Genomic DNA, 55145 nt, shown 5'->3' on the forward strand with positions numbered 1-55145 from the left:
CCGCTACAGGCTGGGGACATCCAACCGCTCGCTGGCGCCCGGCGAAAGATTCGGCTTTTCCAGCCGTCTCGATGTGCCTAGAAACGGCGTTAGGGCCGTAGCGGTCACCTTCGCCGGCTAGGTATGTTGGTGTTCAGGTAATGCCGGCCTGCAAATGGCGGGTTTCCTGCGCTTCCGGTGCTCACGTACCCAAAAGTACGCTCCGCTCCGGTTCTCGGAAACTACCATTTTCGGCACGGCCTGACCTGAATCTCAACACACCTGACACGATCGGTGGTGTGGGCGAACATTTTTGAGGAAGCAGACACATGCCAGTTGTTCGCGGCAAGGATATCGAGGTCCTGTTTTCGGCGTCGGCGATCGCCCGCCGCAATCTTGAGCTCGCCAAGGAGATCGCCGGGCGCGACTATCACGATCTGCTGGTGATCTCGATCCTGAAGGGCTCGTTCGTGTTCGCCGCCGACCTCATCCGCGCCATGCATGATGTCGGCCTGTCGCCCGAGGTCGAGTTCATCTTCATCTCAAGCTACGGCGCCGGCACCACCAGCGGCGAGGTCAAGGTGTTGCGCGACATCGACAATGAGGTCGCCGGCCGCGACGTGCTTTTGATCGACGACATCCTCGAATCGGGCAAGACGCTTTCCTTCACCCGCGACCTCATGCTGTCGCGCGGCGCCAAAAGCTGCGCGATCGCCGTGCTGCTCGACAAGCGCATGCGGCGCCAGACCACACTCAACGCGGATTATGTCGGCTTCGACTGCCCCGACTATTTCGTCGTCGGCTACGGCATGGACGTCGCGCATGCGTTCCGGGAATTGCCGTTTGTCGGGGTCGTGAAGGGCGACGCGTAACGGTCGCGCCGAAAAGGCCGCAGCGGCGTTTCAGATTTTCAGAAAACGTCAACGTTTCGGCGGCATCTATCTCGGCATGGCAAAGCTCCTGATCGTCGAGGACGATGAGTCCGTCCGCACCCTTGCTGCCCGCGCGCTGGAGCGTGACGGGCACAGCGTCACCATCGCCGCCGACGGCGCGCAGGGGCTCGCCCTGATCAACCAGGCGCGCGGCGGCTACGATCTCGTGGTGTCCGACATCCGCATGCCGGAGATGGACGGCATCGAGATGGCGACGGCGGCGGCAAAACAGTTCCCGGCGATGAAGATCATGCTGATGACCGGCTATGCCGACCAGCGCGAGCGCGCCGAGGAACTGAACGGCATCATCCTCGACGTCGTGCAGAAGCCGTTCACGCTGGCCGAGATCCGCGCCCGCGTCGGCCGGGCGCTAAGCTGCTTCGCTTGACTGTTTAAACTGCTTCGCCAGGCGCAGCGATTGCTGGCGCCGCACCGCGCCGGCGTTCGCCGTTGAGCGCGACCAGGCCGGCGCCGATGATCAGCGCAGCACCCAGCACCGTCGTTTCGCGAGGAACCTCGGCAAAGAACAGGAAGCCCCAGAGCGGCGACCAGAGGATGCCGGTGTATTCGAAGGTGGCGACGCGATTGGCGGGCGCCATCCGGTAGGCCTGCGACAGCAGGATCATGCCAGCGGAGGCAACGAAGCCGCAGGCGGCCATCTTCATGAAGTCCGGTATCGTCGGCCACACCCAGGGCCGTACCAAGAAGTCGAGGCTCGGATGGCCGGCATGGGTGATGCCGGCAAGATGAAACATGATGGCGACCGCTACGGCGCCGGTGAGATAGGCGCCGTTCTGGTAAAAGGCCATGACGGTGGAGGATTCGGTATCGCCGATCCGGCGCGCCATCAGCTGCGAGAAGCCGTAGAGGAACGCCGAGCCGAGCGACAGCAGCGCCGCCCAGTCGAACACTCCGGCGCCGGGACGCAGCATCACGATCACGCCGACCAGGCCGATCAGCACGGTCGTCAGCGTCCGCCAGGAAACGTGCTCGCCGAGATAGGGCCCGGCAAGCGCCATGATGAAGAGCGGCGCCATGAAATAAAGCGCTATGGCGTCGGCCAGCGACAGAGCGGCGATCGCCAGGTAGTAGGCCGTATAGGAGCTGAATTGGATGAAGGCGCGCAGCGTCAGCATGCCGGTCCGCTTTGACAGCAAGGCCTTCAGGCCGACATCGGCCTGGACGACGACGACCAGGATCGGCAGCGCGACGATGGCGCGGATCGCCATCACTTCGGTCACTGGATAGCTGCCCGAAACCGCCTTCACCAGCGGATCCTGCAACGAAAACACGAGAACGCCCAGGCAGAGGCTCAGAATGCCAAGCACCATCCGGTTCTGCATCGTCGTTCCAGCGAAAAAGAGCCCGCTACCGTTGCGGGCAGCGGGCACGAGTGAGGACTCTTCGAATTGGTCCGCGGCCGAATCTCACGGCCGCATATCCAATGGGTGAGGGAAATATCCCGCCGCGTTTGACATGTTGCAAACGAATTGGAATGATGCCAGCAATCAAAATTTCTTATGGCGACGTCCATGAAGCCCACACTCGACAGCGACCTCCTGCGCACCTTCGTGGCGGTGGCCGAGACGGGCAATTTCACCAAGGCCGCCGAAAAGGCCGGGCGCACCCAGTCGGCCGTTTCCATGCAGATGAAGAAGCTGGAGGACATGGTCGGCGACAGCCTGTTCGAGCGCGGCTCGCGCGGGGTGGCGCTGACGCGCCGGGGTGGCGAGCTCATCGTCAACGCCCGCCGCATCGTCTCGCTGCTCGACGAGACGGCGGCTTCGCTGGTGGCGCCGCCGCTGGGCGGCCTGGTGCGCATCGGCATCCCCGCCGAATATGGCCGTTCGATCCTGTCGCGGGCGCTCGGCGAATTCGCCAAACGCCACGCGCAAGTGGAGGTCACGGTGCGCTACGCGCATTCCGATTCGCAGGTTAGGGCGCTCGCGGCCGGGGAACTGGATCTCGCCGTCGTGTTCGAGTGGGAAGGCTCCTCCGGAGGCGAGGTGCTGATGCACGATCCGACAGTGTGGGTGACATCGGCTCTGCACCACATGCATGAGGAGCGGCCGGTGCCGATCGCGCTCTACAGCCGCAACGGCTGGTGCCGCGACTTCGCGATCAAGTCGCTGCAGCAGCGCGGGCTCGACTACCGCGTCGCCTATACCAGCGACACCAATGGCGGCCTGACGCTGGCGGTCACTTCCGGTTTGGCGATCGCGCCGATCTCGCGCAGCAACATCCCGCCGGACTGCCGCGAGCTGACGGCCGCCGACGGCTTCGGCGACATCGATTCCTCCAATGTGGTGCTGCATCGCAATCCGCTGGCGACCGGCGAAGCGATCGACGGCATGGAGAGCGCGATCCGCGAGGCTTTCATGCTGACCGGGCAGGTCGCGCCCGTAGCATAAATACCGGCGCGCAGCGATCCTTCGCGCCCCCCTCTGTCCTGCCGGACATCTCCCCCACGAGGGGGGAGATTGGCAGTTCCCGCGACCGCGCATTTCCTGCGGTGTTGGCGATTGCGGCGTTGGCGATTGGCGAAAGCGGTGACGACATCTGATCTCCCCCCTTGTGGGGGAGATGTCCGGCAGGACAGAGGGGGGCGCTGTCCCGCCAGCATCCCAAAGGTAGGCTGGCCGTCACATCCAGTCTAAGAGCTTTGAGGCGCGCTATTTCAGTTCTAGCAGCCGTTCGAGATAGCTGCGCTCGATGTCGGGGCTCAGCGCATTGCCCAGGCGCTTGCGGATCGCCTCGAGGATCTGGCGGGCGCGCTGCACGTCGATCTCGTCCGGCACCTTGACCGAGTTGCCGTCGTCGGGACCCTTCGTGGCGCGCGGCCGGCCGAGCGGGTCGCGGTCGGCGTCCTGCTGACGCCCACCTTGCTCGCTGCCGCCCTGGTCGCCCTGCATGGCCTGCATCTGCTTCATCATTTCCTTGGCGCCGCGGCGCAGGGCCTCGAGCGCGCGGCCCTGATGGCCCACCGCCTGGTCGCCCTCGCCCTCGCCAAGCGACTGCTCGGCATCGCCCATGGACTTGCCGGCCTCGCCGAAGCCCTCATTGGGCTCCATGCCCATGCCTTCGAGGCCTTTCTTCAGCTTGTCGAGATCGTTCTGCAGCTGGCCCTGGCCCTCCTGCAGCTGCTTCAGCGCGTCGGCGAACTCCTGCGGCGTCATCGGCTTCGGCCGGCCGAGCGGATCGCGGTCGTCGCCGGGGCCGGGTTTCTGCCCGTCTTCCGATTGGCCCTGCTCGCCATCCTCGCCAAGCTGCTCTTCACGATTTGCTCCGCGCTGCCGCTCGCCGCGCTGCATCTGGTCGAGGCGGAAGGTGTCGTTCATCATCTCCTGCTGGCGCCGCATGATCTCGCCCAGCTTATCCATCTGCTGGCGCATCTCGCTGTCCTGCTCGCCGTTCTGCTGCTGACGGCCGGCCTGCAGGTTGTTCATCATGTCCTGCAGCTCCGACAGCAGCTGCTGGGCCCGGTCGCGGTCACCGGATTTGGCGAGGTTCTCGATCTCGTCCATCATCCGGTTGATGTCGCTCTGGCGCAGCTCCCGGCCGTTCTGCTGCATTTGCGGCGCGTTCGGGTTCTGCTGCGCGCGCTGGGCGAATTCCTGCAGGAACTGGTTCATCGCCTCGCGCAGTTCCTTCATCGCCTTCTCGAGTTCTTCGTCGCTGGCGCCGTTCTTGATGGCGTCCTGCAGCGCCTGCTGAGCCTGGCGCAGCCGCCGCTCGGCGGCCGAGAGATTGCCTTCCTCGATACCGAGCGCGATCTCCCACAGATAACCCACCTCGCTGCGCAGCTGGTCGTCGGTCTCGCAGAGCTTCAGCCGGCTCCTCGCGCTCATGATCGCCAGGTAATGCGACATGTTGTCGAAAGTATCCTCGGGACGCAGCGTGATCGCGTCCATCAGGTCGAGCACGCGCGGCTTGGCGTTGGCGTCGAGCGCCAGCATCCGGCGCTGCTCGATCACGGCGCGCGCCAGCGGGTTGGAGAAGGGCCGCTCCGGCATCACCAGCGTCTTGGTTTCGCTGGTGGCGGTATGGCCGGCATCGTCGGTGGCGGTGAGCGTCAGCTTGATGCTGCTGCCGGCCCAGACATGCTCGGTCAGATCCTTGGTGGTCTTGGCCGCGTTCGCCTTGCCGCCGCGGCGCGGCAGCGTCAGCGGCATGTCCGGCGGGCCATAGAGCGGATGGGCACTGGCCGGCGGCGGATCCGACAGCTCGAAGACGGCCTTGGCGGAGGCAGCGCCGTAATCATCGTCGATCTGGTAGTTGAGCTCGATGGCGCCGTTTACGGCGCGCTTGGGCTCGCCGACGAAACGGATCGCCGGCGGCTTGTCCGCAACAATGGCAAAGGCCCATCGGCCGAGATCGTCCTCGCCGGATTTGAGCGTCAGCGTGCCGTCGGTGCTCAGCTTGCCGGAGAATTGGCGCACCTTGAGCTGGGTGGTGGCCGGGGCCCCCGTCTGGGCGGCGGGCGTGGCACCCTTCGGCGCGGCCGGTTCGATGGCGCGGTCGTTGCCGCTTGTGTCGGCATAGCTCAGCGTCTCCTCGCCGGTTCCGCCGGTGACGCGCAACGAGACGTCGCTGCCCTGCGGGACGCTGAAGGTGCGTGCCGCCTGATTGGCGTCGGCGGTCAAAAACAGCGGCGGCTTGCCGGTGTAGGCGGGCGGCGTCACCCAGGCATCGATGCGCGGCGGCACCGTATCGCGCGCGGCGCTGGCGACGAAGCCGTCGCTGATCCTGCCGCCGAAAGGCCCGAACGAGAAGGCAAAGGCGGTGACGAACAGCAGCCCCACCACGGCCCGCAGGCCCCAGCGGTCGTGATCCGGCACGCTTGTGCGCGGCCGGTCGGCGCCGAGGCTGGAGAGCCGCTCGGCCATGCGCTTCTGATGCTCGCGCCACAGCGCCTGCGAGAAAAGGCTCTCCGCGCCGCTCGGCCGGTCGGTCTGCACCTGCACGGGGCTGTGCAGCAACTCGTTCGCCGCCTCGATGCGCCGGTCGACCTCGGCGGCGGAAGGAATGCGGAAGAAGCGCAGCGGATAGAGCGCCGCCAGCGCCGAAATGGCGAACAGGATCAGGAGGCCGATCCGCGCCAGATCCGGCAGGCGCTGAAACAGGCCCAGCCACGAGACGCTGAGGAACAGGCTGGCGATGACCGCCAGCGGCAGCAGCAACGGCCAGCCGCGCTCGAGGATCATCGAGGCCCGCGTCGCCAGCCGGCTCAAGGCAAGTCGCCCGGCCAGACCGCGTTCGCCGCTGGAAATGGGTTCCGTCATCGGCCCTTCCTGCCCGGGCGGGATGGCCCAGACCTCATGAGCAGAAGAATACCAGCAAACACGGCAAAGGCGAGGCGGGTTCCAAAAACATGAAGCGGTTGGCCCCGTTTATCGTCAGAAATTCGCGGGATTCGTGTTGGAGCCGCAGACAAGCACGGCCACGCGCTCGCCGGAAGCCGGCGCGTAGCGGCCGGAAAGCAGCGCTGCAAAGGCGGCCGCCCCGCCGGGCTCGGCGATGATTCGGGCGCGATCCCAGAGCGCCTTCTGGGCGGCCACGATGTCGTCGTCGCCGACCAGAATCGAGCGCTCGACGAAGGCCTCCGCGATCGGGAACATCATCTCGCCGACACGCTTCGGCGCCAGCGAATCGGCGGCGATGCCCTCAGCCGGCGCGTCGACCGGCTCGCCTGCCTCGAAGGCGCGGTAAAGCGTCGGCGCGCCCTCAGGCTCGATGGCGATGATGCGGATGCGACCCGAGAACCAGGCGGCGATGCCGCCGATCAAACCGCCGCCGCCGACGGCGACGAGAAGCGTGTCGAGATCGGGCAGGTCGGCATCGATCTCGAGGCCGAGCGTGCCCTGGCCGATGAGCGTCTCTTCCTGGTTGAAGGCATGGATCTGCAAGGCGCCGGTCCTTTCGGCAAAATCCTCGCTGGCGGCCAGCGCCTCGGCGTAGCGCGCGCCGCCGACGACCAGTTCGGCGCCATAGCCGCGGATGCGCTCGAGCTTCGCCGGCGAGCTGACCTCGGGCACGAAAATGGTGGCCTTGTGCCCGAGCTTCATGGCGGCGTAGGCGACGGCGGCGCCATGATTGCCGCCTGAAGCCGCGACGACGCCGGCTTCCGGTACCTGCCGCTCCAGCAGGTTGGTGAAGGCGCCGCGCGCCTTGAACGAGCCGGAATGCTGCAGGCATTCAAGCTTGAGATCGACTGGGAAGGGCGGCCGGCCGAAATCGGCCATGTCGACGCGCATCACCGGCGTGTGGCGGATGTATGGGCGGATGCGCGGCTCCACGGCGGCAATGCGCTCGCGTGTGATCGCCCCTTTGTCCGACGTGCCCGTGGTTGTGTTCAACATGGTTTGCTCCTCGGGATTGACTTCAATTAGTAACTTAGCAAAATGGCTAAATGCAAGAGGTTGAAATCTTGAAGGCGATCGCCAACGAGCGCAGGCTGCAGATCCTCGATTGGCTGAAGGATCCGCGCGCGCATTTCCCGCGCCAGGCCGATGGCGATCTGGTCGAGGACGGCGTCTGCGCGCTGCTGATCGCCGAAAAGCTCGGCATCACCCAGGCGACGCTCAGCGAGCATATGCGCGTCTTGACCCAGGCGGGCCTGCTCAGCGCCAAGCGCACCAAACAATGGATATTCTATCGCCGCGACGAGGAGAGGATCGCCGAAGCGAAGGCCCTGATCCAGCAGAGGATCTAGGGCTTCGCTACTTCAGCCAGTCGGGCAGCGAATCCAGCCCGATCAGCTCCTCATAAGTCTGGCGCGGTCGCACGACATGGAAGCGGTCGCCGTCGACCAGAATTTCCGGCACCAGGAGCCGCGTGTTGTAGGTGCCGGCCTGCACCGCGCCATAGGCGCCGGCGGTGGCGACAGCGATGAGGTCGCCGGCCTTCAGGCTGGGCAGATCACGGTCGAGACCGATGAAATCGCCGGTCTCGCAGACGGGGCCGACAACATCGACCTTCATGCGCGGCGTGGCAGCCGGCGGCTGCACCACCGGCTTGATGTCGTGGAAGGCGTCGTAGAGCGTCGGCCGGATCAGGTCGTTCATCGCGGCGTCGACGACGAGGAAATTCCTGGCGTCGCCTTCCTTCACATAGATCACTTCGGAAACCAGGATGCCGGCATTGCCGACGATCAGCCGGCCCGGCTCGAACATCACCTTCAGGCCGAGCCTGGTGACGTGCTTCCTGACGATCTCGGCATAGGCGTCGGGCAGCGGCGGCGGGCTGTTGTCGACGCGGTACGGGATGCCGAGGCCGCCGCCGAGATCGACATGCTCGATGGCATGCCCATCGGCGCGCAGCACGCCGACGAGTTCCACCAGCAGCGCGAAGGCGTCGTCGAAGGGCTGCAGCTCGGTGATCTGGCTGCCGATATGGGTGTCGATGCCGGTCACCCGGATACCGGGAAGCTCCGCCGCGCGGGCATAGACCTCGCGCGCCCGCTGCCACGGAATGCCGAACTTGTTCTCCGCCTTGCCGGTGGAGATCTTCTTGTGGGTCCTGGCATCGACATCCGGATTGATGCGCAGCGAGACCGGCGCCGTCTTGCCGAGCGCGGTTGCGCGCGCCGACAGCAGTTCCAACTCCGGCTCGGATTCGACGTTGAAGCAGAGGATGCCGGCGGTGAGGGCAAAATCCATTTCCCGCGCGGTCTTGCCGACGCCCGAAAACAGGATCTTGCTCGCGGGGATGCCGGCTGCCAGCGCCCGGCGCAATTCGCCTTCCGACACCACGTCGGCGCCGGCCCCTTGCCTGGCCAGCGTCTTCAGCACGGCCTGGTTGGAGTTGGCCTTCATTGCGTAACAGACCAGCGCGTCGAGCCCGGCAAACGCTTCTTTGAAGACGCGGAAATGCCTGGTCAGCGTCGCGGTCGAGTAGCAGTAGAAGGGCGTGCCGACGCTGGCGGCGATGTCGGGGATCGCCACATCTTCGGCGTGGAGCACGCCGTCGCGGTAGTCGAAATGGTTCACGGGAAATGGTCCGAAAATTGGAGCATGGTGAGATCGGATGATCTCGTCGGCTCTAGAGCAAGGGGTCGAGAATGAACTTCTTGTCCTTGACCGGTTTCTCCGGCTCGGGCGGCAGCGGCTGTTTCGCCTTTTCCGCATCCTTGCGGGCCTCAACGGCAGCCTCGTAAGGCGTATCGAGGCCGCCCCTCCTGCCGCAGGCCGTGACGGTGACAACCGCCGCGAGCAGCGCGAGCGTCACCAAAATCCTGCCTCGGGTCATCGATCCATCCGTTCGAAACTGTTTCTTATGCCGCCGCTTTTAGCCGAGTTTTCGGCGCATTGCATCCCGGCATTACGCCTTGGCGAGCCGCTTTTTCCAGTAGCGGATCTGCTTCTTCACCTCGGACGGCGCGGTGCCGCCGAAACTGACGCGGCTCTTCACCGAATTCTGCACGGCGAGCACCGAGAAGATGCCCTCGGTGATGCCAGGATGGATCGAGCGCAGGTCCTCCAGCGAAAGCTTCTCCAGGCCGACCTTCTTCTCCTCGGCAAGCGCGACGGCGCGACCGGTGACGTGGTGGGCCTCGCGGAAAGGGAGGCTCAGATTGCGCACCAGCCAGTCGGCAAGGTCGGTCGCGGTGGCGTGGCCGGCGCCGGCCGCCTTCTTCATGGCGGCGGCGTTCACGGTCATGTCGCGCACCATGCCGGTGGTGGCGGCCAGCATCAGGTCGAGCGTCTCGGCGGCGTCGAAGACCGATTCCTTGTCCTCCTGCATGTCCTTGCCGTAGGTCAGCGGCATCCCCTTCATCACCGTCAGCAGGCCAACGAGGTGGCCGTTGATGCGGCCGGTCTTGCCGCGCACCAGCTCGGCGGCGTCCGGGTTCTTCTTCTGCGGCATGATCGAGGAGCCGGTGGAGAAGGAATCCGAGAGCCGGACGAAGCCGAATTGCGGCGTCGACCAGATGATGATCTCCTCGGCGAGCCGCGACAGATGCGTGCCGCAGATCGCGGCGACGCCCAAGAACTCGAGCGCGAAGTCGCGATCGGAAACGCTGTCGAGCGAATTGCGCATCGGCTCGCGGAAGCCGAGCGCCTTCGCCGTCATGTGGCGGTCGATGGAAAAGCTGGTGCCGGCAAGGGCAGCGGCGCCCAGCGGGCTTTCGTCCATGCGCTCGATGGCGTCCCGGACGCGCGAGAGGTCGCGGCCGAACATCTCGACATAGGCCATGCAATGATGGCCGAAGGTCACAGGCTGCGCGGCCTGCAAGTGGGTGAAGCCCGGCATGACGGTAGCGGCATGCTCCTCGGCGCGTTCGAGGAAAGCGGCGATCAGATCCTTCAGCGCCCGGGCGACGCGCTGGCATTCCTCCTTGACCCAGAGCCTCAGATCGACGGCCACCTGGTCGTTGCGCGAGCGGGCGGTGTGAAGCCGCCCGGCGGCCGAGCCGATCAGGTCGGCCAGGCGCGCCTCGACATTCATGTGGATGTCTTCGAGCCTGGTCGAGAATTCGAACCCGCCGTCTTCGATCTCTTTCAGGATCGTGTTCAGGCCGTGAGCGATTTTTTCTTGATCGGCCGCCGAAATAATGCCCGTTTGCGCCAGCATCTCGCTGTGGGCGATCGATCCGCGGATGTCCTGCGCGTAGAGTTTGCGGTCGAAGGAGATCGACGCGTTGATCGCTTCCATGATCGCGGCGGGACCCGAGGCAAAACGTCCGCCCCACATCTGGTTGCTGGCCTTCTTGTCGCTCATCGCTATATCCCGTGCTCCGGAGCAGTTCTTAAGAAAATGGCAGACGGCAATAAATTCTTCCCGGCCCCGCGCCTCATCCTCGCCGCCCTGGTGGCGGGCGTGCTGGCCGGCGCGGTCGCGGTATATGTCAACGAGAGCGGTTCTGGCAACAACGCCCCGCCCCAGGCCGCCGCGAGTACCGACGGCAAGGACGACGTCGCCTGCAAGGCCAAGGCCGAGCATGCCAAGCAGGTCGCGGCAAAGGCGGTCGGCCAGGTGGCGGCACTGCAGCCGGCGGACCCGCCGCAATCGCTGAAGAGCCTTGCCTTCAACGGCCCCGACGGCAAGCCGATGACCATCGCCGACCATGCCGGCAAGACCGTGCTGCTCAATCTCTGGGCGACCTGGTGCGCGCCCTGCCGCGCCGAAATGCCTGCGCTCGATGCGCTGCAGAAGGAAAAGGGCGGCAACGCCTTCGAGGTCGTGGCGGTCAATGTCGACACCGGCGACGACGCCAAGCCGAAGAAATTCCTCAAGGAGATCGGCGTCGAGACGCTCGGCTATTACCGGGACCCGACGATAGCTCTGTTCAACGAGGTCAAGACGCGCGGGCTGGCGCTGGGTTTGCCCGTCACCATGCTGATCGACGGCGAAGGCTGCCTGATCGCACATATGAACGGCCCGGCGGAATGGTCGAGCCCCGACGCCAAGCGGCTGGTGGAAGCAGCGGTCGGCCCGTCAGGCTGAGCGCGATGCCGCGGCCGGCTCCAGCATGAGGATGCTGCCGCCGCGCGATGCGACGCGATCGTTGGCCGCCGGCGCCGGCACGCCGGTCAGTTCGCTGAAGGTTTCGATCGGGCCGGGCCTGCCGAGATAGTATCCCTGGCCGATCTCGCAGTCCTCGGCGTCGAGGAAGCGCAGTTCGTCCAGCGTCTCGACGCCTTCGGCCAGGACCGGCAGGCCGAGGCCTCGCCCCAGGCCAAGCACCGCACGCACGATGGCCGCGACCTGACCGTTGCGGTCGACCGATTTGATGAAGGAACCATCGATCTTGATCTTGTCGAAGGGGAAGGCGCGCAGGTTGGACAGGGACGAATAGCCGGTTCCAAAATCGTCCATCGCGACGCGGACACCGAGCGCCTTGACCTGCCGCAAGGTGGCCAGCGCCCGTGGCATGTCCTTGATGAGCGCCGTCTCGGTCACTTCGAGCTCGAGCCGGTCGGGCGCCAGCCCGGTGCGCAGGAGGATCTCGTGCACCTTGCGGCTGAAATTCGGGTTATGGAGCTGCACCGCCGAGACGTTGACGGCGATCGTCAGCGGATTTTTCCAGCGGACGGCTTCCTCGCAAGCCGTCGCCAGCACCCATTCGCCGATCTGGGCGATGCCGCCGCTGTCCTCGGCCACAGGAATGAAAACCGACGGCGGGATATTGCCGCGTTCGGGATGATGCCAGCGGATCAAGGCTTCGAAACCGATCATCTTGCCGCTGCTGATCTCCTTCTGCGGCTGATAGACCAGCCGGAACTCGCCGCGCGCGACCGCCTGGCGCAGGTCGTGCTCCATGGCGCGCCGGTCGCGGGTCTCCACGCCCATCGAGGCCTCGAAATAGCGGTAGGTGTCCTTGCCCTCGGCCTTGGCGCGGTAGAGCGCGGTGTCGGCATGGCTGACCAGCGCCGCCTGCTCGTCGGCGTCGAGCGGGTAAAGGGCGATGCCGATGCTGGCCGACACCAGCTCGCCGCCGGGTGACAGTTGGTTCTCCTGACGCAATTTGGAAAGCACCGCCTCGGCGATCCGGCCGGCTGCCTGCGGGTCGGGAAGATTCGGGGCGATGATGGCGAACTCGTCGCCGCCGAGGCGGGCGAGCATCTGCCCGGGGCGGAGCACGCTCGAAGCGCATTGCGCCACTCTTTGCAGCACGGCGTCCCCGGCGGCGTGACCGAAAAGGTCGTTCACTTCCTTGAACCGGTCGAGGTCGAGAAGCATGAGCGCGAGCTGCCCGCCCTTGCCGTTTCCGCCCGCCGCGGCGATCTCGGCTTCGAGCCGGCCGGCGAAGCTGCGGCGATTGGCAAGCCCGGTCAGCGGGTCGAAATGGGCGAGGCGAATGATCTCCTGTTCGGCCTTCTTGCGCTCGCGGATGTCGCGCACGGCGACGACGTCGTGAGGCTTGCCGCAATAGTCGATGCTGCGGGCGATCAGCTCGACGGGGATCCGGGCGCCATCCTGGCCGCGCAGCTCGGCTTCCTGCGCCTGGCCGTGGCCGCCAGCGATGCTCGAGGCGATCCGCTCGCCGAAGAGATCGCCAAGCGTCATCGTGTTCAGCGTACCGGCGGCGATGCCGCTCAGCGCCGCGATGCTGTCGTTGGCGCTGACGATGCGGCTGCCGTCGCAGACGATCAGCCCTTCCACCGCGGCGTTCGCCAGGCCGTGCATGCGCTCGGCCTCGACGCGGTGGCGGCGGAAGCGCAGATCGATGCGCAGCGCGGCGGCCGAGAGCACCAGGATGACCAGGCTCGCCGCAGCGGCGGCGAAGGCCTGCGACATCGGCGCGATCGTGAATTTCGAGATCTCAATCGAGGAATCCGGGTAGATCGACACCGCGCCCATGGCGATGAAATGCAGCGTGCAGATCGCCAGCGTCAAAAGGACAGCTGCGGCGATCGTCGTCAGCGTCGACGGGCGGCGCAGCACGACGAGCAGCGAAAGCGCGGCAAGCGTGATGCCCGCCACCAGCGAAAGCGCGACGAGCAGCTGGTCCCAGACGATCCTGCCCTGGACCTCGAACGCGGCCATGCCGGTATAATGCATCGCGGCGATGCCGGCGCCGATCACGGCGCCGCCGACAAGGTAGTGATCGATGCCGCCGCGCATGGTGGCGATCCACATTCCCGCCGCCGTCAGGGTGACGGAGGCGGCCAGCGACAGCGCGGAAAGCTCCGCGTTATAGGCGTTGGGTATTCCCGGTGTGAAAGCGACCATGGCGATGAAATGCGTCGCCCAGATGCCGAATCCGGTAGCCGTGGCCGCAATCAACAGCCAGGCATAGCGATTTCGACTGGTCGACTGCTGGACATGGCGAAGAAGATTGACCGCCGAGAAAGACGAAATTCCGCAGATGAGCGCGGCAAGTACAACCAACCTCAGATCGTGCTCGTGCACGATGCAATTATAGACGGTCAACATCCTGCTTCACCTGATCTTCCCGCATCAATCAAGTTAAGATTGATTAAGGCCCGACGGCTGAAGAATCGATTAGTGCGGCTGCAACCGAGGCGTGTCTTTCAGGTTGTGTGGCCGGCTGCGAAGCGGCCGTCATTCAACGCGCACCGTCACCACGAGCGCGTCGTGATCGGCGGTCGGGCTGCCGTCGGGCAACAGCGCCGGCAAAGTGGCCGGCTTGGAGGCCGCAAGGCCGCGGGTGAAGAACCAGTCGATGCGGCCGACCGGCGTCGGATCGCCTGCTGCTCGGCGCTGGGTCGGCCGGTCGAGCGTGTTGGCATCGCGCCAGCGGTAACCGCGTTCGGCAAGCAGCTGGAACAGCGGTTCGCGGCGCTCGACGTCGATCAGCCGGTCGGGCTCGGCGGCGATCCGCGCGCGCCATGCGGCCGGGTCGTCGTGCCGTTCCTCATGGGTCGCGGTCAGCGTGTTGAAATCGCCGCCAATCAGCACCGGCGCATCCGCATCATATTTGTCGACGGCGTCGAGGAGGTGGCGTGTCTGGTCCGCACGTCCGGCGGGATCGATGCGGTTTTCGAGATGCACCGAGACGACGGTCACCCGGCGCTCGCCGAGCAGCACCTGGCCGCCGATCGCCATGCGTCCACCGATGCGCGGCTGGCCGCGTTCGAGCCGGAACCAGCCGCCGGCGGCATCCAGGCGAATGAGCATTGGGCGCCTGAGCGGCACGGCGCTGGTCACGGCGTTGCCGTGGAAGCCTTCCTCATTGCGGGCTTCGCCGGCCGCCGACTGCTCCGTCTCGTTGCCGGTGCCCAGCTCGACGAACTCGACGCCATAGGCAAAGGCATGGCCGAGCCGATCGGCAAGCAGGCTCAACGGATGACCGTTGCCGGAGCGGGCCATGCCCTTGTCGACCTCCGTCAGCAGCACCACGTCCGGCGCCTGGGCGGCGATCGTCTCAGCGATCGCTTGGACATGGCGAAGCCGCTCCACATTCCAGGCCATCACCGTCAGGCTTTCACCGGCGCCGTCGCGGGACGTCCTGCCGCCGATCTCGATCTCGCCCAATGCCGGAATGGCCGCGGCGTGACGCATATGGGTGGCGCTGTCGCGCGGACCTTCCCGCATCGCCTGGCGTTCGGCCATCGGCACATGGGTCAATCGCGGGACAAGCATGTCATTCATCCAATTTAGCCGGCATCCAATTTAGCCGGTTAAGCATAGCCGGTCTTTACGGCGCCTTTCGGCGCCCTAGCTTCCTAGACCGCCGATATGACGTTTTCATGCCGGCGCAATCGCCGAGGGGGAGGAGAGACTGGCTGTCCACAGGCCGCAAAGCCCACAACAGAACTGTCACATACCTTCTCTAAGAGAGCGGCAAGGACTTGCGCAAAACCTTGTGAAACTGCCACTCAAGAGGGAAAAACCATGACCATCATCAAGCGGGGCCTCGCTGCCCTTGCCGCCGGCGCGCTCAGCTCCGCGCTTGCGGCACCTGCCTCCGCAGAGCCGGTGAAATTCGATTTCTGGTTCGGCCTGTCGGGCGATCTCGCGCGCGTCGTCGACACGCTGTGCAAGAACTTCAACGCCTCGCAGTCCGACTATGAAGTGGTCTGCACCAGCCAGGGCAATTACGACGCCACGCTGCAGAACACGATCGCCGCCTTCCGCGCCGGCAAGCAGCCCACCGTCGTCCAGGTCTATGACGTCGGCACCGCCACCATGATGCTGTCGGGCGCCTACAAGCCCGCAGACAAGCTGATGGAGGAAAACGGCTACAAGATCGACTACAGCGACTATTTCCCCGGCATCGCCCGCTACTACGCGACGTCGAAGGGCGAGATGCTGTCCTTCCCGTTCAACTCCTCGACGGCGCTGATGTACTGGAACAAGGACGCCTTCGCCAAGATCGGCAAGACCGAGGCGCCGAAGACCTGGGAAGACGTCGGCGCGGACCTCAAGGCGCTGAAGGACGCCGGCTATGATTGCCCGATGGCGATCAACATCTCCGGAAATGAAAGCTGGCAGCTGATGGAGCAGTTCTCGGCCATCCACAACCAGCCGATCGCCACCAAGAACAACGGCTATGACGGCCTCGACGCCCGCCTGGAGGTGAACAAGACCAAGTTCGTCCAGTACGTCACGGACCTGAAGAAGTGGTATGACGCCGGCCTGATCAAGATCAAGTCGAAGGATCTCGGCCAGGACATGGTGCAGGCCTTCGCCACCGGCACCTGCCAGGTCATCATGAGCTCGGTCGGCGACCACGGCACGGTCGGCAAGACCAAGAAGGAAGGCATGAACTGGGATGTCGCCGAGCTGCCGGTCTATGCCGGCACCGAGCGCAAGAACTCGCTGGTCGGCGGCGCTTCGCTGTGGGTGCTGTCCGGCAAGTCGGACGCCGAATACAAGGGCGCGGCCGCCTTCCTCAACTTCATCCACGACCCCAAGACCGCCTTGTTCTGGTCGACCAATACCGGCTACATTCCGGTGACGAAGTCGGGCTTCGAGTACATGAAGTCCAGCGGTTTCTACGACAAGGCGCCCTATAAGGGCCGTGAGGTGGCGATCGCCAGCCTCACCGCCTCGGAGCCGACCGAGATCACGCGCGGCATCCGGCTCGGCAACTTCACCCAGATCCGCGCCGAGTTCGGCACACAGATGCAGGCGATCTTCGCCAACAAGGAAAGCGTGCAGGACGGCATCGACGCGCTGGTCAAGAACGGCGACGCCATCCTCGACCGCTTCCAGCAGACCTACCCGAACAAGACGCTGCCCTGATTTCAGGCATTTGCCAGGCCGCCCGCCGAGAATCGACGGGCGGCCATTCACATAGGTTCTTGATTGCGCATGTCTTTGTCCCGAAACCGGTTCCCACTTTCGGGAGACATGCTTTAGTCTGTTCACGGCAAGGCGGGCTGGCGGTTCAACGGCGTCAGCGGATCGATGGAAAAACGCGTCACTTTCGGTAGATGGACGATCGGCATTCTGTTCGCGGTGCCGCAGCTGATCCTGATCTTCACCTTCTTCTATTGGCCGGCCGGGCAGGCGGTCTACTGGTCGCTGACGCTGCAGCAGCCCTGGGGCGGCGGCAACATCTGGGTCGGGCTCGACAATTTCCGCTCGATCCTCGCCAATGCCGATTACTGGAACTCGATCACCGCCAGCCTGACCTTTGCTGCAATCAGCACCGGCCTTGCGATGGTCATCGCGCTGGTGCTCGCCACCTTGACCGACCGGCAGCTTGCCGGCTCACGTCTCTACCGCGTCGTGCTGATCTGGCCCTACGGCATCGCAGCGCCAGCGCTGGCGCTGGCGTTCCGCTTCATCCTGGCCCCGGAAGCCGGTTTCATGGCCGCCGTCAACAAGTTCTGGCCGGGCTTCTGGGATCCCGGCCTCGACGGCGCCGACGCCATGGCCTCCGTCATCATCGCGTTCTCCTGGAAATATGTCGGCTACAATTTCATCTTCTTCCTCGCCGCGCTGCAGGCGATCCCGCGCTCGCTGATCGAAGCAGCGGCGATGGACGGTTCGGGTGTCGTCCGGCGCTTCTGGGACATCCAGTTTCCGCTGATCACGCCGACGATCTTCTTCCTCCTGGTCATCAACATCACCGAGAGCTTCCAGGATTCCTTCGGCATCGTCGACATCATGACCTCCGGCGGTCCGGCGAACGCGACCAACCTGATGGTCTACAAGATCTATTCCGACGGCTTCAGAGGTCTCGATTATTCCGGCGCGGCAGCACAGAGCATTATCCTGATGCTGCTTATCATCCTGCTGACCATCGTCCAGTTCCGCTTCATCGAGCGGCGCGTGCATTATCGCTGAGGCGGCCATGGTCGAGCGCACCCCGATCCTCAACTTCTTCACGCATCTGATCTTGTTCGCCGGCTTCGTTTTCTGCGTGGCCCCATTCGTCATCGTAGCGATCGCGGCCTCGCATAATCTGAAGGACGTCAACGACGTGCCGATGTCGCTGCTGCCGGGCAGCGACTTCTGGATCAACATCAAGACGGCCTGGACGACGGCCGACCTCGGCCCGAAGCTTCTCAACAGCTTCATCATGGCGGCGGGCGTTGCCGCCGGCAAAGTGATCATTTCAGCGCTCACCGCCTTCTCGATCGTCTATTTCCGCTATCCAGGGCGGACGCTGATCTTCTGGTTGATCTTCGTCACGCTGATGCTGCCGCTCGAAGTGCGCATCGTGCCGACCTATGCGGTGGTGGCCAACGTGCTTTCGCCCTATCAGGCGATCATGGACGTGACCGGACTCTCCTGGCTGATCGAGAAGATATCGGGCGTGCAGGTCTCGCTCAGCCTCGGGCTGCTCAATTCCTATACCGGCCTGATCATGCCGCTGATCGCCACGGCTACCGGTACCTTCCTCTACCGCCAGTTCTTCCTGACGGTGCCGGACGAACTGGCCGAAGCCGCGCGCATGGACGGCGCCGGAGCGCTGCGCTTCTTCATCGACATCCTCCTTCCGCTGTCGCGCAACAACATGGCGGCGCTCGGCACCATCATGTTCCTGTGGGCCTGGAATCAGTATCTGTGGCCGCTGCTCATCACCACGGATCAGTCGCATGCGACCGCGGTGACAGAGTTGAAGCAGCTCATCCCCAATGTCGGCGGCGCACCGGAATGGCATATCGCCATGGCGGGTACGCTGATCGTGATGCTGCCGCCGCTGATCGTCGTCGTGCTGATGCAGCGCTGGTTCGTGCGCGGCCTCATCGCCACCGAAAAATAAGGAGACAAAAAATGGCCTCCATCACCATCCGCGACGTCCGGAAGAGCTACGCCAAGATGCAGGTCGTGCACGGCGTCGATCTCGACATCGCGTCGGGCGAGTTCGTCGTCATCCTCGGGCCGTCAGGCTGCGGCAAGTCCACGCTGCTTCGCATGATCGCCGGGCTGGAGGAGATCTCGGACGGCACGATCGCCATCGACGGCGCGGTGGTCAACAAGCTCGAGCCGCGCGAGCGCGGCTGCGCCATGGTGTTCCAGAACTACGCGCTCTATCCGCATATGAGCGTCGCCCAGAACATCGGCTATTCGCTCAAGGTGGCAGGCGTTCCGGCAGCCGAACGCGCCCAGCGCATCCAGGCCGTCGCCCGCATCCTGGAGCTCGAGCACCTGCTCGACCGCAAGCCGATGGCGCTTTCCGGCGGCCAGCGCCAGCGCGTCGCCATGGGCCGCGCCATGATCCGCGAGCCCAAGGTTTTTCTTTTCGACGAACCGCTCTCCAACCTCGACGCCAAGCTGCGCGTGCAGATGCGCTCGGAAATCCGCAAGCTGCACCGGCGCCTCAGCGCCACCTCGGTCTTCGTCACGCACGACCAGGTTGAGGCGATGACGCTGGCCGACCGGCTGGTGGTGATGAATGGCGGCCGCGTCGAGCAGGTCGGCACACCGGCGCAAGTCTACAGCCGTCCGGCGAGCCGCTTCGTGGCGACCTTCGTCGGCGCGCCGGCCATGAACATGCTCGAAGGCGAGGTCACGCTCGAAGGCCTGTCGCTGCTCGCCGGCGGCCGCAAGCTAAACGTATCGCGCGCGGGTCTTCCCGTGGGCTCGAAGGTTGCGGTCGGCGTCCGGCCCGAGGCCGTGCGCATGGTAGCGCCGGGCACGCCCGGCGCGCTCGCCGCAACGGTCGATCTGGTCGAAGAGCTCGGCGCTGGCCGGGTCGTCTATGTCGATCTCGACGGCGCGCCGTTCTCGGTGGTCACCTCCGAGACCGTGCATCCAGAGCCTGGCAGCGCGATCGGCCTGCAGTTCGCGGCGAGCGACCTGCATTTCTTCTCATCGGAGACCGGAAGCCGGCTCGACGTGTTCAAGGCCTCGGTGCCGGAGCCTGCACTCTAAGGGCGGTCCTTGCACGGCCGGCTTTGCAAAATTTGATCGAGGGTTCAGGGAATGAAGATCATTCAGGTCACCGACGTTCATCTCGGCCGTCAGCGCGAGGTACGATTTGGCGCGAACCTGAATGAGCGGCTCGATCGTTGCATCGACCACATCAACGCCCGCAATGGCGATGCGACGCTCTGCGTCTTCACCGGCGACCTGACCGACGACGGCGAGGCCGAAAGCTATGCCGACCTGAAATCGGCGCTGAGCCGGCTCACCGTGCCGTACCGGCTGCTGCCCGGAAACCACGACCGGCGCGCCAATCTGGTCGCTGCCTTCCCGGAAAACGGAACCGACGGCAATGGCTTCGCGCAGTCGGTCTTCGAGACGCCCGAGGGCCGGCTGGTGTTTATCGACAGCCTGGCAGAAGGCCGCGTCACGGGAGAGCTGTGCGACGACCGGCTTGCCTGGTTGGACGCGCGGCTCGCCGAGGCGGCGGGCAAGCCTGCCTATCTCTTCCTGCACCATCCGCCGGTGGAACTCGGCCTGACGATTCTCGATCCGCTCGGCCTTGAGCAGCCGCAGCGGCTCATCGACGTGCTGACGCGCCACGGCAATGTCCGCTATATCTTCTTCGGCCATGTCCATCGCGACATCGCCGGTACGGTCGCCGGCATTCCGTTTTCGGCGCAGCGCGGCCTGCATGCCCGCTTCATGCTCGACCTGATCGGCGAGGAAGTGGTCGAGCAGGCGCCGCCCGCCTATTCGATCATCCTGATCGACGGCCAGCGGGTCGTCATCCATAGCCACGATTTCCTGGAGCAATGGCCGCTCTGGTCGCCGGCGACAGGCGAGCGGGTGCGGTAGAGCAACCGCGCCCAGCCTGCGTTCAGGCAAACACATGCGCCTTGCCGGTGACGGTGAGGCGCACGATCTCGCCGACGGACGGGGCATCCATGCCTGTCTTGCGCAGGATGAGCGGCGTGTTGCCGATCGCGGCCGCATCCGGCGGATCGGGGCTGTTGAGCAGCCGCACCGCGACAGTGCAGACCGAACCCGCGAATTCGGAGTCCGTCACTTCGCCGAACAGCATGTCCGGTGTTCCCGACATGCCTTCGCGCGAGGTCCGCTTGAGGACCACCTGCTCGGGCCTGAGCATGATGCGGGCGACGTCGCGCCGCTCGGCGGTGTCGACCGCGATGCGGCCAAGCGGCGAGATGGCGAAGCCGTCGGCGATCCTGGCCGGCACGATGATGGCGTCGCCGAGGAACTCGGCGACCATCCTGTCCTTGGGCTGGAAATAGAGCTCGCGCGGCGTGCCGACCTGCGAGAACAGGCCGTCGCGCATGACGGCCACCTGGCTGGCGAAGGACAGCGCCTCGGCCTGGTCGTGGGTGACCAGGATGGTGGTGATGCCGGCCTCCTCCAGAAGCTCGGCAACGGCCTTGCGCATCGAGGCGCGCAGGCCGGTGTCGAGCGCCGAGAACGGCTCGTCGAGCAGCATCAGCCGGGGTTTCATCGCCATGGCGCGGGCGAGCGCGACGCGCTGCTGCTGGCCGCCCGAAAGCTCGTGCGGCCGGCGCTTCAGGATCGCCTTGTCCAGCCCGACGATATAGGCGAGCTCGATAATGTGCTCTGCGCGCTTCTCGGCGTTTCGGGGCATGCCGAAGCCGATGTTGTCGGCGATGGTGAGATGCGGGAACAGGGCGCCGTCCTGCGCCACCACGCCGATGCCGCGGCGATGCGCGGGCACGGCGGCGCCGCCATTGGCGAGCACCTTGCCGTCGAGCGCGATGCGGCCGCTGTCAGGCGCCTCGAAGCCGGCGATCAGCCTCAGCAAGGTCGTCTTGCCGCAGCCGGAAGGTCCGACGATCGCGGTGCGGCTGCCGCTTTCGACGGTGAGGTCGACGCCGGCCAGCGCCGCCACCTTGCCGTAGTATTTCGCCACGCCGTTGAGTTCGAGGAAGCTCATCGTCCGGCCATCCGCTTCGACTGGACGTAGAGCACCCAGGTCATCGGCAGCGACATCGCCACCATGATCAGCGCATAGGGGGCGGCGGAGGCGTAGTCGATCTCGCCGCTGTAGGACCAGAACGCCATCGCCAGCGTGCGGGTGCCGTTCGGCGCCAGCATCTGGGTGGCGGTCAGTTCATTGGTGATGCCGAGCGCCACCATCGCCATGCCGGCCGCCGCACCCGGCGCCGACAGCCGGATCGTCGTCGACCACAGCGCCTTGAGCGGCGCCCGGCCCAGGCTCGAGGCGGCGCGCTCGAGCTCCACCGGCGCCTGCGCGACCGAAGCGCGCAGGCTGACAAGCGCGCGCGGCAAAAACATCAGCGCATAGCCGAAAAGGATGGTGAAGAGCGTCTGGTAAAGCGGCAAGGCGATGCGCACGGTGATGGTGACCAGCGCCAGCGCGATGACGACACCGGGCAGCGAGCCGACGATGTAGTTGCAGCTCTCGAGCAGGCGCTGCAGACGGCCCGGCGCGCGGATCGAGATCCAGGCCATCGGCATCGCGGCGATCGTGGCAAGCAGCGCGCCGGCGACGGCGAGGAACAGCGTCTGGCCGAGCGCCAGGCCGATCTCGTCCCAACGCCAGACATCCGCGCCGCCGGCGAGCAGCCAGCGGCCGACGGTGACGAACGGCACGCCGAGCGCGAGCAGCGCGGTGCCGGCGGGCAAAAGCAGGCAAGGCAGCGTGGCGCGGCCGAGGCTGGCGCGCTGCTGCTGGCGCGCGGCGCCGGAGCCGACGCGCGCATAACGCTCCTCGCCGCGCACGATCACTTCCACGCCAAGCAGCACGAAGCAGCAGGCGACCAGCACGGCGGCAAGCATGTTGGCCGCCGGGCCGTTGAAGGTCGACTGGAACTGGTCGACGATCGCGGTCGTGAAGGTGTCGAAGCGAATGAAGACATAGAGGCCGTATTCGGCAAGCAGGTGCAGGCCGACCAGCAGCGAACCGCCGCAGATGGCGAGCCGCAGTTGCGGCAGCACGACGCGCGCGAAGACCCGCCAGGGCCCAAGGCCAAGCGCGGCCGCCGCATCCTCCAGCGCCGGGTCGAGCCGGCGCAGCGCGGCCGCGATCGGCAGATAGAGGAACGGGAAATAGGCGATGACGGAGACCAGCACGCCGGCCCAGAGCCCGTGCAGGCCGGGCACAAGGCTGATCCAGGCATAGCTGTGGACGAAGGCCGGAATGGCCAGCGGCGCCACCGACAGCCACGACCAGAGGCGATTGCCGGGCAGGTCTGAGCGCTCGGTCAGCCAGGCGAGCGCCACCGACAGCACAATGGCGATCGGGACGGTCACGACGACAAGCAGGATGGTGTTGACCAGAAGATCGCCGACGCGCGGCCGGAAGATCAGCGCGGTCACGGTTTCCCAACCGGTCTGGATCGCGGTCCAGACAATGAAGGCGAGCGGCAGCAGCGCGATCAGCGAGACGAGGGCGGCGGCAAGCGTGATCCACGACGTGGACCGCTGGCTCTGCCTTGCGGCAGCCGGCGGGCCTGAGGGCGTGAGGTCGATCGCGGATGCCATCAGAGGCAATGCTTCTCCGGGCTCGACGGACGCAGGCGATCCGATGAACCGCTGATGCGGCCGGATAGGCAGCTGATCGTCATCGACGAGGCCATCTCCAAAACAAAAGCGCTCCCGCGGAAAGCGAATTCCCGCAGGAGCACGGTCGGTGTCCTTTTAGGACGAACGCGAACTAAAGCAAGCCGGCTTGCGTCATCAGGTCGATGACCTTCTTGGAGTTCAGCGTCGCCGGATCGACCTTGGGCGCCTGCAGGTCGGCGAGCGGCACCAGCTTCGGGTTGGACCCGGCGCCCTTGCCGACCGCGTATTCATAGGATGTGCCGGTCTTCAGCACTTCCTGGCCGCCCTTGCCGGTGACCCACTTCAAGAACGCCTGCGCCTCTTTCTGATGCTTGCTCGAGGCCAGCACGCCGCCGCCGGAGATCGACACGAACGCGCCCGGATCCTGGTTCTTGAAATAGTGCAGGCCGATATTCTTGCTGTTTTCGCCGGTCTTGGCCTGATCGCCGAAATAGTAGTAGTGGTAGATCACGCCGCCTTCGATCTCGCCGGCATTGACTGCCTTCATGACCGTGCTGTTGCCCTTGTAGGCGGTGAAGTTGTCCTTCATCGCCTTCAGCCAGTCGGCGGTTGCGGCTTCACCCTTGAGCTGGAGCAGGGCGCTGACGATGGCCTGGAAATCGGCGCCGGACGGCGATGCCGCCCAGCGGCCCTTCCAGCTCGGATCGGCGAGGTCGAGCAGCGACTTGGGCAACTGGTCTTCCTTCAGCTTGTCCTTGTTACAGGCAAAGACGGTGCTGCGCGCGGCGACGCCCACCCACTTGCCGCTCGAAGGCTGGTATTCCTGCGGCACCTGCGCCAGCGTCTCGGCGTCGACCGGCGCGAACAACCTCGCCGCCTCGACAAGCGCCATCGCCGGCGAATTCTCGGTCAGGAACACGTCGGCCGGCGAGGCGGCGCCTTCGGCGACGATCTGGTTGGAGAAATCGCTGTCGCCGCCATTGCGCAGCGTCACCTTGATGCCGGTTTCCTTGGTGAAGCCCTTCGCCCATTCCTTGGCCAGGCTCTCATGCTGGGCGTTGTAGACGATGATGCCGGCATCCTCGGCCAGGGCGGGCCCGGCGATCAGGCTCGCCGTCAGCGCAACGGCGCCGGCAAGGGTGGAAAGAGCATATTTCATGGCATGGTCCTCAAAACTTGAGACAGGGGTTCGGGCTCGGACGCACCTATCAATACCTGATCGGTATAGTCAACATTACGACCCTGCTTCAATCGGTCGCCGTGCCGCAAACTTTCGTGATTTTCCGGTACTTTGGCTTGGACATTATTTTGTTGGCCACGTAACAAACCAGGGCCGAGGCGCGAACATCGGGGGTAAACTCTTGTGACCGGCAAGGACGAAGCCGAGCTTTCCCGGCTGCTTAGGGCCGCGATCGCCGGAGACGAAAAGGCTTATGCCGACTTTCTTCGCCGGATAGCCGCCCTCGTCCGCGGCTTCGTCCGGCGCAAGATCGTTCAGGGCGGGGTCGACCCCGAGGATGTCGTGCAGGAAACCTTGGTGGCCATTCACGTCAAACGGCACACGTGGCGAGAAGACGCGCCGGTGCTGCCATGGGTCTATGCGATCGCCCGCTTCAAGCTGATCGACGCGTTCCGCCGGCGCGGCCGACGCATCGAGATCGAGATCGACGAGATCGCCGAGACCTTCGCCGAGCCGGAAGCGGAGACGGTCAGCGAGCGCGAAATAAACCGGGCCCTCGACGGCCTGCCGCCTTCGCAGCGCTCCGTGGTTTCGGCGATTTCGGTCGATGGCCGCTCGATCGGCGAGACGGCGGCCAAGCTCGGCATCAGCGAGACGGCGGTGCGCGTGTCGCTGCATCGCGGCCTTGCCGCGATCGCCAAAAGGTTCGGACGACAGTGACATGAGAACGAGGACCTCATCAAGGCGCTCCGCGATACCGCTCGGCCTGGCCTGGTGGCTGGCCATCGGCGTGGCGGTGGCGGTTGCGGCGCTGGTCTTCTTCATGACCATCGGCCCGCGCCCCGACATCATGCCGGCCATGCACACGATGCGCTTCATGTCGAAGTTCGTCTTCACCCTGGCGCTCACGGCCACCGCCTTCGGCCTGATCAGGGTGCTGTCGACGCCCGGTGCGGCGGGCAGGCGCGCCAAACTATGGATGCTCGCCGCGCCGGCGCTCGTCGTGCTCGCCGTGGTCCTTGAGCTTCTCGTCGTGCCGGAGGCCGACTGGGGGCGCCGCCTCGTCGGCACGAACATGATGATCTGCATGAGCTTCATCCCGCTGATCGGCATCGGACCTCTGGCGGTCTTCCTCGGCATGCTGCGCTATGGCGCGCCGACGCGGCCGGTGCTGGCCGGCGCGGTCGCGGGCCTGCTGGCAGGCGGCTTGGCGGCGACCTTTTATGCCGCGCATTGCTTCGACGATTCGCCACTGTTCGTCGCCACCTGGTACACGATCGCGATCGCGTTTCTCACCGCGCTCGGCGCGCTTGGCGGGCGGTTTTTCGTCCGCTGGTAGGATTGCACACCGATCCTTAATCATGCCGGCAATTGTTTGCCGGTTAGCGGAACGCTCGCCGCCGCTTGTGCAACCATTCCTTAAAATCGATCCGCCAGGGTTGTGGCGACGTGCAGTTGCGCATTGGGTGGGATCGCATTGTGGCGTGGTTGAGTTGGAAAGGTCCGCGGGCCGGCAAGCGCGCTGTGCTCGCCTTGATGGCAGCTGGGCTGCTTAGCCTGACGGCATCGGTCCTGTTGCGGGCGCTGGAGCTCGGTTCGGATGCGCTGAAGCTCTGCCTGCAGCTATCTGTCGCCGTCACGGCCGTGACGCTGTTTGTCTCGGCGCTGTTCATCCGCAAGATCATCGACGACCGCCGGCAGATCGCCGAAAGCGAGCAGCGCTTTCGCCGCGCGATGGAAGATTCGGCGATCGGCGTCGCCATCGTCGGCCTCGATGGCCGCATCGTTCAGACCAATCCCGCCTTCGCCGCGATGCTCGGCTATAGCCGGGCGGAAATCGAGGCGCTGACCTTCTTCCAGATCACGCATCCCGACGATCTGCAGATCGGCCGTGAGACGATGATCGCGCTGAAGGAGGGAAAGATCGATTCCTTCCATTTCGAGAAGCGCTACCTCAAGAAGGACGGCACCCCCGTCTGGGCGCAGCTTGCCGGCTCGGTCATCCGCGAAGAGGAGACGCGTCGCCCTCTCTACCTTGTGTCGCAGATCGAGGACATCGATGCGCGCAAGCAGGCCGAAGCGCGCATCGCCGAAGCCGAAACGCGCTGGAACTTCGCGCTGACCAGCGCCGGACAAGGCGTCTGGAGCCTCGACATGCGCAAGGGCGGCACGATCTACTCCGAGACCTGGGTCAGGATGCTGGGCTATGACGATGGCGAGCTGGACGGCGATCCCGACCGCTGGCTGACGATGATCCATCCGGACGACCGCGAGCGCGTGGCGGAAGCGGACCGGGCGCATCTTGCCGGCGAGACGGCCTTCTTCGAGGCCGAGTTCCGGATGCGACACAAGGACGGTCATTGGGTCTGGATCCTCGACCGCGGCAAGGCGATCGAACGCGACGGCGAAGGCCGGCTGATACGGGCCATCGGCAGCCTGACCGACATCACTCAGCGCAAGCAGGCCGAAGAACGGCTCAGGGTTTCCGCGGCCATGCTGGCCGACGAGAAGGAGCGGCTCAGGGTCACGCTGCAGTCGATCGGCGACGCGGTGATCTGCACCGACGCCGCCAACCGCATCACCTTCATGAATCCGGTCGCCGAAAAGCTGACCGGCGTTGCTGCCGGTGAGGCGCTGGGCGAGGTGCTTGGCCATGCCTATTGGCCGGTCGACGAGGAAAGCGGGCAGAGGATCGGCCTGACGCGGCCTTCGGCGGGCAGCCGTCTTCATGGCGACCAGAACGCCCGCGCCGTTCTCGTCCGGCGCGACGACACCCGCTGCAGCATTCGCCAAATGGTGTCGCCGATCATGAACGACCGCAACGAGTTCTGCGGGCTGGTCATCGTCTTCCAGGACTTCACCGATGCGCGCGCCCTGCAGCGCCAGCTGGCCTACGCTGCGGCGCACGACGCGCTGACCGGGCTCGCCAACCGCTCCAGCTTCATCCTCACGATGGAGGAACTGGTCGATCAGTGCCGTCTCACCGGCGGCGAGCACCAGTTCATGTTCGTCGACCTCGATCATTTCAAGGCGGTCAACGACACTGGCGGCCATGCCGCCGGCGATGCATTGCTGAAGCGCGTCGCCGACGTCATCCGCCACGCGCTCGGGCCGGAAGACATCGTCGCCCGCATCGGCGGCGACGAGTTCGCCGTCATTCTGAAATCGGGGGCACCGGCGCGAGCGGCGATCGCGGCGCGCTCCATCATCGATGCCATCCGCAAGCTGAGCTTCAGCTGGGACGGCCGCGCGCATTCGATCGGCGCCAGCATCGGGCTGGCGCCGATCCGCGCCGGCTGCGGCGAAGTGGACGAGATCATCGCCCGCGCCGACGCCGCCTGTTATGCAGCCAAGGCGGCCGGACGCGGGTGCGTTTCGGCGGCGCCGGACGAGGACGTCAGGGATGAGACCGTGAGGGCGCTTGCCGCGGCGTCCTGAGCTTCAGTCGAGAAAGCTCAGCGCGTCGGCACCGGATGGTCGCCGCGATAGTCGTAGAAGCCGCGGCCGGTCTTGCGGCCAAGCCAGCCGGCCTCGACATATTTCACCAGCAGCGGGCAGGGGCGGTACTTCGAGTCCGACAGGCCCTCGTGCAGCACCTGCATGATCGACAGGCAGGTGTCGAGGCCGATGAAGTCGGCAAGCTGCAACGGTCCCATCGGATGGTTGGCGCCGAGCCGCATCGCCGTGTCGATGGCGTCGACCGTGCCGACGCCCTCATAGAGCGTGTAGATCGCCTCGTTGATCATCGGCAGCAGGATGCGGTTGACGATGAAGGCCGGGAAATCCTCCGAAACGGTGATCGTCTTGTCGAGCCGGTTAACGAATGCCTTGGCGGCCTCGAAGGTCTGGTCCTCCGTGGCGATGCCGCGCACCAGCTCGACCAGCTTCATCACCGGCACCGGATTCATGAAATGTATGCCGATGAAGCGCTCCGGCCGGTCGGTCTGAGCCGCGAGCCGGGTTATCGAGATCGAGGAGGTGTTGGTTGCCAGAATCGCTTCCGGATTGAGCTGCGGGCAGAGCTGGGCGTAGATCTTGCGCTTGACCGTCTCGTCCTCGGTCGCCGCCTCGATGACGAGGTCGGCCGCGGCGAGATCGGCCATGGCGGCGGCCGACGAGATGCGTGCCATCGCCTCGTTGCGCGCCTTCTCCTCGAGCTTCCCGGAGCCGACCTGGCGGGCCATGTTGCCGCTGACGGTGGCGATGCCCTTCTCGATGCGGTCGGACGAGATGTCGTGGATCAGAACCTTGTAGCCGGCCAGCGCCGAGACATGGGCGATACCGCCACCCATTTGGCCCGCGCCGACAATACCGATCGTCTCGATCTTGCTCATTACCCCGATCCCGTCTGAAGCCTCTCCGCTTCTGCGAAGCACGGAAACGCTTCTTTTTGTTTCTCGTAATTCCGAACGGAAAACCGCCACGCGCTTTTCCCGGAATTGCTTTTTTAAGCCATCGTGGCCTGCTTTTTGTGCAGTGCAAACTAAAAGGGCGGGGCGACTTCGTCTACCCCACCCTTCGGATTTTAATATGCCAGAGTTGATGACGTCAAAGCGCCTTTTGCAGCTCCGGCAGGATGACGAACAGATCGCCGACGAGGCCGTAGTCGGCAACCTGGAAGATCGGCGCTTCCTCGTCCTTGTTGATGGCGACGATGACCTTCGAATCCTTCATGCCGGCCAGGTGCTGGATGGCGCCGGAGATGCCGACGGCGATGTAGAGGTCGGGAGCGACCACCTTGCCGGTCTGGCCGACCTGCCAGTCGTTCGGGGCGTAGCCCGCGTCGACCGCGGCCCGGCTTGCGCCGACGGCCGCGCCGAGCTTGTCGGCGACGGGCAGGATCACTTCCTGGAACTTTTCCGACGAGCCGAGCGCGCGGCCGCCCGAGATGATGATCTTGGCCGAGGTCAGCTCCGGACGGTCGTTCTCGGAGAGCTTGTTCTCGACGAAGGAGGAGAGGCCGGGGTTCGCGGCGGCGTTCACCGTCTCGACCGAAGCCGCGCCGCCCTCGGGCGCGGCCGAGAAGGAGGCGGTGCGCACCGTGATGACCTTCTTGGCGTCGGTCGACTGCACGGTCTGGATGGCGTTGCCGGCATAGATCGGCCGCTTGAAGGTGTCGGGCGAGACCACCTCGATGATCTCGGAAACCTGCGCGACGTCGAGCAGGGCTGCGACGCGCGGCGCGACGTTCTTGCCGGACGATGTGGCCGGGGCGACGATCGCGTCATAGGAGCCGGCGAGCGAGACCACCAGCGCTGCCGTCGGCTCGGCTAGGCGTTCGGAAAGCTCGTCGGCTTCGGCCAGCAGCACCTTGCGCACGCCCTTCAGCTTGGCGGCGGCGTCGGCCGCGCCCTTGGCGCCCTTGCCGGCCACCAACACGTCGACATCCGAGCCGATCTGGAGGGCCGCCGACAGCGCCTTGGCGGTCTGGTCGGAAAGGGTAGCGTTGTCGTGTTCGGCGATGAGGAGAATTGCCATTTTCCTGTTCCTTTCCTGACCGCTTCAGAGCACGCCGGCTTCGTTCTTGAGCTTCTCGACCAGTTCGGCCACGCTCTTGACCTTGACGCCCGCCTTGCGGCCGCCCGGCTCCTCGGTCTTGATCACCTTGAGGCGCGGCTTGACGTCGGCGCCGTAGTCGGCCGGGCTCTTCTCGTCGAGCGGCTTCTTCTTCGCCTTCATGATGTTGGGCAGCGAGGCATAGCGCGGCTGGTTGAGGCGGAGGTCGGCGGTGACGATCGCCGGCATCTTCAGCTCGACCGTCTGCAGGCCGCCGTCGACCTCGCGCGTCACCTTGGCATGATCGCCGGCGAGCTCAACCTTCGAAGCGAAGGTGCCCTGGGCCCAGCCAAGCAGCGCCGCCAGCATCTGGCCGGTCTGATTGCTGTCGTCATCGATCGCCTGCTTGCCGAGGATGACGAGGCCGGGTTGCTCGGCCTCGACCACGCCCTTCAGCACCTTGGCGACGCCGAGCGGCTCGGTCTGCTCGTCGGTCTTGACCAGGATGGCGCGGTCGGCGCCCATGGCAAGCGCGGTGCGGAGCGTCTCCTGTGCCTGCTGCGGGCCGATCGACACGACGATGATCTCCTCGGCCTTGCCGGCTTCCTTGATCCGGATCGCTTCCTCGACGGCGATCTCGTCGAACGGGTTCATCGCCATCTTGACGTTGGCAAGCTCCACGCCCAACCCGTCGGCCTTGACCCGGACCTTGACGTTCGCATCCACAACCCGCTTCACGGGCACAAGGATCTTCATTTTCCTGTCACCTCTCCTGAGATAGTCGGGCGCGCTATAGCAGCGTACGCCTTGTCAGAGTTGTCGAAAGCCGACATTCCGGGCGGAATTCTGGTCTTCGACCGCCAAGAACCTGTTCCACCCCGATCTTTCGATTGTGCATGACCTTTTCCGAAAACCGGTACCCACTTTTCGGGATCATGCCCAGGGTGGCGTTTCCGTAGTGGCGGCAATCCGGCGCGTCAATATGCACGACGCACTCAAATCGGTTCAGTCCCGAGGTGACGCGGCGCCGCGGCCCCATTGCGGCGCCGGCTGCGCCGGCGTTTCGGGCGTTGCCCCGGACTCGGTCGGAACGGGGACCTGCTGGACATTCGGCGTCGGCTCCGGCTCGCCGTCGGCGCCGGCAAGCAGCGGCACGCCGCGGCTGCGCAGCACCAGGACCAGGACGGCGCCGGCAATGATGCCGCCGATATGGCAGGCCCAGGAAATCTGGTCCTCGCCGCCGGCGGCAAACATCACGATCTGGAACAGGATCCAGAGGATCAGCGGGATGAAGGCGGGGATGCGCAGGGGAATACGGGCAAAAGCCAGCACCCACACCTTAACCCTCGGATAGAGGATCAGATAGGCCGCAACCACGCCGGCGATGGCGCCGGAGGCGCCGATCAGCGGCACCTGCGAATCCCAGCCCACCAACCCTTGAACGAAAGCGCCGGCCGCCGCGCAGGCGAGGTAGAAGATCAGGTAGCGGATATGGCCGAGCGCATCCTCGACATTGTCGCCGAACACCCACAGGAACAGCATGTTGCCGCCGAGGTGGAAGATGTCGGCATGCAGGAAGGAATAGCTGAGATAGCTGAGGCTTTCGGGAATGACGACGAATTCGGGCGACAGCTCGACCTTGTCATGGACCACCGAAGGGATGAAGCCGAGGCCGAGCACCGCGGCGTTGGTGAAGCTTTCGCCGCCAAGCGTGGTCGCGAGATAGACCAGCGCGTTCGCCGCGATCAGCCCGATCGTCACATATTGCAGGCGGATGTGGCGCAGCCTGTTGGTGTCGTAGAGCGGGATGAACATCGGACCCTTCCGCTTACCCGATTGTCAGCGGTTCTTGCCGGGAACCCATAGCACGTCGGCATTTCCGTTGTCATTGACCGCTCGCGCGGCGACGAACAGGAAGTCGGAGACGCGGTTGATGTATTTCAGCGCCTCGCGGTTGACGTGCTCGGCAGGATGCTGCGCCAGCGCCACCATGATGCGCTCGGCGCGCCGCGCCACCGTGCGCGCCAGATGCAGGGCGGCCGCGGCCGGCGTGCCGCCGTTCAGCACGAAGGACTTCAGCGGCTGCAGGTCCTTGTTGAGAAGATCGATGTCCTTTTCGACGCGCCCGGTCTGCGCGGCGACGATGCGCAGCGGCTCGTAGTCGAGCGGCTTGCCCTCATCGGGCACCGCAAGATCGGCGCCGAGGTCGAAGAGATCGTTCTGGATGCGGGAGAGCATGGCGTCGATTGCCGGATAATCCTTTGCGGTGTGGACCCGCGCCATGCCGATGCAGGCATTGGCCTCGTCCACCGTGCCATAGGCTTCGACGCGCAGATCGGATTTCAGCCGCCGGTCGCCGCTGCCGAGGCCGGTGGTGCCGTCGTCGCCGGTTCGCGTGTAGATCTTGTTGAGCTTGACCACGTCGCTCTCCCGGCCCGTTACTTGCGGGTGAAGTAGACGGTCAGCATGATCAGCACCAAGGCTATGAACTGCAGCAGCACGCGGGCCTGCATCAGCTTGTTAGAGGTGAAGCCGGAGCCGCCGCGCATCATGTTGATGAGGCCGCGGATCAGCACGACCACGACGGCGGCCATGACGAGGATGGCGAGGATGTTGAAGACGGTTGCCATGGGCTGGCTCCAGTTCGGTTTCGGTCAGGCGCGCCTGGCGAGCACGCGGTAGAGCGCTGATGCCGGCAGGATGCGCTTGAGCACTACGCCGATTCTGGCCGGCACCGTTACCACATAGTGCGGGCGCGGACGCTGTGACAGAAGCGCGTGGCGCAAGGCGGCATGGACGACCTCCGGTCCGGGCTTCAGACGCGAGACGCTGCCGCCGGCCTGCAGCCGCGCAAGCTGCGCCTGGTAGTCGGCGCGGTGGACGGAGTTCTCGATGTCGATATTCTTCAAGAACCAGGCCAGGCCGTTGCTGGCGATCTTCGAGGTCACCGGCCCCGGCTCGATCAACGCGGCATGGATGCCGCTGCCTTCGAGTTCCTGGCGCATGCACAGCATCAGGCCTTCGACGGCGTGTTTGGACGCCGAATAGGCGCCGCGAAAACGAACCGGGGCGAGGCCCAGGATCGAGGAGCAGTGGACGAGGCGGCCATGGCCCTGGCGGCGCATGATCGGCACGACGCGCCGCGTCAGGTCGTGCCAGCCGAAGAAATTGGCCTCGAACTGCTCGCGCAGCGCCTCGACAGGCAGATCCTCGACGGCGCCGGGCTGCGCATAGGCGCCGTTGTTGAACAGCGCCGCCAGCGTGCCGCCCGTGCGCCCCAGCACGGCATCGACCACGGCGGCGATGGAGTCGGCTTCCCGATAGTCGAGATAGAAGGCCTCGATGCCGTCGGCTTGAAGCGCGGCGATGTCGGCCGGCTTGCGCGCGGTGGCGAACACGCGCCAGCCTTCCGCCTTCAAGGCCCGCGCGCAATAGGCGCCTATGCCGGAGGAGGCGCCGGTGACGATGATGCTGCGCAACTGTTCAGCGGTGGGCAACGTTGTCTGACCTTGCCATTTGCCGCAATCCCTTCCCATATTCGCGGCGTCGACACAATCGAGCGGAGCGCGGGCCCTTGCTCAGGAATATCGTCGCGGTCAAGCGCGTGCTCTACGATGCGATCGGCCATTTCAACACCGACGACGGCTGGGCAATGGCCAGCCATCTGGCGATCACCTCGCTGATGGCGCTGTTTCCGTTCCTGATCTTCGCCACGACGCTGGCCAGCTTCCTCGGCGCGCGCGCCTTCGCCGACACGGCGGTGCACCTGGTCTTCGATACCTGGCCGGAGCAGATCGCCAAGCCGATCGCGCGCGAGGTGCAGAACGTGCTCACCGTGCGACGGACCGACCTTCTGACCTACGGCGTGCTTTTGGCCGCCTACTTCGCTTCGAACGGCATCGAGGCGCTGCGCACCTCGCTCAACCGCGCCTATCGTGTGACCGAGACGCGCGGCATCATCCACCGCAGGGTGCAGAGCATCGTCTTCGTGCTGATCGCGACGGCCTGCTTCCTCGCCGTCAGCGTGCTTCTGGTGTTCGCGCCGCTGCTCGGGCGGCTGGCCGAGGCGCATCTGGAATGGATCAAGCCCTATATGGGAACGATCACCATATGGCGTTACGTGATCGCCTCCACGGTCATCGTCATCGGCCTGTTTTCGGTGCATATCTGGCTGCCGGCCGGCAAGCGACGCTTCGTCTCGATCGTTCCGGGCATCGTCTTCACGCTGGTCGCCTGGCTGGCCGGCTCGACCATCTTCGCCACCTATCTCGACCATTTCTCGTCCTATGTGACGACCTATGCGGGGCTGGCCTCGATCATGATCGCGGTGGTGTTCCTCTACATCATCTCGGCGATCTTCATCCTCGGCGGGGAGCTCAACGCCGCGATCAGCCGCTATCTCGAGGCGCGCGCCCGCGTTGGTTGAGGTCCGCGCGACCCGGCGGTGGCCAGGCCGACGCCCAGCGTGGCGATCGCCATGCCGGCGATCTGCAGCGCATTGAGCTCTTCGCCGAACAGGGCCCAGGCGATGACGGCGGTGACGGCCGGCACCAGATAGAACAGCGACGCGACTTTCGACATTTCGCCGTCCCTGATCATCACCATCAACAGGAAGATGGCGCCGACCGACAGCACCAGGACCAGCCAGGCCATGGCAAAGATGAGCTCGCCGTTGACGGTGATCGCGCGCGTCTCGAAGGCGAGCGACCCCAGGATCGTCACGACCGAGCCGCCGACATATTGCCACATCGTCGCCGAGACGAGGTCGCCGCCGGAGGCGAAGCGTTTCTGCCAGATCGTTCCGGCGGCCATGCCGAGCACCGAGACCAGCGAGGCCGTCAGCGTTGCCGCGGTGACGCCGCCGCCGATCATGCCGAGCTTCGGCCAGAGCACGATGACGACGCCCATAAGCCCGACGGCAAGGCCCGCCCAATGGCGCGGCAGGATCGCCTCGCCGAGGAATTTGCCGGCAAGCACCGCCGTGATCAGCGGCTGCAGGCCGACGATCAGCGCCGAAAGCCCTGCCGGCATGCCCCGGTGGATCGCCCAGAACACGCCGCCCAGATAGACGCCGTGCATGAGGACGCCGGCCACCGTCGCGTGAAGCGCTTCCCCGCGGCTCGCCCTCCGCGAGCCGAGCATCACAGTCAGCCCCGCAAACAGGATCGCCGCCAGCACGAAGCGGATGGCGAGGAAGGTGAAAGGCTCCGCCCACGGCATGGCATAGCGCGCGCCGATGAAGCCTGTCGCCCAAAGGACGACGAAGGAGGCGGGGATGAACGGCTTGATGCTGTGCATTGGGAGGAGGGCTCTGGCTGCGGGTGAAAGGTTGATGACGGCAATTGCTCTAATGCCGTTCAATTCGGCAAGCAAAACGAAACGGTTGATCCATAAGCTCATTCGAATTCAACACGGGTGCCAGAGGGGCGTTAAGGCACGCCATGGGCAGGCATGCTTTTGCATCTCGGTACGACTTGGCTCCTGTTCGCGGTCGCGACCGTCGCCGTGTTCGGTTTCTTTTTCGGCACGGCGCTCGATGCCATCATGAAGGACGACGGTTTCGGCTCGACCGGCAACACGCTGCTGTTCACGCTGGGCTTCTTCGTCGCGGTGATGGTCGCCAATGAGCACGGCATCACCTTCAGGGACCTCAGGCTGGCAGTGGCATGGGGTTTGAGCGGCGCCTTCGTCTTCATCAGCGTGATGGCACTGATCAAAGCGGGACTTGCCCGCCTGTAGTCAAAGCTCGATCAGCCGCTTGACCGCCTGCGGCGACGCGCCGGCGTCCCGAAGCGCCGCAAGGCCGGTGTCCTTGAGGCTCTTCGACAGCTTCCTGCCGTCTGGCCCGAGGATCAGGCGATGGTGGAAATAGCGTGGCGGCGCAAGGCCCAGCAGTTCCTGCAGCAGGCGCTGCACGCCGGTGGCCGCGTAAAGGTCCTGACCGCGAACGACATGGCTGACGCCCTGCAGCGCATCGTCGACGACCACGGCGAGATGGTAGCTGGTCGGGATGTCGCGGCGCGCCACGATGACGTCGCCCCAGGCCCGCGGCCTTGCTTCGACGGAGTGCGCCGCAAACATGGTCTCGGCGGTGAATTCGGTCCATGACAGGGCGCCCGGTACCCGCGCCATGGCCGCTTCGACATCGAGCCGCCAGGCGAAAGGCGCATTCTCGGCCATGCGCCGCTTGCGCTCCTTCATCGGCAAGGCCTTGTCGAGAGGCGGGTAGAGCGGCACGCCGTCGGGGTCGCGCGGCCAGTCGCGGCCGTGGTTTTCGGTTCCGGCGATGAAGGCGCGGATCTCGCCCCGACTCATGAAGGCGGGATAGACGAGCTCCTCGGCGATCAGCCGGTCGAGCACGGCCTTGTATCCGGAAAAATGCTCGGATTGGCGCCGCACCGGCTCTTCCCAATCGAGCCCCAGCCATTTGAGGTCGCGGAATATGCCGGCCTCGAATTCAGGCGTGCAGCGCGTGACGTCGATGTCCTCGATGCGCAGCAAGAGCCGTCCGCCCGCCCGCGTCGCCATTTGCTGGTTGAGCAGGGCCGAATAGGCATGGCCGAGGTGCAATTCGCCGTTGGGGCTGGGCGCGAAGCGAAATGTCAGGAGCGTCATGTCTCGGGCGGCATTCGGGTTGAAAGGCGCTTCCGCCGGTTGATAGTTAGCCACCACCAATTGCCACTTCGCGGACAGCTAGGGAACAAGCAAACGTGCAACGCATCGCCTCGCTCGACGACATTGCGGCAGGGCTGGACGCGCTCTGCCTCATCGATCCGCGGCTGGAGAAGGTGCGCGGCATTGCGGGCGAGGTGCCGCTGAGGCTTTCCGAGCCCGGATTCGGCAGCCTTGCCTCGATCATCGTCTCGCAGCAGGTGTCCCGCGCCAGCGCCGATGCCATCTTCGGCCGGCTGACCAGGCTGGTCGATCCGCTGACGCCGGAAGCGATACTTGGCGCCGGCGAGGACATTTTTCGCGAGGCCGGCTTGTCGCGGCCGAAGCAGCGCGGGCTGATCGCGATCGCCGAGGCCGTGGCCGCAGGGCTCGATCTTTATCACCTTTGCTCGCTCGACGCCCGCGAGGCGATCGCGGCGATGACGGCCGTGCCCGGCATCGGCCCCTGGACGGCGGAATGTTATCTGCTTTTCGCCGCGGGCCATCCGGATGTCTTTCCCGCGCGCGATGTCGCGCTGCAGACGGCGGTCGGTCATGCGCTGGGCATCGACCCCCGTCCGCCGGAGAAAACACTGATTCGGCTGGCCGAATCATGGAGTCCGTGGCGAGGGGTCGCGTCGCGGCTTTTCTGGGCCTACTATCGCGAATTGAAGGGCAGGGACGCGGCGCCCCCGGTCGAAATGGCCAAAAAAGCATGAAAATCATGCGTTTTTGACCGTTTGGACGAACGACAATCCGCTTCACATCCCTGTCATGTCGGGCTTACAGTATCCGCGCCGTTCGGTTCTAGAACCAAGGAGGCTGAGGACGTGACGGTTGCCGTATCTCCGGATGGGCTTCCCGCGCTGGTGCTGAATGCGGACTACCGTCCGCTCAGCTATTACCCCCTGTCGCTCTGGTCGTGGCAGGACGCCATCAAGGCCGTCTTCCTCGACCGGGTCAACATCGTCGCCGAATACGAGCACGCCGTCTCCTCGCCGACCTTCTCGATGAAGCTGCCGAGCGTGGTGAGCCTGAAGGCCTATGTGAAGCCGTCCAGGCATCCCGCCTTCACCCGCTTCAACGTCTTCCTGCGCGACCGCTTCCAGTGCCAGTATTGCGGCACGCCGGACGACCTCACCTTCGACCATGTCATCCCGCGCCATCGCGGCGGGGCGACGACCTGGGAGAATGTCGTGGCCGCCTGCTCGCCCTGCAATCTCAGGAAAGGCGGGATGATGCCGGCGCAGGCCAAGATGTGGCCGCTGCAGAAGCCATACCAGCCGACGGTGCACGACCTGCACAACAACGGCCGCCTGTTCCCGCCCAACCATCTGCATGAAAGCTGGATGGATTATCTGTACTGGGACGTCGAACTGGAACCTTGAGATCGTTCGAGAATTCGGGAGGCTGGCCGCCTGAAGCGATTTTCTGCGCTTCCGGTGCTCACGGACTTAATGTCCGCTCCGCTCCGGTTCTCGAAAATCACTCCATCCGACTCATCCTGCCGAATTCTTGAACGATCTCGCGTCGGCGCTGTGGTGCCGGCTCAGTCGCGCGACAGCGCGCTGCGGAAGGCGACGGCGGCGAGGATGAAGCTGGCGATGGCGTTCCAGCCGGCCAGCGACAGGCCGAGGATGCGAAGCGCTGCCTTGTCGCAGGAGGGCGGCATGAATTTGTCGAGCGCGTCGAGCACGCCCTTGCCGCCGGTGTCGACCGGGCCGGCGCCGGCGGTGCAGTCGGCAGGCCCCGGCCACCAGGCCCATTCGACGCCGGAGTGGTAGACGCCGAGATAGAGGCCGTAGAGCATCAGGAGACCGCCGATCGCGAGTAGCCCGCGCGTCACCCAGGCCGGCGCGTGCAGCATCGAGGCGATCACCGCCACCAGCATCAGCGGCGCGCCGATATAGTAGGGCGTGCGCTGCTCCAGGCAGAGATGGCAGGGGATGTAGCCGCCGATATACTGGAAGGCCAGCGCCGAGCCGACCGTCGCGGCCATGGCGACGGTAAGGAACAGCGCGGCGCGCGTCCGCTGGCGTCCGGTGTCGGCATTCATGGTCGCTGTCATCGCTGCTGATCCGTTCGCTTGGGATTATCCGTGGGCGTATCTGACCGCGATATAGAGCAAAATAAGGGCAGCGGCGCCGGCGCTGACGATCATGCCAAGGCGTTTTTCGATGAACTCCTTGATCGACTCGCCGTAGCGGCGCAGCAGCCAGGCAAGCAGCAGGAAGCGGGCGCCGCGCGCCACGATCGCAAGCCCGATGAAGAGCAGCAGGTTGACGCCGATGACGCCCGAAAGAATCGTGACCACCTTGATCGGCGGCAAATGCGCCGCGCCCGAGGTGATGAGCATCAGGACGATGAAGCCGACGCCGGACGAAACGCGCAGCTGCTCGAACTCGTCGTATTTGCCGTAGAATTCGAGGATCGGCTTGGCGACCGCCTCATAGGCATAATGGCCGATGAACCAGCCGAAAATGCCGCCCAGCACCGAGGCGACCGTGGCGATCAGCGCGTAGCGATAGGCGCGCTCGGGCTTGGACAGCGCCATCGGCAGATAGAGCACGTCGGCCGGCACCAGGAAGACCGAGCTTTCGACGAAGGCGATGAAGGCCAGCCACCATTCGGCCGATTTGCGCGCCGCCAGCGACAGGGTCCAGTCGTAAAGTCCGCGAAGCATCGGCTCTCCTAATGCATGCCGCCCCGGATAGCGCAGTGGTTTTCGGTCACTGGGATGCGCGAGACAAGGACCCAAAGCGCCGCATCCAGCGCTTTTCGCTCTGGGCGCCTCGACATGCCCGCCTGTCTAGAAAGATTTTCCGCGCCGCACAATGGCGACGCGGTCACGAAACCGAAAGGCGCGGCCAGCGCTGCCAAATCGGCAACAGCCCAGTTGACGAAAACCCGTCCACTCGTATAGTCCGCGCCCATCCAGGCCGCCCGGCCTGAGCCCCTATGGCGGAATTGGTAGACGCGCTCGACTCAAAATCGAGTTCCGCAAGGAGTGCTGGTTCGATCCCGGCTAGGGGCACCAACGCCTTTATGTAGGTGTTGAGCTACCTGACTTTTTTCCGATTTTTGTCCCGCACTTCGTCATCGACTTTTTTGATGGGACAATTTTGTCTTCAAAGTCGAGAGGCACCGCCCGGCCCAGACGCGCAAGACAAGTCAAAGGCAACTCTGGTGTGTTATATACTCTGTGTTCTCGGGGCGGGTACGAGATCGATGGATCAGGAAAGACTTCTGGCCGCAGTCCTCTTAGCTGATGTCGTGGGCAGCACGCCCCTCTATGAGCGCATCGGCGACGATGCCGCTCTGCAGCAGGTCTCGGATTGCCTCGGCGCGATGCGCGAGATCGTCGCCCGGCACGGCGGTGATTTCATCCACTCGAAAGGCGATGATGTACTCAGCCTGTTCAAGAACCCGGAGGCGGCGCTGAGGGCCGTCTGCCAAATCAGCCGGCAACTGACGGAAGGGCCGTTGAGCGCCCGTATCGGACTGCATTTCGGGGCGGTCATTCGCACCCGGGGCGAGGTATTCGGTGACGCTGTCAATGTCACCGCAAGGTTGTCTACCACGGCCAATCCCGGGGAGGTGCTGATCAGCCAGAGTTTCTGCGAAGCGCTTCCCGCGGGGAGCCGTAGTGGCTTGCGGCTCCTCGACAAAATGGCCTTGAAGGGGAAGCAAGAACTCTTCGATGTCTATACTCTGTGGAGCGACGATGAGGCCCGTACGCAGATCACCAGCCGGGGCACCATCATCGACAGGCACGTCGCTCCGCCGCCGCAGATCAATCTGGTCATCCGCTATGGAGATCAGTTGCGATCCTGTCGAAACAACGAATTGGTGACGATCGGTCGATCCCCGGAATGCAATATCGTCGTCCAGCGGCCCTGGGTCTCAAGGCACCACGCGGCGTTCACCATTTCGAATGGCAAGGCCCGGCTTATCGAGCGAAGCTCATCGGGCACATTTGTGTCGATGGGACCCGACCATGAAGTATTCGTGCGCCGCGAAGACATTCTCCTCTTCGGCTCCGGCGTAATCTCGCCGGGACGGAGATCGTCCCTCGGCGACGCCCAGATCCTCCACTACGAAATTGTCTCAGGCTGACCCTGCCGGCTCGATCGTCGCGACCGACTGCAAGCGGCCGCGACGATCTCTTCGGTAATTCTGCATGCGCGCAGCGCTGGTTCGCTGACGCGGTCAATGTTCGTGCTGAACCTTTTTCCTGGCATCTCGTCCAGCAGAATGGTTGACGATCAAGCCCTGCGGCCCGGCTGCCTGACCGCCTTCCTCGCGGGCTTTGCCGCCGTCTTGCGCCTGAGCCCGTTGGACTTCGCCAGCGCCGACCGTTGGGCGACGTGCCCCGGCTAGGGGCACCACCTTCGCTCTGCGAGCTTCGGGTGGCAGGCCAACCGACACACCCCTACCGCATATTCCCCGTGTGCCCCTGCGAATACCGCCCCGGCTGCGGCCATACCGTCAGCCCGTGCGGCTCGACGCCGACGCGGATCTTGGTCACGGCGCCCGAGGTCGTGTCGATCATATAGACTTCGCTGTCGAAGCGGCCGGAGAGCCATAGCTGCCTGCCGTCGGCGCTGACATTGCCCATGTCGGGGCTGCCGCCGTCCGGGATCGGCCATTGGGCGACGACCGAGCGGGTGGCGAAGTCGATCACCGTCACGCTGCCAGGCCCGTCGGCGCGGCCCTGCTCCATCTTGTGCGAGCCGCGGTTCGAGACGTAGAGCCGTTTGCCGTCGCGGCTGACGACGAAGCCGTGCGCGCCTATTCCGGTCGCAATGAAGCCGATCTCCTTGAAACTGTCGCCGTCGATGAGGAAGACGCCGTCATTCATCATGTCAGCGACGTAAAACACCTTGCCGTCGGGCGAGAGCCTTATGTCCTGCGGCATTCCCATCTTCGACAGATCGAGATGGCCAAGCACCTTCTGGTTCTTGAGGTCGATCTTGGCCAGGCCGCCGTCGCCATATTCGCAGGTGAAGATCGCGTAGGAATTGTCGGCCGAGAAATCGGCGTGGTTAATGCCAGGGCAGGTCGGCGTCGGGATGATCGATTTCAGGGCCATGGTCTGCGGGTCGCGCAGATCGAGCTGCCTCAGCGCCTCGTCGACGATGATGGCGGCGCTGCCGTCGGGCATGAAATACATGTTGTAGGGGTCGTCCACCGGCACCTGCTTGCCGGGTTTGGCGGTCGCCGGGTCGATCGGCGTCAGGCTGCCGTTCCTGCCGGTGCCGTTGTTGGCCACCCAGAGCGTCTTCAGGTCCCAGGAGGGAACGACGTGCTGAGGCTTGCTGCCGACCGGAAACCTGTCGACCTCCTTGAGCGTCGCCGGATCGATCACCGAGACGCTGTTCGAGGAGCGGTTGGGCACATAGACGCGCGGCAACGCGGCTGACGTCGCCTGGCTCATATTGCCGGTGGTGGTGTGGCTGTAGACGTTGACGGGCGGCGGCGCGGGCTCGGAGCAATCCTCGGGGCAAGTATCGGCCAGGGCCCGGGCCGGAAGCGTGGCGAGCAGGACAAGCGGCGCACAGAGGCGGGCGAAGCGCAGGAAGGTTTCGATCATCGGGAAATGCTTTGTGGTGAGGGCCGGCCGGATCCGGCCGCCGCATGCCATAGCCGGTATGCCGCCTTTCATCTAGCGCCTTTTCAAGAGGCTCCGCATGCGGTTGCGCAGGAGGCGCGCCATGTTGCGGGTCTCGCGGTAGAGGTGCAGCTGCGAGGCCGCCTGGCGCGCCAGCCGGTCGGCGTCGGGCGTGAGGCCGACCACCAGCGTGCCCATCGGCTTGCGCTCCATCCACAGCCGGCTCATCACCGGATGGTCGGGCACTGCGCAGGAATCGGTCATGACGATGTTGGGGTCGTCGAGATGCTGCTTCGTCACCTCGATCATCAGCAGCGTGCCCGGCGAATAGGCGGAGAGCGCCTCGTCATAGGCCGTCTTCCAGGTGTAGGCGACACCCGCCTCGACGAAGACCACTAGGCAGGCGATGGTGCGGCCGTCGAGCTTCAGCGAATGGATGCGGCACATGTCGTGCTCGGCCAGCCTGTGCACGGCCTCGCGGGCGAAGGCGGCGCGGTAGCGGTCGATCGCCATCGCCGTGCGCTCGCGGCCTTTCCAGCCGGCGGCTTCCAGCGTCAGGAAGCTTTCGATGGCATGGCGGATCTCGTCCTGTCCGCGCGCCACGACATGCTCGAGCTTGCCGAGGTCGGCGAGGCGCCGCTTCAGGCGCCGGAATTCGCGATGGTGATGCGCGCGCAGCGATGTCTTGAGGTAGTCGTCGCCGTCGGCATCGCTTTCCAGCACCGGGCGCTCGGCCTTGCCGGTGACGACCAATGTCAGGCCGCGGCTGTCGGCAAAGGAGGTGAGCAGGCTCGCCACCGGGCCGTCGAGCTTCATGTCGGGCAGCACGAACACCTTCGGCAATTTGAGATGCGGCCTCCCCAGCATCGAGAAGAAGTCCTCGATGACGCCGACCGGATCGTCGCGGTCGACCAGCGGCGTGCCGAGCGGCCCGAAAGGGCTCGCCCAGGTGCGCATGACCGGGACGCCGAGCGGGATCGCCGGGCGCTCGACCGAGAACGGCACCAGAAGCCGCAGCCGGTTGCGGTACTCGTCGCCGTCGCGGATCACGGCCAGCCGCACTTCGCGGTCCTCGAGCCTCGGCATGGCGGGCGCCACGAAGCGCGGGTTGAAGAAGACGTTGGGCTCGATCGTGCGGGCGCTGAGATAGTCGAGCTCCTCGACGAGGTCGAAGCCGGCCGAAGCCGGATAGATCGCGAGCTTGCGCTCCGGCCGGTTGTTGGCGAAGAGCTCGATATGGGCGGGATCGGCCTCCCTGACGAGGCCGGCAAGGCCCGACACCATGGCGCCGGCAGGACCGCCGCTGGTCTCTTCAAGCAACGGAACCGCGGCCATCAGGCGACTTCCCTATTTGCAGGCACGAAAATCGCCATGACGATGCCGAGCTTGCGCCAGACGGTGAAGGACAGCGCGCCGGCCTCGAAGACCATGGCGAGGCTGGTGGCGATCGCCGCGCCCCAGAGGCCGAAGTGCGGGATCAGGATGACGTTGAGACCGATGTTCAGGGCAAGCGTCATGGCGTAGACGGCGGCGCAGATGTTCTGGTTGCCGCTCATGGTCAGCAGGCTTTCGCAGGGGCCGACGGCGCCGCGCGCGACGACGCCTAGGACCAGCAGGAAAAGCAGCGGATAGCCGGCGGTGAATTCGGGGCCGAACAGCACCAGCATCGGCTCGCCCAGCGCCAGCACCAGCAGTGCCATCGCCAGCGAGGGCCAGAACGTCCAGGAGACGGTCTCGCGGGCAAAGGCGGCGAGCCTTTCGGGCTCGCCATGGGTGAACTGCGCATAGCGCTGGGCAACGCCCGCCTTGACGGCGAAATAGACGAAATGCACCAGCGCCAGCGTCTTCACCGTGGCGAAATAGACGGCGACGTCATTGGGGTCGAGATAGGCGCCGACCATCAGCACGTCGGCATTGGTGAGCAGGAAGAAGAAACTCTCGACCAGGAAGATCGGCAGCGAGACGAGGAACCATTGGCCGAAATGCACGGTCATCGGTCCGGCAGGGATCTTTTTCTCCATGCGCGAGGTGACGCCCATCAGCTGGCCGAGCGTCGTGACATAGGTGGCGGCGATCGAGGCGAAGATCGCGGTCTTGGCATCGGGCACGTAGCGCATGGCGAGCATTGCCGCCATGAACACCAGGATCAGCACCGGCCGGACGAGATAGGTCGGCGACAGCGCAAACAGGGCCCATGAATTGGCGCGCGCCAGCCCCTGCAGCAGATCGCCCATCGCGATCATCGGCAGGCAGATGACGCCGAGGATGAAGGGAACGACGTAGTAGCTTTCGATCCAGGGCGAGGCGAGCCACACGCCGAGCGCGCCCAGCCCTGCGATCAGCGTCGAGGCGACCAGCACGAACAGGCGGCTCGCCATCACGATGCCGCGCAGTTCGGCGAGCATGCCGCGCTCGCGATATTCGGGAATGAAACGGATGACCGAGGTGTGGAAGCCGAGGCAGGCGAGGTTGCCGACGATCACCATCGTCACCCAGACGAGCACGAAGATGCCGTATTCGAACGAGCCCATCCAGCGCGCCATCAGCACCTGGCTGATGAAGGCGATGACGGCGCTGACGATGCGGATGGAAAAGGCGATCAGCGACATGCGGCCGGCTTCGCCGCGCTCGTCTGCGGTGAACAGCGCGGCATCGATGCGGCCAAGCAGCGGCCGCATGCGCAGCGCCCAGCGCTGCGGCAGGAACCGCCCGGCAGTCGTCGCCGCGGAAAAGCGCACCCCGAATACTCTCCGTTTTCCGCCTCTTTTTCGGCATTCCGGTCTATCCGAAACACCTTAAGAAACGGTTGGGTGGAGAGCTTCCTTCTCCCCGTCACTATACGGGGAGTGAGGCGTGGTCCGCGCAGCGGACGAAAAGCCAATTGCTTGGCTTTTCGAACGGCGAACGCCGGCAGGCGGATGAGCGGCAGCGCAGGCTTTTGAAGGATCGCGCTACGGCAAATCCCGCGGAAGTTGCATGGATCGTAGACATCGCGCTGGCGCTGCCCTCATCCGGCCCTTCGGGCCACCTTCTCCCCGTATAGTGACGGGGAGAAGGAAGGGATGCCTTACATCCCCTTCATCGCGTCGCACGACACGTTCGGGTTCATGTCGGCGAAGGCGCCGGTCGGGTTCGGCTTCCAGGCCCAGACATGCAGCTCGTAGAACGGGCCGAGGCCGTAGCGGTTGGGCGCGGTGTTGAAGTTGAACAGATGGCCTTCGAGCGAGGCCGGACCCTTCGAGGTGATGTACTCGACCGCGATCAGCTTCAGCGTGCCGTCGGCCATCGGTTCGTACATCACCGCCTCCGGCTTGGCGACGTCGACGGCGTCGTCCTTCAGATAGGCGGCGTTGACGTAGTGGATGCCCATCGCGCCGCCGGTGAGGCCGCTGGCGCAGGGGATCGGCGCATAGCCTTCGGCTTTCGCCACCGCGACGTCCTCGAAGCGGCTGTCGGCCGCCCGCACTTTTTCGGCGAGCGGGTTGACGGTCTCGGCCTCGGCGGCACCGGTTGCCAGGACGGCCAGGACCGATGCCGCGATGAGGCCCCGGGACCAGTTGTGGATTTTCATTTTCCTCTCCAATTCGGTTGAGGCGCGCAAGGCAGAGCCGGCCAGGTCGATGGGCGGCCCTGGAATGCCTGCGGCGCCTGTAGTTGCTGGCGGGACCGCTCAGGTCCGCCGGTCTAAGATCAGCGGTGATGCCACCAATATTCCCAATATTCGCGTGGCATCTCGCGCTGCTCGAAGCCGATGTCGCGTCTCAGATGGTCGTCCCGCGGCGGCAACCGGCGGCGCCGGATCCGCAGAGGCGAAAGCAGCGCCGACACGGCCCGCCGGATGAAGCCGCGCGGTGGCGTGAGGATATCCGCCGCGGCGGATACACTCTCGCTGTCCGGCATGACATCAGGTCCGCCTCCGGCGGGGACGATCTGGAGCGCATCGTTGCGTCGCGGATCAGCGATAAAAGTAGGGGTCGAGGACCCGCACCTCCGTGATCTTGTCGACGGGAAGCGAATTCTTCTGCGCCGTGCTGCGGACCGCTTCGGGCGAGGGCGCGTCGTAGACGCAGAAGCTCTTCGACTTGTCGGGCGAGACGAAGGACTGCACCCAGGTCACGCCCTTTTCGGCGTTGCGGGCGATGACGCCGCCCATGGCGGTCGCGCCGGCATCGTTCATCGGCACGTTGAGCCCGTCGGGAAATGTACGTTCAACCAGATAGCGAGGCATGATTGCTTTCCTTTGGTGATTGAATCGCGCTCGGTCCGAGCGCAGCCGGACTAAAACCACGCTCGCAAAATCCGCGCATCGGAGTCTTTCCCCATATTGGGCGGGACGATTCCCTATATTGGCGACGTTATTTGTGGAGAGAAGCACCGCAATGTGTGGAAGGTCACATTGTGGCGCGCTCATCCGGACTATCGAGGCGGCACGCCCGCCACGGTGAAATTCGTACTTCGCGAGAGAGATGACAATGCTGCTGGAACGGCAGACGCAGCTGCGGCAACTGGAGGCCCTGCTGGCGGACGCGGCAAAAGGCCGTGGCCGCGTCGCGGCGCTGGCGGGCGAGGCCGGCGCCGGCAAGACGGCGCTGGTCGAGGCTTTCGTGGATCATGTGGGCATGGATCATGTGGGGCGAGGGGTGAGCTTGCTGCGCAGCGCCTGCGAGGATCTGTCGATCCCCGACCCGCTGGGGCCGCTCTACGACCTCGCCCGCGCGGCGCAATGGGAACTGCCGCGCGCGATCGATGACCGGCAGGGGCAGAGGCTGCCGCTGTTTTCCGATGCGCTCGACGTCTTCGAGGCGAAAGGCCGGAGTCTGCTGGTCATCGAGGACCTGCATTGGGCGGATGACGCGACGCTCGATTTTGTCCGCTTCCTCGGGCGGCGCATTGCAAACTCCCACATTCTGCTGCTGGTCACGGCGCGCACGGACCGCAGCGAGGGACAGATGCGCGTGCGCCGCGCGCTTGGCGAAATCCCGGCCGGCAATGTCCAACGTATCGAGGTGCCGCTGCTCAGCGAGGCCGCGGTGCTGTCGCTGGCCGAACTGGCCGGCCGCGACGGCAGCGCCATATACTGGGCCTCCGCAGGCAATGCCTTCTTCGTCACGGAACTGCTTGCCGCCGAAAGCGACACCGCGCTGCCGGCCAGCGTTCGTGACGCGGTGCTGGCGCGGGCAGAGCGGCTGTCGCCCGGCGCCCGCTCGATGCTCGACGCGGTGTCGGTGTTTCCGCGCCGCGCCGACGGCTGGGCGCTGCAGGGCCTGTGCGGGATCGCCGCCGCCGGTCAGCTCGCCGAATGCGTCAGCCAGGGCATGCTCGAGGACTTTGGTGACGGCTACGCCTTCCGGCACGAGATCGCCCGCCGCGCCATCGAGATGGCGCTGACGCCGAGCAAACGGCGCGAGTACAACGAGCGGGCGCTCGCAGCGCTGCAGGAGAACCCGGACGTGGCCACGGCAAGGCTGGTGCACCATGCTGTCGAGGCGCAGAACCTCGAGGCCGTGCGCGCGCTGGCGCCGCTTGCCGCCCGCGAGGCTTCGCGGGTCGGCGCGCATCGCGATGCCGCCGGCCATTACGAGGTCGCCTTGCGGTATTGCGACGGCCTGCCGATGGAAAGCCAGGCGGCGCTGCACGAAGGCCATGCCTTCGAATGCCATTTGATCGGCCGCATCGACGCGGCCATGGGGGCGCAGGGAGAGGCGCGCAGGCTGTGGCAGGCGCTTGGCGACAGGTTGAAGGAAGGCGACAGCCTCAGATGCCTGTCGCGCTTCGCCTATCTCGTCGGCGACCGCGCGGCGGCGGACCGGTTCGGCGCGCAGGCCGTCGAGCTTCTGGAAACGGCGCCCGACAGCGCCGAGCTTGCCATGGCCTATTCGAACCTGTCGCAACTGGCGATGCTGGCGGAGCGGCTCGACGATACGCTTTCGCTTGGAGCCAAGGCCGTCGAGCTGGCGGAGCGGCTGAACCGGCCGGACATCCTCTGCCACGCTCTCAACAATGTCGGCGCCGCCGGGCAATGGCTGGATTTCGCCAAGGGGCGGCGCGACCTCGCCCGCAGCCTTGGCATCGCCCTTGCGGGGAACTTCCAGGAGCATGCGGCGCGCGCCTTCACCAACTGCGCCTGCGTCGAGATGAACAGGCTCAACCTCGCCGAAGCAGAAGCCTTCCTCGACCGCGGCATCGCCTATTGCGTCGAGAACGATCTCGCCACCTGGCGCGACTATATGCGCGGCGTGCAGGCGCAATTGCTGCTGCGGCGTGGCCTGTGGAACGAGGCGGCGGCGGTGGCGCATGACGTCATCGACGATGAGGCAACGACCGCGCTTGTGCGCTACCCCTCGCTGGTGGCGCTGGCGAGGCTGCGCATCCGGCGCGGCGATCCATCGGCCGAGCCGGTGCTGGACGAGATGAAGCGGTTCCTCGACAAGGGCATGGAGCTACAGCGGCTGGCGCCCTACGCGGCGGTGATGGCGGAGCTTGCCTGGCTAGGGCAAGGCGACCGGAACGAGGCGCTGCGCCTTATCGATCTTGCCGAAAGCCTGTCGCCGGCGCGCGCCGTGGTCGGCGAGCTGGTCACCTGGCGCCTATTTCTGTCGCCGGACAGCGATCCCGGCGTGATCGACGGCATGGCCGAGCCGCATCGGCTTTCGCTTGCCGGCGACTGGCAGGGCGCCGCGGCTTTCTGGAACCGGATGGGCGCCCCCTTCGAGTGCGCGCTCGCCCTGCTGCAAGGCGACGAGGTGGCCCAGCGCGAGGCGCTCGACATTTTCGAGGAACTTGGCGCAAGGCCGGTGGCGCAGCATGTGCGCGGCATGATGCGGCAGAGCGGTGTCAGCCATGTCGCGAGGGGACCAAGGCAGGCAACGCGCGCCAACCTTGCCGGCCTCACCCAGCGCCAGATGGAGGTCCTCCAGCTGATCGAGCGCGGCTTCTCCAACAAGAAGATCGCCGCGCAGCTGACCATCTCGCCGAAGACCGTCGATCATCATGTCTCGGCGGTGCTGGAGAAACTCGAAGCCGTCTCGCGCGGCGAGGCAACGGCGGCGGCGCGGGCGTCGGGGTTGTTGTAGAGGCTTGCTCCCTAGAGTGGTTCAGCGATTCATAGAATCGCCGACCCGCTCCAAGTATTTGTTTTTTAAGCAATTCCAGACGGAAAGCCGTTACACGCTTTCCTGGAATTGCTCTAGGCCTGAAGTAAACCGCCAAAGCTGGCGCTACCGCCCTTCGGGCCTCTTCTCCCCGTTGAACGGGGACAAGATAAAGGGTGTCAGGCGAATGCACCGTGGCAGTGCTTGTATTTCTTGCCGGAGCCGCAGGGGCAGGTCTCGTTGCGGCCGATCTTGCCCCAGGTCGCCGGGTTCTTCGGATCGCGATTCTCCGGCGCGACGATGGCATTGGATTCCTGGCGGACCAGCAACGCCGTCTCGCCGCCCTGGAAGTCGTCCTCGCCGGTGGTGCCGTCGATGTGGCTGCCGAACATGTCGGGCGCTGCCGGCGGCGGCGCTTCAGCCGCCTGGCGAACCAGCTCGACGCGCATAAGCTGCGCGGTGACGGCCTGTTCCAGATTGCCGAGCATGGCCTGGAACAGCTCGAAGGCTTCGCCCTTGTATTCCTGCAGCGGATCGCGCTGGGCATAGCCGCGGAAGCCGACGACCGAGCGCAGGTGGTCGAGGTTGACGATGTGCTCGCGCCACAGGTGGTCAAGCGTCTGCAGCACCACCGAGCGCTCGACATAGCTCATCACGTCGGGGCCGAAGCGGTCGGCGCGTTCCTTTGCGGCCGCATCGGCAGCCGCCGTGATGCGTTCGCGGAGGTCGTCTTCGGCAATGCCCTCTTCCTTGACCCACTCCTCGACGGGCAGGTCCAGGTTCAGGTACTGTGCCACTTCCTCCTTCAGGCCGGTGACGTTCCACTGCTCGGCATAGGCATTTTCGGGGATGTTCTTGGCGACGATCTCCTCGATGACGCCCTCGCGCATCTCGGCGACGGTTTCGGCCAGACCTTCTCCGTCCATCAGCTCGATGCGCCGCTGGAACACCGCCTTGCGCTGGTCGTTCGAGACGTCGTCGTACTTGAGCAGATTCTTGCGGATGTCGAAGTTGCGCGCCTCGACCTTCTTCTGCGCCTTTTCCAGCGCCTTGTTGATCCACGGGTGGATGATCGCCTCGTCTTCCTTGAGGCCGAGCTTCTGCAGCATGCCGTCCATGCGCTCGGAGCCGAAGATGCGCATCAGATCGTCCTGCAGCGACAGGAAGAATTTCGAGCGGCCGGGGTCGCCCTGACGGCCGGAGCGGCCACGGAGCTGGTTGTCGATGCGGCGCGATTCGTGGCGCTCGGTGGCCAAGACGTAGAGGCCGCCGGCCGCCAGCGCCTTCTCCTTCAGCTGCGCGACGTCATCGCGGATATGCTTCTCGCGCGCGTCGCGCTCCGGTCCGGCCGGCATGTCGGCCAGCTCCTCGGCGATGCGCATGTCGGCATTGCCGCCAAGCTGGATGTCGGTGCCTCGGCCGGCCATGTTGGTGGCGATGGTGATGGCGCCGGGCTTGCCGGCCTGGGCGACGATGGCCGCCTCGCGCTCGTGGTGGCGGGCGTTCAGAACCTCGAAGTTCTTGAAACCGTCCTTGCGCAGGCGTTCGGCCAGCTGCTCGGATTTCTCGATCGAGGTGGTGCCGACCAGGATCGGCTGGCCCTTGTCGCGCGCTTCCTTGATCTCCTTGACGATCGCCTTGTACTTCTCGTCCACCGTCCGATAGACCTCGTCGTCCTCGTCCTTGCGGACGACCGGCAGGTTGGTCGGGATCTCGGTGACCTCGAGATTGTAGATGTTGGCGAATTCCTCGGCCTCGGTCAGCGCCGTGCCGGTCATGCCGGCGAGCTTCTTGTAGAGGCGGAAATAGTTCTGGAAGGTGACGGAGGCCAGCGTCTGGTTCTCCGGCTGGATCTGCACATGCTCCTTGGCTTCGAGCGCCTGGTGCAGGCCTTCCGAATAGCGGCGGCCGGGCATCATGCGGCCGGTGAACTCGTCGATGATGACGATCTCGCCGTTGCGCACGATGTAGTCCCTGTCCTTCTGGAACAGGAGGTGCGCCTTCAGCGCGTTGTTGACGTGGTGGACGATGGCGACGTTCTCGACGTCGTAGAGCGACTCGCCCTTCAACAGGCCGGCATCGCGCAGCATGTTTTCCAGCTTCTCGGTGCCGTCCTCGGTGAAGATCGTGGTCTTCTGCTTCTCGTCGACCTCGTAGTCGGCCGGGCCGAGCTTCAGCATGAAGGCGTCGATGGTGTTGTACATTTCCGAGCGGTCCTCGAGCGGACCGGAAATGATCAGCGGCGTGCGCGCTTCGTCGACCAGGATGGAATCGACCTCGTCGACGATGGCGTAGGCATGGCCGCGCTGCACCATCTGCGAGCGCTCGTATTTCATGTTGTCGCGCAGATAGTCGAAGCCGAGCTCGTTGTTGGTGGCGTAGGTGACGTCGCAGGCGTAGGCGTCGCGGCGCTCCTCGTCGGAAAGGCCGTGCACGATGATGCCGACAGTCAGGCCGAGGAACTTGTAGATGCGGCCCATCCATTCGGCGTCGCGCTTGGCCAGATAGTCGTTGACGGTGACGACATGAACGCCCTTGCCGGCCAGCGCGTTGAGATAGACCGGCAAGGTGGCGACCAGCGTCTTGCCTTCGCCGGTACGCATTTCGGCGATGCCGCCATTGTGCAGCACCATGCCGCCGATCAATTGAACATCAAAGGGGCGCATGCCCAGAACGCGGCGGGCTGCCTCGCGCACTGTGGCGAAGGCCGGTATCAGCAGGTCGTCGAGCGAGGCGCCGTTGGCGAGATCCTGGCGGAATTTTTCCGTGCGGCCGGCAAGCTCGGCGTCGGAGAGCGCCTGCATCTCGTTTTCCATGGCGTTGATCGCCTCGACCCGGGGCCGGGTCGCCTTGACTCGGCGATCGTTGGAGGAGCCGAAAACCTTACGGGCGAGACCGCCGAGACTGACCATCCAATGGCCCTTTCGATAGCAATTTTAGCCGTTTGCGACGGGCGCCTGGCGGGCCCATCAAATCCGCGTGAATGCGGGCAAACGCAAAAAGCGCCCGGAAAACGGTTCTGGACGCCAAGTCGTTGGACAGATAAGAGGGGGCTCAATCGATGTCAACGCCGCGTTGACCCTATGGGCAGCGCCAAATTCCGCCACAATCCGACTGATCTGGAACCTTTCCGCTCAAGCGATCCTTATTGGCAATCCCATTGGAGTTTATCTTGATGTCCCTGTCGTTCCGCCGCGCGTCGCTCGCCGGCCTTGGCCTGGCCTTCGGGCTCTCGGCTCTTTCGCTGTCGCCGCTGATGGCGCAGGAAACCAAGCCCGCCCAGCCGGATGCCGCGGCGCCCGCCGTCGCTCCGGTCGATCCGAACGCCGTGGTCGCCACCATCAACGGCGAGAAGCTGACCGAGGCCGACCTCGCGCTCGCCGAAGGCGAGCTGTCGCAGCAGTTCGCGCAGCTGCCGCCGGAACAGCGCCGCGCTGCCGCCCTTTCGGCGGCCATCGAAATCCGCGTCATGGCCAAGAAGGCGGTCGACAGCGGTCTCGACAAGAATGCCGATTTCCAGCGCCGCATGGCGTTCCTGCAGAAGCGCGCGCTGCATGGCGAGGTCGTCGAGAAGGAGGTCGTCGACAAGGTGACGGATGCAGATGTCCGTGCCCGCTACGACCAGGAAATCGCCAACACGCCGCCGGTCAACGAGATCCATGCCCGTCACATCCTCGTGAAGACGAAGGAAGAGGCCGAGGCGATCATCAAGCAGCTCGACGGCGGCGCCGATTTCCAGAAGCTCGCCAACGAGCACACCAGCGACCCGAGCGGCAAGTCGAGCGGCGGCGACCTCGGCTGGTTCGGTCCCGGGCAGATGGTGCCGGAATTCGACAAGGCGGCATTCGCGCTCGATGTCGGCAAATACTCGAAGGAGCCGGTGCAGTCGCAGTTCGGCTGGCATGTCATCAAGGTCGAGGACAAGCGCGCCAAGCAGCCGCCGGCCTTCGACGACGTCAAGGACCAGGCCAAGCAGGCGGTGATCCGCGACAAGTATTTCGCCATGGTCAAGGAATTGCGTGCAGCCGCCAAGGTCGAGATTCCGGACGCGAAGCTCAAGGCGGCGGTCGACTCGATGGAGAGCGGCAAGTAATCCGGCACAGGCCAGAACCCATTGCAAAGGGCGCCTGCGGGCGCCCTTTCGCGTATTATGCGGCTATGCCGCGCACCACATAACGCACCGCGGCCCGGATCGTCGCTTCGTCTTCGTCGAGGCGTTTGGTCAAAAGATGCCGCCAGGCGTAGGAGGCGATCAGGTCGGCCACGATCTCGGCATCGACATCCACCGACACCTCGCCGCGCGCCTTGGCCCGCTCGACGATGCTGCTGGTGTGGGCGCGCCGCCCTCGCGCATAGTCGGCAAGCGCCACCGCGGCGGCCTCGTCGGATTGCGCTTCGGCGACCAGCGAGCGGAAGACATTGCCGGACGAAGTGTCGCGCCAATGCGCGAACAGATTCACGAGGAAGCCGGCAAGATCATCCTCGAGCCTGCCGGTATTGGGCACCGCGACGCGCTTTTGCCGCTGATAGACCTCGATCAGCAACGCCGCCTTGCTCGGCCACCAGCGATAGATGGTCGGCTTCCCGGCCCGCGCCCGCCGTGCGACGGCCTCGATCGAAAAGCCGGAATAGCCGGCCTCCGCCAGCACCGCTTCTGCGGCCTCGATAATGGCGTCGGCGCTTTCCGGGTTTCGCTTCGCGCCGATCGATTTGCGCCCCGGGGCGGCGACTTCGCCCATATCCGCGTCCTTAGCCGATGAATCTCTTTGCCGATCATATTGGGTCCGAGGCTGAAACGAAACGGACCGTTTTAAGTTGCAGCGTCTCCGCGACGCCCGCGAGGCGCGGCCAGAACGCCTCTTGCGCCAGCGCGTTCTATCGGGCAAACCGGCCTTCCTTTCGCGTTCCTGCCGCTCCGGGGTGCCCATGTCCGCAACCATTTCGCCGCTCGCGCCGAAGAAATATCCCAAGATGCCGATCATCGAGGGCGTGCGCATCGCCACCGCCGAGGCCGGGATCAAGTACCGGAATCGTACCGACCTGCTCGCCATGGTCTTCGATCCGGGCACGGCCGTCGCCGGTGTGTTCACCAAGTCGAAATGCCCTTCGGCGCCGGTCGATTACTGCCGCCAGAACCTGCCTGCCGGCAAGGCGCGCGTGCTGGTGGTCAATTCCGGCAATGCCAATGCCTTCACCGGCAAGAAGGGTCGCGCTTCGACGGCTTTGACCGGCGAGGCTGCGGCGAAGGCCGCCGGATGCTCCGAAAGCGATGTGTTCCTGGCCTCGACCGGCGTCATTGGCGAGCCGCTCGACACCAACAAATTCAGCCATCTGCTTGCCAGCCTGGTGAAGGACGGCAAGCCGGACCTGTGGACCGATGCGGCGAAGGCCATCATGACCACGGATACCTATCCGAAAGTGGCAACCCAGACGGTGAAGCTCGGCGACACCGACGTGACCATCAACGGCATCGCCAAGGGCGCCGGCATGATCGCGCCCGATATGGCGACAATGCTCTCCTTCATCGCCACCGATGCGCCGATCGCGGCACCCGTTCTTCAGGATCTGTTATCGCGCGGCACGGCCAAGACCTTCAATGCGGTCACCGTCGACAGCGACACCTCGACCAGCGACACGCTGCTTATCTTCGCCACCGGCAAGGCCGCCGCGCGCGGCGCTCCGGTGATCGGCGATCCGAAGGATGTGCGGCTCGGCGCCTTCCGCCGTGCGCTGGGCAAGGTGCTGAAGTCGCTGGCGCTGCAGGTGGTGCGCGACGGCGAGGGCGCGCGCAAGCAGGTCGAGGTCACCGTCACGGGCGCCAAGTCCGCCCGCTCGGCCAAGCGCATCGCGCTTTCGATCGCCAATTCGCCGCTGGTCAAGACGGCGGTCGCCGGCGAGGACGCCAACTGGGGCCGCGTCGT

The 55145-nt window shown here is 65.2% G+C and carries 53 protein-coding genes and 1 tRNA gene (2 of these 54 running past the window's edge); 23 read left to right on the plus strand and 31 right to left on the minus strand.

Going from position 1 to position 55145, the window contains the following annotated elements; genetic code table 11:
• The 3 genes from EJ067_RS22405 to EJ067_RS22415 all read left to right on the plus strand — a co-directional run.
• A protein-coding gene (locus tag EJ067_RS22405; protein ID WP_245468018.1) for a hypothetical protein crosses the window boundary here: on the plus strand, positions 1–121 show its 3' portion. It extends 485 nt beyond the left edge of the window; 121 of the gene's 606 nt are visible here — the last part of the coding sequence; its start codon lies beyond the left edge, outside the window; it ends in the stop codon at positions 119–121.
• 187 nt (positions 122–308) lie between these two features.
• Positions 309–851 (plus strand): hypoxanthine phosphoribosyltransferase, encoded by a 543-nt coding sequence (gene hpt, locus EJ067_RS22410; protein ID WP_124996673.1) that lies wholly within the window; start codon positions 309–311, stop codon positions 849–851.
• A gap of 76 nt (positions 852–927) precedes the next feature.
• Positions 928–1299, plus strand: coding sequence for a response regulator (locus EJ067_RS22415; protein ID WP_126087412.1), 372 nt, complete (start codon positions 928–930; stop codon positions 1297–1299).
• 4 nt (positions 1300–1303) lie between these two features.
• Here EJ067_RS22415 and EJ067_RS22420 read toward each other — a convergent pair whose 3' ends face one another.
• Complete coding sequence (locus tag EJ067_RS22420) at positions 1304–2254, minus strand: DMT family transporter (RefSeq protein ID WP_126087413.1); 951 nt, start codon at positions 2252–2254, stop codon at positions 1304–1306.
• Between the two features lie 189 nt (positions 2255–2443).
• Here EJ067_RS22420 and EJ067_RS22425 point away from each other — a divergent pair, with 189 nt between their 5' ends.
• On the plus strand, positions 2444–3322 hold the full coding sequence (locus EJ067_RS22425; RefSeq protein WP_126087414.1) for a LysR substrate-binding domain-containing protein: 879 nt from the start codon (positions 2444–2446) through the stop codon (positions 3320–3322).
• A gap of 261 nt (positions 3323–3583) precedes the next feature.
• Here EJ067_RS22425 and EJ067_RS22435 read toward each other — a convergent pair whose 3' ends face one another.
• Both EJ067_RS22435 and EJ067_RS22440 read right to left on the minus strand, forming a co-directional pair.
• The gene (locus EJ067_RS22435) at positions 3584–6193 is read right to left on the minus strand and encodes a TIGR02302 family protein (RefSeq protein WP_126087415.1); all 2610 of its coding nucleotides are present in this window, start codon (positions 6191–6193) and stop codon (positions 3584–3586) included.
• Between the two features lie 114 nt (positions 6194–6307).
• Positions 6308–7270, minus strand: a complete 963-nt coding sequence (locus tag EJ067_RS22440; RefSeq protein ID WP_126087416.1) for a threonine/serine dehydratase — start codon at positions 7268–7270, stop codon at positions 6308–6310.
• A gap of 50 nt (positions 7271–7320) precedes the next feature.
• Here EJ067_RS22440 and EJ067_RS22445 point away from each other — a divergent pair, with 50 nt between their 5' ends.
• Positions 7321–7623 carry a metalloregulator ArsR/SmtB family transcription factor gene (locus tag EJ067_RS22445; RefSeq protein ID WP_126087417.1) on the plus strand — a complete coding sequence of 101 codons (303 nt, stop codon included), beginning with the start codon at positions 7321–7323 and terminating at the stop codon, positions 7621–7623.
• Positions 7624–7630: 7 nt separating this feature from the next.
• Here EJ067_RS22445 and lysA read toward each other — a convergent pair whose 3' ends face one another.
• The 3 genes from lysA to argH form a co-directional block, all read right to left on the minus strand.
• On the minus strand, positions 7631–8899 hold the full coding sequence (lysA, locus tag EJ067_RS22450; RefSeq protein ID WP_126087418.1) for a diaminopimelate decarboxylase: 1269 nt from the start codon (positions 8897–8899) through the stop codon (positions 7631–7633).
• 52 nt (positions 8900–8951) lie between these two features.
• Positions 8952–9158: a lipoprotein gene (locus EJ067_RS22455; protein WP_126087419.1), complete on the minus strand. Its 207-nt coding sequence runs from the start codon at positions 9156–9158 to the stop codon at positions 8952–8954.
• A 72-nt stretch (positions 9159–9230) separates the two neighbouring features.
• Positions 9231–10631, minus strand: a complete 1401-nt coding sequence (gene argH / locus EJ067_RS22460) for an argininosuccinate lyase (RefSeq protein ID WP_126087420.1) — start codon at positions 10629–10631, stop codon at positions 9231–9233.
• 36 nt (positions 10632–10667) lie between these two features.
• Between argH and EJ067_RS22465 the strand changes: the two genes are divergently transcribed.
• Entirely contained in the window at positions 10668–11357 is a 690-nt protein-coding gene (locus EJ067_RS22465) for a TlpA disulfide reductase family protein (protein WP_126087421.1), read from the plus strand.
• Here the strand turns inward: EJ067_RS22465 and EJ067_RS22470 are convergent.
• On the minus strand, positions 11349–13790 hold the full coding sequence (locus EJ067_RS22470) for an EAL domain-containing protein (protein WP_126087422.1): 2442 nt from the start codon (positions 13788–13790) through the stop codon (positions 11349–11351). The two genes, EJ067_RS22465 and EJ067_RS22470, sit on opposite strands and share 9 nt — an antisense overlap.
• 129 nt (positions 13791–13919) lie before the next feature.
• On the minus strand, positions 13920–14960 hold the full coding sequence (locus tag EJ067_RS22475; RefSeq protein ID WP_126087423.1) for an endonuclease/exonuclease/phosphatase family protein: 1041 nt from the start codon (positions 14958–14960) through the stop codon (positions 13920–13922).
• Positions 14961–15212: 252 nt separating this feature from the next.
• On the opposite strand from EJ067_RS22475, the gene EJ067_RS22480 reads away from it, so the two are divergent.
• The 5 genes from EJ067_RS22480 to EJ067_RS22500 all read left to right on the plus strand — a co-directional run bounded on the left by EJ067_RS22480 (position 15213) and on the right by EJ067_RS22500 (position 20498).
• Positions 15213–16565 (plus strand): extracellular solute-binding protein, encoded by a 1353-nt coding sequence (locus EJ067_RS22480; protein WP_126087424.1) that lies wholly within the window; start codon positions 15213–15215, stop codon positions 16563–16565.
• A gap of 165 nt (positions 16566–16730) precedes the next feature.
• Positions 16731–17615: a sugar ABC transporter permease gene (locus EJ067_RS22485; RefSeq protein ID WP_126087425.1), complete on the plus strand. Its 885-nt coding sequence runs from the start codon at positions 16731–16733 to the stop codon at positions 17613–17615.
• 7 nt (positions 17616–17622) lie between these two features.
• Positions 17623–18537 carry an ABC transporter permease subunit gene (locus EJ067_RS22490; protein WP_126087426.1) on the plus strand — a complete coding sequence of 305 codons (915 nt, stop codon included), beginning with the start codon at positions 17623–17625 and terminating at the stop codon, positions 18535–18537.
• A gap of 11 nt (positions 18538–18548) precedes the next feature.
• Positions 18549–19649 carry a sn-glycerol-3-phosphate ABC transporter ATP-binding protein UgpC gene (gene ugpC / locus EJ067_RS22495; RefSeq protein ID WP_126087427.1) on the plus strand — a complete coding sequence of 367 codons (1101 nt, stop codon included), beginning with the start codon at positions 18549–18551 and terminating at the stop codon, positions 19647–19649.
• A 51-nt stretch (positions 19650–19700) separates the two neighbouring features.
• Complete coding sequence (locus tag EJ067_RS22500; RefSeq protein WP_126087428.1) at positions 19701–20498, plus strand: phosphodiesterase; 798 nt, start codon at positions 19701–19703, stop codon at positions 20496–20498.
• Positions 20499–20520: 22 nt separating this feature from the next.
• On the opposite strand, the gene EJ067_RS22505 is transcribed toward EJ067_RS22500, so the two are convergent.
• The 3 genes from EJ067_RS22505 to EJ067_RS22515 form a co-directional block, all read right to left on the minus strand.
• On the minus strand, positions 20521–21603 hold the full coding sequence (locus EJ067_RS22505) for an ABC transporter ATP-binding protein (protein ID WP_126087429.1): 1083 nt from the start codon (positions 21601–21603) through the stop codon (positions 20521–20523).
• Positions 21600–23174: an iron ABC transporter permease gene (locus tag EJ067_RS22510; RefSeq protein ID WP_126087430.1), complete on the minus strand. Its 1575-nt coding sequence runs from the start codon at positions 23172–23174 to the stop codon at positions 21600–21602. The genes EJ067_RS22505 and EJ067_RS22510 overlap by 4 nt, the downstream gene beginning before the upstream one ends.
• Before the next feature lie 172 nt (positions 23175–23346).
• Positions 23347–24354 carry an iron ABC transporter substrate-binding protein gene (locus EJ067_RS22515; protein WP_126087431.1) on the minus strand — a complete coding sequence of 336 codons (1008 nt, stop codon included), beginning with the start codon at positions 24352–24354 and terminating at the stop codon, positions 23347–23349.
• Between the two features lie 204 nt (positions 24355–24558).
• On the opposite strand from EJ067_RS22515, the gene EJ067_RS22520 reads away from it, so the two are divergent.
• From EJ067_RS22520 to EJ067_RS22530, 3 genes are all read left to right on the plus strand, one after another.
• The gene (locus EJ067_RS22520) at positions 24559–25095 is read left to right on the plus strand and encodes a sigma-70 family RNA polymerase sigma factor (RefSeq protein WP_126087432.1); all 537 of its coding nucleotides are present in this window, start codon (positions 24559–24561) and stop codon (positions 25093–25095) included.
• Between the two features lies 1 nt (position 25096).
• On the plus strand, positions 25097–25714 hold the full coding sequence (locus EJ067_RS22525) for an NrsF family protein (protein WP_126087433.1): 618 nt from the start codon (positions 25097–25099) through the stop codon (positions 25712–25714).
• 140 nt (positions 25715–25854) lie between these two features.
• Positions 25855–27813, plus strand: a complete 1959-nt coding sequence (locus EJ067_RS22530) for a PAS domain S-box protein (RefSeq protein ID WP_245468019.1) — start codon at positions 25855–25857, stop codon at positions 27811–27813.
• A gap of 17 nt (positions 27814–27830) precedes the next feature.
• On the opposite strand, the gene EJ067_RS22535 is transcribed toward EJ067_RS22530, so the two are convergent.
• The 7 genes from EJ067_RS22535 to EJ067_RS22565 form a co-directional block, all read right to left on the minus strand.
• A complete protein-coding gene (locus EJ067_RS22535) occupies positions 27831–28709 on the minus strand; it encodes a 3-hydroxybutyryl-CoA dehydrogenase (RefSeq protein WP_126087434.1) in 879 nt (292 codons plus the stop codon).
• 214 nt (positions 28710–28923) lie between these two features.
• Positions 28924–29853 carry an electron transfer flavoprotein subunit alpha/FixB family protein gene (locus tag EJ067_RS22540; RefSeq protein ID WP_126087435.1) on the minus strand — a complete coding sequence of 310 codons (930 nt, stop codon included), beginning with the start codon at positions 29851–29853 and terminating at the stop codon, positions 28924–28926.
• A gap of 24 nt (positions 29854–29877) precedes the next feature.
• Entirely contained in the window at positions 29878–30627 is a 750-nt protein-coding gene (locus tag EJ067_RS22545; protein ID WP_126087436.1) for an electron transfer flavoprotein subunit beta/FixA family protein, read from the minus strand.
• Between the two features lie 249 nt (positions 30628–30876).
• Positions 30877–31686 carry a rhomboid family intramembrane serine protease gene (locus tag EJ067_RS22550; RefSeq protein WP_126087437.1) on the minus strand — a complete coding sequence of 270 codons (810 nt, stop codon included), beginning with the start codon at positions 31684–31686 and terminating at the stop codon, positions 30877–30879.
• Between the two features lie 24 nt (positions 31687–31710).
• On the minus strand, positions 31711–32292 hold the full coding sequence (locus EJ067_RS22555; RefSeq protein WP_126087438.1) for a cob(I)yrinic acid a,c-diamide adenosyltransferase: 582 nt from the start codon (positions 32290–32292) through the stop codon (positions 31711–31713).
• Positions 32293–32309: 17 nt separating this feature from the next.
• Positions 32310–32501, minus strand: coding sequence for a twin transmembrane helix small protein (locus EJ067_RS22560; protein ID WP_126087439.1), 192 nt, complete (start codon positions 32499–32501; stop codon positions 32310–32312).
• A gap of 24 nt (positions 32502–32525) precedes the next feature.
• Positions 32526–33407: an SDR family oxidoreductase gene (locus EJ067_RS22565; RefSeq protein WP_126087440.1), complete on the minus strand. Its 882-nt coding sequence runs from the start codon at positions 33405–33407 to the stop codon at positions 32526–32528.
• 38 nt (positions 33408–33445) lie between these two features.
• Here EJ067_RS22565 and EJ067_RS22570 point away from each other — a divergent pair, with 38 nt between their 5' ends.
• On the plus strand, positions 33446–34297 hold the full coding sequence (locus EJ067_RS22570) for a YihY/virulence factor BrkB family protein (protein ID WP_126087441.1): 852 nt from the start codon (positions 33446–33448) through the stop codon (positions 34295–34297).
• Here EJ067_RS22570 and EJ067_RS22575 read toward each other — a convergent pair.
• Entirely contained in the window at positions 34267–35169 is a 903-nt protein-coding gene (locus EJ067_RS22575) for a DMT family transporter (protein WP_126087442.1), read from the minus strand. The genes EJ067_RS22570 and EJ067_RS22575 overlap by 31 nt on opposite strands.
• A gap of 153 nt (positions 35170–35322) precedes the next feature.
• Here EJ067_RS22575 and EJ067_RS22580 point away from each other — a divergent pair, with 153 nt between their 5' ends.
• Positions 35323–35610 (plus strand): hypothetical protein, encoded by a 288-nt coding sequence (locus EJ067_RS22580; protein ID WP_126087443.1) that lies wholly within the window; start codon positions 35323–35325, stop codon positions 35608–35610.
• Here the strand turns inward: EJ067_RS22580 and gluQRS are convergent, their stop codons facing one another.
• Positions 35611–36486, minus strand: a complete 876-nt coding sequence (gene gluQRS, locus EJ067_RS22585) for a tRNA glutamyl-Q(34) synthetase GluQRS (RefSeq protein ID WP_126089708.1) — start codon at positions 36484–36486, stop codon at positions 35611–35613.
• A gap of 95 nt (positions 36487–36581) precedes the next feature.
• Here gluQRS and EJ067_RS22590 point away from each other — a divergent pair, with 95 nt between their 5' ends.
• Complete coding sequence (locus tag EJ067_RS22590) at positions 36582–37241, plus strand: DNA-3-methyladenine glycosylase (RefSeq protein ID WP_126087444.1); 660 nt, start codon at positions 36582–36584, stop codon at positions 37239–37241.
• A gap of 111 nt (positions 37242–37352) precedes the next feature.
• Positions 37353–37910, plus strand: coding sequence for an HNH endonuclease (locus EJ067_RS22595; RefSeq protein WP_013892845.1), 558 nt, complete (start codon positions 37353–37355; stop codon positions 37908–37910).
• A gap of 161 nt (positions 37911–38071) precedes the next feature.
• On the opposite strand, the gene EJ067_RS22600 is transcribed toward EJ067_RS22595, so the two are convergent.
• The 3 genes from EJ067_RS22600 to EJ067_RS22610 are packed head-to-tail and all read right to left on the minus strand — an operon-like array spanning position 38072 to position 39456.
• Positions 38072–38590, minus strand: coding sequence for a disulfide bond formation protein B (locus tag EJ067_RS22600; RefSeq protein ID WP_126087445.1), 519 nt, complete (start codon positions 38588–38590; stop codon positions 38072–38074).
• 24 nt (positions 38591–38614) lie between these two features.
• Complete coding sequence (locus EJ067_RS22605) at positions 38615–39205, minus strand: YqaA family protein (RefSeq protein WP_126087446.1); 591 nt, start codon at positions 39203–39205, stop codon at positions 38615–38617.
• Between the two features lie 8 nt (positions 39206–39213).
• Complete coding sequence (locus EJ067_RS22610; protein WP_126087447.1) at positions 39214–39456, minus strand: hypothetical protein; 243 nt, start codon at positions 39454–39456, stop codon at positions 39214–39216.
• A gap of 18 nt (positions 39457–39474) precedes the next feature.
• On the opposite strand from EJ067_RS22610, the gene EJ067_RS22615 reads away from it, so the two are divergent.
• Both EJ067_RS22615 and EJ067_RS22620 read left to right on the plus strand, forming a co-directional pair.
• Positions 39475–39559: transfer RNA gene (locus EJ067_RS22615), tRNA-Leu, on the plus strand.
• A gap of 191 nt (positions 39560–39750) precedes the next feature.
• Positions 39751–40638, plus strand: a complete 888-nt coding sequence (locus EJ067_RS22620; protein WP_189510075.1) for an FHA domain-containing protein — start codon at positions 39751–39753, stop codon at positions 40636–40638.
• A gap of 316 nt (positions 40639–40954) precedes the next feature.
• Here the strand turns inward: EJ067_RS22620 and EJ067_RS22625 are convergent, their stop codons facing one another.
• The 6 genes from EJ067_RS22625 to EJ067_RS22650 form a co-directional block, all read right to left on the minus strand.
• Positions 40955–42115, minus strand: a complete 1161-nt coding sequence (locus EJ067_RS22625; protein ID WP_126087449.1) for a YncE family protein — start codon at positions 42113–42115, stop codon at positions 40955–40957.
• Between the two features lie 72 nt (positions 42116–42187).
• Entirely contained in the window at positions 42188–43468 is a 1281-nt protein-coding gene (locus tag EJ067_RS22630) for a GNAT family N-acetyltransferase (protein WP_126087450.1), read from the minus strand.
• Complete coding sequence (locus EJ067_RS22635; protein ID WP_126087451.1) at positions 43468–44871, minus strand: lipopolysaccharide biosynthesis protein; 1404 nt, start codon at positions 44869–44871, stop codon at positions 43468–43470. Before EJ067_RS22635 ends, EJ067_RS22630 begins: the two co-directional genes overlap by 1 nt.
• Before the next feature lie 329 nt (positions 44872–45200).
• On the minus strand, positions 45201–45704 hold the full coding sequence (locus tag EJ067_RS22640; RefSeq protein WP_126087452.1) for a hypothetical protein: 504 nt from the start codon (positions 45702–45704) through the stop codon (positions 45201–45203).
• Positions 45705–45823: 119 nt separating this feature from the next.
• Positions 45824–46033, minus strand: a complete 210-nt coding sequence (locus tag EJ067_RS22645) for a hypothetical protein (protein WP_126087453.1) — start codon at positions 46031–46033, stop codon at positions 45824–45826.
• A gap of 55 nt (positions 46034–46088) precedes the next feature.
• Positions 46089–46361 carry a DUF4242 domain-containing protein gene (locus tag EJ067_RS22650; RefSeq protein WP_126087454.1) on the minus strand — a complete coding sequence of 91 codons (273 nt, stop codon included), beginning with the start codon at positions 46359–46361 and terminating at the stop codon, positions 46089–46091.
• A gap of 244 nt (positions 46362–46605) precedes the next feature.
• Here EJ067_RS22650 and EJ067_RS22655 point away from each other — a divergent pair, with 244 nt between their 5' ends.
• Positions 46606–49206: a LuxR family transcriptional regulator gene (locus tag EJ067_RS22655; protein ID WP_126087455.1), complete on the plus strand. Its 2601-nt coding sequence runs from the start codon at positions 46606–46608 to the stop codon at positions 49204–49206.
• Positions 49207–49403: 197 nt separating this feature from the next.
• Here the strand turns inward: EJ067_RS22655 and secA are convergent, their stop codons facing one another.
• Positions 49404–52136 carry a preprotein translocase subunit SecA gene (secA, locus tag EJ067_RS22660; protein ID WP_126087456.1) on the minus strand — a complete coding sequence of 911 codons (2733 nt, stop codon included), beginning with the start codon at positions 52134–52136 and terminating at the stop codon, positions 49404–49406.
• A gap of 263 nt (positions 52137–52399) precedes the next feature.
• Between secA and EJ067_RS22665 the strand changes: the two genes are divergently transcribed.
• Complete coding sequence (locus EJ067_RS22665) at positions 52400–53317, plus strand: peptidylprolyl isomerase (RefSeq protein WP_126087457.1); 918 nt, start codon at positions 52400–52402, stop codon at positions 53315–53317.
• 55 nt (positions 53318–53372) lie between these two features.
• Here the strand turns inward: EJ067_RS22665 and EJ067_RS22670 are convergent, their stop codons facing one another.
• Positions 53373–53963 carry a TetR/AcrR family transcriptional regulator gene (locus EJ067_RS22670; protein ID WP_126087458.1) on the minus strand — a complete coding sequence of 197 codons (591 nt, stop codon included), beginning with the start codon at positions 53961–53963 and terminating at the stop codon, positions 53373–53375.
• Between the two features lie 187 nt (positions 53964–54150).
• On the opposite strand from EJ067_RS22670, the gene argJ reads away from it, so the two are divergent.
• A protein-coding gene (gene argJ / locus EJ067_RS22675; RefSeq protein WP_126087459.1) for a bifunctional glutamate N-acetyltransferase/amino-acid acetyltransferase ArgJ crosses the window boundary here: on the plus strand, positions 54151–55145 show its 5' portion. It continues 247 nt past the right edge of the window; 995 of the gene's 1242 nt are visible here — the first part of the coding sequence; it begins with the start codon at positions 54151–54153; its stop codon lies off the right edge, out of view.

The organism is Mesorhizobium sp. M1D.F.Ca.ET.043.01.1.1 (assembly GCF_003952385.1).
Lineage (GTDB): Bacteria > Pseudomonadota > Alphaproteobacteria > Rhizobiales > Rhizobiaceae > Mesorhizobium.

Coding starts and splice junctions, on each gene's coding strand:
- hpt (WP_124996673.1), top strand. CDS start 309: ATGCCAGTTGTTCGCGGCAAGGATATCGAGGTCCTGTTTTCGGCGTCG.
- EJ067_RS22415 (WP_126087412.1), top strand. CDS start 928: ATGGCAAAGCTCCTGATCGTCGAGGACGATGAGTCCGTCCGCACCCTT.
- EJ067_RS22420 (WP_126087413.1), bottom strand. CDS start 2,254: ATGCAGAACCGGATGGTGCTTGGCATTCTGAGCCTCTGCCTGGGCGTT.
- EJ067_RS22425 (WP_126087414.1), top strand. CDS start 2,444: ATGAAGCCCACACTCGACAGCGACCTCCTGCGCACCTTCGTGGCGGTG.
- EJ067_RS22435 (WP_126087415.1), bottom strand. CDS start 6,193: ATGACGGAACCCATTTCCAGCGGCGAACGCGGTCTGGCCGGGCGACTT.
- EJ067_RS22440 (WP_126087416.1), bottom strand. CDS start 7,270: ATGTTGAACACAACCACGGGCACGTCGGACAAAGGGGCGATCACACGC.
- EJ067_RS22445 (WP_126087417.1), top strand. CDS start 7,321: ATGCAAGAGGTTGAAATCTTGAAGGCGATCGCCAACGAGCGCAGGCTG.
- EJ067_RS22455 (WP_126087419.1), bottom strand. CDS start 9,158: ATGACCCGAGGCAGGATTTTGGTGACGCTCGCGCTGCTCGCGGCGGTT.
- argH (WP_126087420.1), bottom strand. CDS start 10,631: ATGAGCGACAAGAAGGCCAGCAACCAGATGTGGGGCGGACGTTTTGCC.
- EJ067_RS22465 (WP_126087421.1), top strand. CDS start 10,668: ATGGCAGACGGCAATAAATTCTTCCCGGCCCCGCGCCTCATCCTCGCC.
- EJ067_RS22470 (WP_126087422.1), bottom strand. CDS start 13,790: ATGTTGACCGTCTATAATTGCATCGTGCACGAGCACGATCTGAGGTTG.
- EJ067_RS22475 (WP_126087423.1), bottom strand. CDS start 14,960: ATGCTTGTCCCGCGATTGACCCATGTGCCGATGGCCGAACGCCAGGCG.
- EJ067_RS22480 (WP_126087424.1), top strand. CDS start 15,213: ATGACCATCATCAAGCGGGGCCTCGCTGCCCTTGCCGCCGGCGCGCTC.
- EJ067_RS22485 (WP_126087425.1), top strand. CDS start 16,731: ATGGAAAAACGCGTCACTTTCGGTAGATGGACGATCGGCATTCTGTTC.
- EJ067_RS22490 (WP_126087426.1), top strand. CDS start 17,623: ATGGTCGAGCGCACCCCGATCCTCAACTTCTTCACGCATCTGATCTTG.
- ugpC (WP_126087427.1), top strand. CDS start 18,549: ATGGCCTCCATCACCATCCGCGACGTCCGGAAGAGCTACGCCAAGATG.
- EJ067_RS22500 (WP_126087428.1), top strand. CDS start 19,701: ATGAAGATCATTCAGGTCACCGACGTTCATCTCGGCCGTCAGCGCGAG.
- EJ067_RS22505 (WP_126087429.1), bottom strand. CDS start 21,603: ATGAGCTTCCTCGAACTCAACGGCGTGGCGAAATACTACGGCAAGGTG.
- EJ067_RS22510 (WP_126087430.1), bottom strand. CDS start 23,174: ATGGCATCCGCGATCGACCTCACGCCCTCAGGCCCGCCGGCTGCCGCA.
- EJ067_RS22515 (WP_126087431.1), bottom strand. CDS start 24,354: ATGAAATATGCTCTTTCCACCCTTGCCGGCGCCGTTGCGCTGACGGCG.
- EJ067_RS22525 (WP_126087433.1), top strand. CDS start 25,097: ATGAGAACGAGGACCTCATCAAGGCGCTCCGCGATACCGCTCGGCCTG.
- EJ067_RS22535 (WP_126087434.1), bottom strand. CDS start 28,709: ATGAGCAAGATCGAGACGATCGGTATTGTCGGCGCGGGCCAAATGGGT.
- EJ067_RS22540 (WP_126087435.1), bottom strand. CDS start 29,853: ATGGCAATTCTCCTCATCGCCGAACACGACAACGCTACCCTTTCCGAC.
- EJ067_RS22545 (WP_126087436.1), bottom strand. CDS start 30,627: ATGAAGATCCTTGTGCCCGTGAAGCGGGTTGTGGATGCGAACGTCAAG.
- EJ067_RS22550 (WP_126087437.1), bottom strand. CDS start 31,686: ATGTTCATCCCGCTCTACGACACCAACAGGCTGCGCCACATCCGCCTG.
- EJ067_RS22560 (WP_126087439.1), bottom strand. CDS start 32,501: ATGGCAACCGTCTTCAACATCCTCGCCATCCTCGTCATGGCCGCCGTC.
- EJ067_RS22565 (WP_126087440.1), bottom strand. CDS start 33,407: ATGGGAAGGGATTGCGGCAAATGGCAAGGTCAGACAACGTTGCCCACC.
- EJ067_RS22575 (WP_126087442.1), bottom strand. CDS start 35,169: ATGCACAGCATCAAGCCGTTCATCCCCGCCTCCTTCGTCGTCCTTTGG.
- EJ067_RS22580 (WP_126087443.1), top strand. CDS start 35,323: ATGCTTTTGCATCTCGGTACGACTTGGCTCCTGTTCGCGGTCGCGACC.
- gluQRS (WP_126089708.1), bottom strand. CDS start 36,486: ATGACGCTCCTGACATTTCGCTTCGCGCCCAGCCCCAACGGCGAATTG.
- EJ067_RS22600 (WP_126087445.1), bottom strand. CDS start 38,590: ATGACAGCGACCATGAATGCCGACACCGGACGCCAGCGGACGCGCGCC.
- EJ067_RS22605 (WP_126087446.1), bottom strand. CDS start 39,205: ATGCTTCGCGGACTTTACGACTGGACCCTGTCGCTGGCGGCGCGCAAA.
- EJ067_RS22610 (WP_126087447.1), bottom strand. CDS start 39,456: ATGGGCGCGGACTATACGAGTGGACGGGTTTTCGTCAACTGGGCTGTT.
- EJ067_RS22620 (WP_189510075.1), top strand. CDS start 39,751: ATGGATCAGGAAAGACTTCTGGCCGCAGTCCTCTTAGCTGATGTCGTG.
- EJ067_RS22625 (WP_126087449.1), bottom strand. CDS start 42,115: ATGATCGAAACCTTCCTGCGCTTCGCCCGCCTCTGTGCGCCGCTTGTC.
- EJ067_RS22630 (WP_126087450.1), bottom strand. CDS start 43,468: ATGGCCGCGGTTCCGTTGCTTGAAGAGACCAGCGGCGGTCCTGCCGGC.
- EJ067_RS22640 (WP_126087452.1), bottom strand. CDS start 45,704: ATGAAAATCCACAACTGGTCCCGGGGCCTCATCGCGGCATCGGTCCTG.
- EJ067_RS22645 (WP_126087453.1), bottom strand. CDS start 46,033: ATGCCGGACAGCGAGAGTGTATCCGCCGCGGCGGATATCCTCACGCCA.
- EJ067_RS22650 (WP_126087454.1), bottom strand. CDS start 46,361: ATGCCTCGCTATCTGGTTGAACGTACATTTCCCGACGGGCTCAACGTG.
- EJ067_RS22655 (WP_126087455.1), top strand. CDS start 46,606: ATGCTGCTGGAACGGCAGACGCAGCTGCGGCAACTGGAGGCCCTGCTG.
- secA (WP_126087456.1), bottom strand. CDS start 52,136: ATGGTCAGTCTCGGCGGTCTCGCCCGTAAGGTTTTCGGCTCCTCCAAC.
- EJ067_RS22665 (WP_126087457.1), top strand. CDS start 52,400: ATGTCCCTGTCGTTCCGCCGCGCGTCGCTCGCCGGCCTTGGCCTGGCC.
- EJ067_RS22670 (WP_126087458.1), bottom strand. CDS start 53,963: ATGGGCGAAGTCGCCGCCCCGGGGCGCAAATCGATCGGCGCGAAGCGA.